We start from the raw sequence: 57,671 nt of genomic DNA, 5'->3' as shown, positions 1-57,671 counted from the left end.
CGCAATCGGGAACGTGAGTACCGTCGTATAGTCAACGACTTTCCGAAATCCCTGGCGGAGTTCTTCGGGGCGATTCTGGAGTTTTGAGTAGGTAGGTAATGCAACTGAAGAGACGACGTGAGACACCTCTGTCACCGGGAGATTGGCGATCCGATAGGCCATCTGATAATACCCAAGTGCTCCAATGGTAAACATTCGGCCTACGATAATGTCATCAGCCTGGGTGTTGACAAGATTGACGGCCGAGTCGGCTAATATCCATTTCCCGAAATCGAATAGTTCACGTAGTTTCTCCATATCGAGGTTCAGAGATGGATTGTAGGGATGAACCAGATGGCTGAGAACCATCCTAACGACGTTTCCAGCAATGTATCCGTACACGAGTGCCCAAACGTTCCCTAGTGTCACGGCAAGGATGACGGCCAGGGAAAAATCGACGAACGATCCCCCGGTGTTGTAGAGTACGAACCGTTTGTACTCGAGATCCTTCTTGAAATAGACGACGCCAATATTGGTCAATCCCGTGAGAAGGACCGAGACGCCCAGTACGACAGTGACTATCTCGGCTCTCGGTTCTTCGAAGAAGGTAGCAACGAATGGAGCAATCACGAGAACGATGAGGAAAAGCGCGACGCCACGGAGGAGCCGGACTGTCCATGCAGTATCGAGATACGGTTCGATATCCTCCTGCCGCTGAATAAGAGCTTGGTGAAATCCGAAGTTCGATATTCGCTGGAGCGATCCAGTGACCAATAGTGCGATACCAACGATGCCGAAGTCTCGTGGCGTGAGGAAGTTGGCGAGTACTACGAGTTTGACTACGGACAGTCCTCGTTCACCGTAATTGAGGACGCTCACCCAGAAAGTACTCTGGAAGATCTTCGATTTCAGTTCTGAATCAGAGTCACTGTTCTCCATAGATAGACGACAGCGTTCGGCTGTTGGTCCCGACTGGGAAGATATAATAACTTCGTATCGAGGCTGTCACGGAACTCTTCTTACACCCTGATGATCGTGCTTCCCGCGACGTTTCCGCGTTCGTAGTTAATGATAGCGATAACGGGGTGAAGATACAGTTTTCTGAAATGACGTGTACACTAAGCCCGCGTATCGCTTAAATTGGTTGTGTGAGGACATAAAGAACTAACTCATACCCGTCTTAATGCCGGTTATATGATTAGAAACGCAATCCGATCAATCCGTACCCGTGGGGTTGCTGAAACAATACGTTGTGGACGACAGCAACTAACCCCGAATATTCAACGTAAATATAGAGGATATCAGGTTCGTGGTGGGCTACCGCTTTTGCTCAGTCACGAGCTGAGGGCACGGGTAGGCCCTCTGTTACCAACAGAAACCTCATTAGACCTCTCTTTGCGTGCTCTCCGTCGTCATCAGCAAACCGAAACAACCCTGGCCGACTATTTAACCACAGTCTACCGGTACTCGGGATTTGGATCATTTACGTCGATCCGACCGATGCAAATCCCCGCTGAACTCCGAGAGTTGTCGGAAATCGTAGCACGGCGAGATCCGGAGACAGTCGTTGAGATCGGGACGGCACGTGGAGGTAGTTTTTACATCTGGTGTCGGCATCTCAATGCTCAAGTTGTCAGCATCGACCTGCCCGAAAATGACCCACGCAGTATCGGTCCTGGTCCGCATTTTTTCCATGAAATGGATCCAGACACGGACACGGCATTTATTCGCGGAGACTCACACTCTGAATCCACAAAACAAGAACTCATAGAGATTCTTAGTGGACAAGATATTGATTTCTTATTTATCGACGGCGATCATAGTTACGAGGGAGTCAAAACCGATTTCGAGCTGTATCGAGACCTGATGGCTGAGGACGGGATAATTGCACTCCACGATATTTCATCAGAGTGGCTAGATGTACAGGGATTTTGGGACGAAATCAAAGACGACTATCAGACTCAAGAAATCGTGATTCCATCAACGGAGAAGTCATCACGGAATAAATTAGGTATCGGTATTGTTAGGTTTTGATTTGCGAAAAGCGCCTGGTTAAGATATATAATATGTATATATGGAATTATATGTTTCTTCGACGAAGTCTCCCTCTCGCCAGTTACTATCTATTGGTGCTGACCCGCTGAGAGAGGCAGTCGCAACGCTGTTCAAGAGCACCCAATCTTTGTTGACATCCGTTCTCTTATCTCACCCAAGAATATCTCCCTGAAATCGGTTCGTGGAGTGAGATTGTACTATCGGCTCGAAGCCCGCCCCAGCAGCTTGTACTCAAGATCCGTCTTGCACTCGAACCCTACCGTATCACTCTCCTAACACCATACTACCTGTACCATGTAGCGGTATAAGAGTCCAGTATGGTATAGAAAAGCCGCTGCGACGCGTTGTTTGGTCGGCGTGTCCTCCCGCGAATACATTTCTTGCCCGCGTGTTTGCTCCACCACGCGGTCAAGCATCCACTGAACACCCACCAGAACGTTCGCCCCCTGTTTTCCTTTACGCTAAGGCTGACATCCGTCCTCTCAGGTGAGTATAAACCCTTTTTTATGCCCATTTCATATTCGATACAGATGACCGTCTCACGGGTCGCCTATGTTTGCAACGATGGGGGCATCCCCCTATACGGATCAGCCGGAAGTTCAATTCATATCAGAGAGTACATCACTTCGCTCTCAAATTGCGGCGTGGAGCCACTAGTCCTCTATCGTCCTGGAACCGGGCAATCAGGACAGAATTCGATACCTGCCAAGGAAGTGCAACTGCCGACAACACCGTTGGCTCACGGTTATCTAAACAAGGTCTTCGACCTGGAATCCATCGCGAAGAATTTTGAATTATCTTTTGCTCTTCGACGGATTCCCGACGACATCGATGTGATACACGAACGATACAGTCTGTATAGCTACAAGGGAGCGCGTTTCGCGAGAAACCGGAATATTCCATTCGTACTCGAAGTAAACTCACCGCTCATATACGAGGCGAACGAGTACGGGGGAGGGCTCCAGAGACCGAGGGTGGCCGAGCGAGCCGAGAGAGAGGCGTGCCAAGATGCGACCAAGATTCTCGCAGTCTCACGAGAACTCAAAGACTATTTCAGTAAATACGTGGACGAAGAGAAGATTACAGTAGTCCCGAACGGAGTGAATCCGGACCAGTTCAACCCGGATACACCTGCGAGGACCCCTGACGATCGGTTCACTATCGGTTTTGTCGGAAGTTTCAAAGACTGGCACGGCGTTTCCAACCTTGTTCAGGCTGGGAAGCAGTTGTCAGATTTGCGTGACAGTATCCGATTTCTGCTTGTGGGGTCAGGACCACTATACGAAGATCTCCAGAAAGAAATATCTCAGTCCGGTCTAGACGACTTCTTCGAGCTTCCGGGTTCAGTTCCACACTCGGAGATACCAGGGTATCTTTCCTCTATGGACGTCGCCGTCGCTCCGTACCCCGATCTATCGTTTTTCTACTATTCACCGGTGAAACTCTTCGAGTACATGAGTATGGCGCTCCCGACGATATGTTCGGCGATCGGTCAGATAGAACGCATCATCGACGATGGCGAGAATGGATATCTGATTCCATCGGGCGCGGTTGACGCACTGGTCGAGGAGGTCCGCGATGTGCTCAACCTGTCACGAAATCAGCCGAACGAGCTCGATAAAACCGGACGACGAGCACGTGAAAGAATCCTCGACGAATACACCTGGACCCAAAATGCACAACGAATCTTAAACGTTTATAAATCGGGGATAAATGAACAGTCTTGAGAGCGAGGTACTTTCGCTGGTGTCGGAGAATGTCGAGTGGCTTGCCGAGTATCAAATAGAGACTGGACCTGATTCAGGTGGGATCGAAGACCACATCCTCGGACGGGTCGTGGGAGACAACTACGCGACCGAAGAGTTCGCACTCGCGCTCGCAGTACTTCGCTCCCGGGGTCTACTCCCCGACTACGACGAGCATTTCGAGCGAGCCATGAACTTTCACGCGCGAACCAGCGCTGGATATCCTCGAGGAACTCACGCAGAACACTATCAGCATCGCCGACTCGGTTTCATTGAAGCCCTGTTGAAAGCCAAACAGTTCGGTTCGAGGACTCAATTGTCTAAGTGGCGCGATGTCGTGCACCGCTGGGACACCCGAGACAATCCCTCTAACTGTAACTGGCACGCGATGAATGTTTTACTAGACCGCCTTGTTTATAATGTGACGGGAAGCGGGCGGTTCCGACGACACGCATTTCGAGAGTTTATTCAAATGCTAGGCTATTGGCAATTCGACGGACTGTTCACCGATAGTTTCGATGCGTACGATTTCGAGCACGTCGATCCACCGTACGTTCCACTCGCCTATCACATGTACACAGCAGCATTACTCCATCGGTACTACTACTACACGGATAACAGCCTCGTCAGGCGAATCTTCCTCCGGAGCGTCCGAGTCCTTCTCCCTTATCTCCCGAAAAATGGGCATCCGACCTACCGTGGACGATCCGCCGGCCACATCTTTACATACGGTGTGTCATTTTACGTTCTTCTAGCGGCAGCGATAGAGACGGAGGACACATCCTACCTGACCGTTGCCCGCCCGATCATAGAGCAAATCACAGACTTTCAGCGACCTGACGGGCGATTACCGGTAGTCGCCAATCGCAAAGCGTACGACGAACGTATCGAGTGTCAGGCTCAGTATGCGTACCACAGTGTCTACAACGCTCATTGTAGTGCGTGGCTCGCGCGCTCCCTTTCGCTCCTCAAGAGTACAGACTGGACAGCTAAAGGGGAATCGAAACAGGCCCGTGCTTTCTTCCGAGAACGAGGCGGATTGTTCTCGGTGGACCAGGAACGGTATTCAGCTGTCGTTTCGAACGGGAGAGGAGGGAACTACGACGCTGCCCTCAGTCTTGCGATGCTAGACGTATCAGGTGAGTTGTGTTCCCTACCCCCGGGGCCTTCTGGCAGTATCGAATCTTCGGGCCACGTACTCTGGATACATCAAAACGATACACGCCTTTGGGACAGCGTTCGAACGACGGGGACCATCGATCAGTATTCCGGGAATCGACTCGTTGGGAGCAAGCAAATCTCGACCAGGGCCGGAAACTTCGACTGGAATCGTCGCTTTACGTTCGATTGTACTGAAATCACGCTTCATGATGAAGTTGCGGCGAGCACCGCTGAAACCGAGGACATCACCGTACAGATGACGTATTCACTCCCAGAGACGTGTAGTATCTGTAGTGTCGAGGGAGTGTCCTTGTCAACCGAACGCGTCGATACGGTTCTCGGATCTGGAACCACCTACCGCGTCGAATCAACACTCGGAGCGACCGGAAGATGTGAATTAGAGATAAGAATCGTTTTCAGAACCGATGATAACACTACAAACGATGAAGACCGGTCAAGAAGATAAGCCAACAGCTTACGTCTCAGCCGCACCAGTTTCTCAGCCAGGTGCAGGGGAGATAACAGGTGGTGCGGTCGGAGTCACTCTAGATCCAGTCCGGACCGAACTATCGGTGAGGTGGGGAGGGAATCGTCCAGCGAAATCAGTACCATTCCGTCACGTAATGAGCTATGTGGCCGGAAGATTCAGAGATCACCTCGGGGGAATGTTCCCCTCCAGATCTACCACGGACGAGGACTGGCGTTGTCAGTTATGTCATCTGCCCCCAGTATTTTCTGATGCAAAATTTGCAGTAATCGGTGTCGATGATGGAACCGACCACGTTTACTTGAACGGAAATCGGATCGGGTTTGACGCTGGAAAGCGCTGGAAACGAGTAGATATAGATGTCTGTGAGCCCGGTGAGAACGTCGTTACCTGCCGTTCGACATTCGAATCGGATCTCTGGCTCGCGTTAGGTTCGTCAATCGAGAACGTAAATTTTGGGCCCGGCCAGTACGTCGTTTCGTCCGGAAATCCATTCGAAACAAATGATCACTCACGGACAAGACGTGAACATCACGTAGGACACACAGACGAAACTCTACCACTAGGGAATAGAGAAGCAGCGGTGCAGTTCATTCTCGACTCGCAAAACGAGAAAAAAGGCAGTCAGTTCCAGGACACGTTTCACGGATGTTACGACTATCACTCGAACCGATATATGTTGAGTTCCTGGATCTGGTGTTCCGGGCTTGCAATCAGGGCCCTCGTGTCGGAGTGGGACCGGACGAGCCGTTCCGCGTACAGAAAAAGCGCCATACGTTGCGGCAAAAAACTCTTGCAACTGCAGCACGACAACGGCGCCTTCACCGTCCGATGGGATTTTCCCAGAAACTCGCCGACTGGAATCCAGAAGTGGGAAGCACCGAACGATTCGGCGTTCATCGCTGCCAACGGGTTGCTTCCCCTCTACCGAGTGACTGGCGAATCACGATATCTGGATGGCGCCAAAGACGTAGCAGCCTGGATACTCGACGAAGGGATGCGGTCAAACGGTCAGCTAGGCATCGGCCGTTCAAATGAGTGGGACTTCTCTTGGCTGTACGTCGATGCGGGATTTACTACTGATCTGTTCTATCGCCTCTACGAGATTGATGGCGAGGAGCGATGGCGGGACGCGTGTGAGCGGTTCGTTAAATGGTTCGTGGATAATCTCTACGATGGGAACGGTTCGTTTAAAAAGACGTGGTACGCCGACGGCGAGGACGACCGTTCGTCGTATACCCGAGGACAGGGATGGGCACTTGACGGTCTGATCAGCGCCTATCAGCTATTACATAACGATCAATTACGGGACATAATTGAGGAGGTAGCCATGTGGGTAGTTGATCGTCAGTGCGATAACGGATCGTGGCTCTACGCAACAGATAATAGTCACAACGGCGAGGACAACAAAGCTACACCGCTATTGGCCTACGAACTGCTTCGTGCAGAAAAGGTTTTAGATGATGCAACATTTCTCCCCACAGTCAGGACTGCTATACAGTGGTGTGAAGATGCGCAGCATTACAGTGACAGGGGAGGATATGGCGGGATTAGAGCCTGGAATATAGAGGGTACTATCGTCGGCAATCGAAATACAACGACGGCCTTTCTCTACGGAAACGCCTACTACATATTAGCAAAAAACGGCTATCTTACTGCCGTAGGATAGATGAAATGTGCACTAAAAACGGTATTGATTTCGATGACAAGAATTACAGAGACTCGTTTTGTTGCCACAACTGATGAACATACTCTACTACTTGGGAAGTTTCCCGAAATTATCTGAGAGTTTCGTACTGAACGAAATCTACGAGCTCGAAAACAGAGGTCATAATGTCGTAGTTTTCGCGTTAAACAACCCGGATGAGGATATTGAACACGAGGAATACGAGGAACTTGATGTTCCAGTACGCTATGCCGATGCTCCGAGTTATATTGACGTAATTGATTTGGTGTCATCCAAGGTTATTCATCCGCGTGTTCTACAAAACGCCGTATTCAAGGCTTCTCCGAAGCGACACGCTGTAGCTTTTCACCGAAGTAAACAGTGTATTGAGTTCGTAGGAGAGCAGAATCTCGATATTGATCTGGTACACGGTCATTCTGCTTCTTTGGAGAGGTTCCCAGGACGGTACGTTGCATCATATTACGATGTTCCCTTTACTGTAACCGCTCACGCAGCAGATCTGTACGACAACCCCAACAGGAAGCAGTTAGAACACATCATCAGTAAGGTGGATCATGTCGTAACGATTTCGGAGTACAACAAGAACTATATTGAAAGTGAAATCACGGACATCTCGCCGATTAATGTTGTACACGCTGGAATACGCCCGAAAAAATTCGAACCAAGCTCTTTGATAGCCGATATGCGCATTCTCACCGTCTCTCGATTCGTAGAAAAGAAAGGACTACCCTACGCTATTGAGGCGGTATCGAAGGTGATCGATCAATTCCCTGATCTTGAGTATCATATTGTTGGTTCAGGCGAAATGGAAGACGAGCTTAGTATGCAGATTAATAATCACAACCTGAATGATACCGTGAAACTGTTAGGCAATGTTAGTGACGAGAGGTTAGTTACTGAATTTGACAAGGCTTCTTGTTTTCTTCTTCCGTGTATCGTAGCCGAATCGGGTGATCGAGACGGTATCCCTGTTGCACTGATGGAATCGATGGCGATGCAGACACCACCGATTTCGACGAATGTCTCGGGTATTCCTGAACTAATTGACCATCAACAAAATGGTTTGGTAGTGGAACCGAAGAACACCGATGGATTAGCAGAAGCGATCTCGTCAATCCTGTCCGATTCGGAAAAACAACACCGGTTTGGTGAAGCAGGGCGGGAAAAAGTGGCGCAAAAATTTAATGTTGAACACGAAGCCGACAAATTAAAATCCGTGTTCAAAAAAGCAATTAATCATTATTAATAGCACTGTCTAGTTCAGCACCTCCTCAGATGGTGTTGAGCCATCTAACGCTTGGTTCGGTCGGTGGCGGTTGTAGTAGTGTCTGAAGCGTCTCAGCCGGCGTTTCACGCTGGCCTGACTGCCCCGCCAAACGAGTGGAAGCGGTCGATTCATATGGTGACTGTCAGGAGCCACTTTACGATGAGGTTCCGGTTATAGAGGAGGCCGGCTGTACCTACAGCTTCGCACGATAACAGAATCTTGTCGGGGCCAGTCCACGGACTCATTGACTGCTTCGCCGTTAAGGATCAGTTACTCCCGTTGTACCTCCGCCAAAGGAATGAACCCATTTGTTTGACTGCTGCAATAATACCCCTTCGTTCGATAATTGATCGCAGACGAGCTAATCTGGAACGCAGATAGATCGGGACGGAACGAGGTGGGATAGTCTCTACATATGGATCGTAGCCATAACTAACACGCGGGCCAGAATGTTGGTTAAGTTTCTGTAAAGCCTTATCCAGGGAAGGGTATCGTGGATCCTCCATCAGTTTTCCATGGAAAACCTTTACATCCCCATTCAGTGCATTGTGGGATCGATACATACAATTATATTCAGGCCGAAGAGTTGTAAATCTAATATCGGATCGATATAGGCTTGATCGAAATGATAGTTGATCACGATCATGTTCAGGCTTACATCGTTCTTTCCACTCTTCGAATAACTGAGTTACCCCGGGAGTTTGGTTGTATGCAACCACCCCAGTATTGTATTCGGGGAATGCCTTTGGAACTCCGTCAATCGGGTGAGATTTGTCCATATAGTGAACGTGTGGTTCTTTTGGATCTTTCGCTAATGCCATCTCAAATCGGTCAAGGATATCAAACAACTCAGAAATTGAGTCCTCTAGCCAGATATCTGAGTCAAGAAAAATCGTCTTTTCATATGGCGACCTTAGCAAACTCTTTGGTTTATCAGATCGGGTGAATTCAGTATCGTCGATTATAATATTATCGAAGGGATTGGGGCTTATATCGATATCAGTCACCAACGTAATTGGGTAATCCATTAATTCCTGTGTCCTCTTTGCCGATTTTTCCGCTTCTAAAACAAACTCGTCACCCTTTGCGAAATACAATATCCCTCGGTCCATCACAAACAAAACTCAACCATATAGTACTACACTTTTCGGAATAAGATTGTTGGTCGGGTGGAGCTGTCGCAGTGTATTATATGTTGCCTGATTTTTGCTCGTCAATCGTTCTATCGACAATATCTCTGATTTCATTGTGGAAACGATCCTTAGTGAAAGCGGTTTTCATTTCCTCAAGCTCCCCTTTAATTTCTTGTTGAACTTCAAGATCCGAAATAACGTGTTCAGTCTTTTTAACTGCCTCAGAAGGAGAACTATAAATCAGATTGCCTTCTTTATTGACAACTTCAACTTGGCCACCCCCATTCGGAACGAAAGGGATCATACCACCAGCAATCATTTCCGCCACTACCATACCAAACGGTTCCTTTGACATTCCATGTATCCCGTATTTGTGATTATCAATCATATCATTTATATCTTCAAAGCTTAATTCACCCTCGATATGGATAAAATCATAGTCGTCAGCCCTATCTGCGACCTTTCGATAATAATCCCGAGAATTAATAGGCCCAATAATATGTAGATGAACATCGTGGTTTCTATTCCATAACTCAGCTATAATATCAATATTTTCCAATATATTCTTTCTGGGATCAATCTCACCGATACAAAGAAAGCCAGATTCACGGTCTTCCCATGCTTGATCAGTGAATCGAGCTGTATCTATCGGCGGATATACCACTGTTGGTTCCACCCCATAGTATTCAGACAGAGATGTAGCTGTCCAACCAGAGTTAGCGAGAAAGACATCATTCCGTACTTTGCTCTCATCAAGACCGCCTATCCAATGACTTAGTGATAGATATATTTCACGTAATACTGTCTGCGGATTGGGATTGATATAGTCTGGAAAAGAAGATTTGTGAACATAATGTAGAGTAAACGAATCCAAATACATTTCATTTTTAGTACTGAATACTAAATCAACATCTTCCAAAAACAGATCCAAATATAAATACCGTAGTGCATCTTTTAAAATAGAGAACCGTTTAGGAAACGCCTTAGATAGAATTGAAAAAATTCTAGGCTGGTGGATTGTTATTTCCTCTGGTTCAACTTTTGTATTGAAGGCTTGATTAAGCCTATCAATATCCGCGCCTTCGAATGTTATTAAATACAGATCGTGCTGACTCTGTAGCGCCTCAAGAATATTCATACAAACAGCCTCTGCACCTCCAATAGATTTCAAATCATGATGAACAACTGCGATACTCCCCATATATTGTCCCAATATTTTATCGGGATTAAAGGTTGGTATGTTCAGATGGTAGTATTCAGACAATCTTAGACCAGATGGCGTAGCCACGTCACACAGCCAAAAGTAGCCAAAGAAGGATCGCTCTTCTGTACCGGATTGTTGGTAAGCTGGAGCAGTAGCTGGAAGTCACAGCGGGCAAGGGTAGCGAGGCCGCGCCGCCCGACGAAGCATCAGTACCTCACAAAGCCCGTTAGTTGAGAAGTCTGCTTGTTGAAGTGTGACCAAACACCAATAGCAAGCAGACGATGAAATCCACGAGGACCAGCGCCTTACTTTTCTCGTCAACTCGCTTGACGAGGAAGTTGTTCTCGGACTCGGTAACAATGCTGAAATCGATGCTGAGGACATCTTAGAGGTCCTCGTCGGCGCATGCGCCGACGGGACCTCGATATCTGAACTCTGCGAGACCAGTGAAGATTCTCCCCACGAAAACACGGTTCTGTACCATCTCCGTGAGAAATTCGATTTAGCGTCGGTTGAACAAGTCGGGAACGCACTCCTGGAAAAGGACGTTCTAGAGGTTCTCCCTGAGCAGGTGGAGGTTGTCGCAGACCTTCACCTGCGACCCTACGACGGTGACGAGGACGAGACAAATGGCCTCTATCACTCAGAAGCGAAGCATGGAACCACCGCATTCCATGCCTATGCAACACTCTACGCGCGTGTGAAGAATAAGCGATACACGCTGGCGGTGCGCCGTCTTGTCGACGGCGACACCGCCAGCAGCGTCCTTGCCGAGTTTTTTTGGTCTCCTTGGCGGCCTTGACCGCAGCGTCAAGGCCGTCTATCTTGACCGAGAATTCTCCGATAGCAAGTGTCTCGCGCTTCTTCAGGCACCACAATTACGCGTACGTGATGCCGGTCGTCCGGTGGGGAAAGACGATCAAGCAGGAACTTTCGGAAGGATGGAGTCGTGTCATCCAACACGAGATGACGGGGAAACTCGACGGTCACAGCTGGACCGTCGAGTTTCCCGTCTATATCGACTGTATCTATCAAAACGGACGGTACGACGAACACGGAGTGGCGCGTCACGGCTACGCCGCTGACGCGCCGTTCATTGAAACACCACGAGATGCTCGATACCACTACGCGAAACGCTTCGGTATCGAGGCGAGCTGCCGACTCTCCGAACAAAGCATCGTGACGACCACGACGCAGAATCCGGTTGTAAGGTTGCTGTACGTCGTTGTAAGCCTACTCTTGCAGAATGTGTTGCGGTATCTCCATTGGGAGTATGTGGCGACGCCCCGCCGTGGCGGGCGTCGCCTCTGGTCTTGGTCGTCCGAGGAGTTCATCAACATGCTGTGTCGGGCAGCGTGGACGGCCCTCGCAGTGCGTCGGGCCGTCCCCGCAAACCGGCCACCGGACGACCGGTTCCACCGGTAATTACTGACCGAGGACACCGCATAACGAGTGGCAACGCTGCCGCGTCGGCGGCTGATCGCCGCCGACAGCGGCAGCTCCACCTTCGATTAGCTTTCTTCGACCAGTATCAACGACTCTTCTCAACAGAACAGGTGATTCAGCTCAGGTTAACTGGCGATGCTTTGTGAGGTACTGAGCATGATTCCACTCAAGACGTTCGTCTCGGAGTGTCGGGCCGCGAATCTGTTGGCACAGATTCGTTGGCGTGACGGCGTCTATTGCCCGCGCTGCCGTACCGAATCAGCGATTCGGTACGGCAGCTATCGGGTGCTTCAACGGTATCTGTGTAAGGATTGCGGCCGGACGTTCAACGACAAGACCGGCACGGTCTTCGAACATTCAACGATACCGCTCAGGAAGTGGTATCTCGCCGTCTACACGTATATCCGGCTGAACACGAGTATTCGGCAACTCGATGCAGAATCGCCGTTTCGTACAAGACGGTCTACCGGCGCGTTCAGCGCTTCCTGCGGGCGCTGGACGCGCCTCGGCCACAACTCGAAGGGCCAGTCGAAATCGACGAGCTGTACGTCAACGCAGGGAAGAAGGGCCGCGAGCGCGACGGCTGGTCGCGCTCGCGTGGCCTGTCCACGCGCGGTTGTGGAACCTATTACGAAGACAAGCCGCCCGTGTTCATCCTCGCTGACCGCGGCACGGGAGAAACGTACGTTCATCCGGCGAAAGCCGCCGGTGAGTCAACGATTCGACTCCTGCTTGACGACCGCAAAGAGGAGTCGCTGACAGTCTATACTGACGGCTTTCGAGCACACGAGCCACTCGACGAGGACGACGCATTCGACCGCCAGTACGTCGTCCACGGAGAGGGTGAATACGCTGATGGAGACGTGCACGTCAACACGTGCGAGAGCCACGCGTCGCCGGCGCGACGGTGGTTCTCGCCTCATCGAGGTGTCTCCAAAGACAAACTCACACCCTATCTCAGAGCGTTACAGCTTCGAAAACGCGTCCGCCGAAAACCCGGCGACGAAGCGCTCAAAACCATCCTTGAAACAGCGCTATGACGCCACCAACAATCGCTTACCCAAGAGCGAAGAAGGATTAAGACCTCGTTGGAAACAGTGATATCACTCCTTTCCACAGCAGATTAGTCACTCTCCTCGCTATTGATGTTATTATAACCACTATTATCTTTTAGAAGATATCCAAGGGCTATGGAAGCAAGGATTGAACTTGATCCGATTCCTCCAATAACGAATGTCTCGAAAATCATGACTATTGCTACTGAAAGGGCTAACAAGAAGGTGATGGCCTGCTCCCGGTCAAGTGGAACACGCAAATGGTGAAACAGAATTGAGGCAACCAGCCAAACATAAGCAATACCTCCGATAATACCAGTTTCCAGAGTCACTCGGAGATAGGAATTATGTGGAGACACCGATCGTCCTAATTCCGTCTCAATTATAGGTCCCAACGGCACTTGACCATATCCAATAAGGGGGTTCTCTAGTAGCACTCTAATACCTGCCTGCCAGATATCGCGTCTGCCTGAGAGACTGAGCTGCGAAAGTGGTCCTACGCCAGTCACAATGAGAATTAGGCTCTCTATCCCGAGAAGAGTACCCCCGAGAACTGCCAGACGAAATAATGGTGTTCTCAATATTTTGTAGGATACATATCCGAGAGCAGCGACGGTTCCGACAACGATAACCGAACGACTCTGTATGAGCAACAGACCGGCCCCGTTTACAAAGAGCGCGAAAAGCGAGTAGTTGCCCCGGTCGATATCGTATATATACAGTGAAACCAGCATCCCACCGAGGACGAAGACGCTCAGGAAGTTCGGATTCGTGTATATCGACTCAAGCGGGTATAACTGTCCTGAGAGGATCGGTGGCTCCACTTGCCACGGATATCCAATCGTAGTTCCGAGGAGTGAGTACGGACCTACAAACACCGCTGGGAGCCCAATAAGTACCAATACTGTTGACAAGTTTCGTACTGTAACGAAAAAGATTGACCGGTCTATCGTCTGTGGTATCAATAACATACTAACCGTTATTATTATAAGATCAATGAGCGGTCGGTAGAGCACTGTGGGTCGAAATGGTATTGTGAGAACGTATGCCCCGAATAGCATGATCCCGGGCCCGAGTAAGTATCGGGGGATGCGTACCACGCTGTCCTCGTCAGTGAGAAGATATGATGCTACAAAGAGACCACAGGAGCCGAGGACAAGAACCGTCGGCAAAAACGTCCCCTGAAAGAATACCGTGTAGGTGCTCAGACTTCCAACCAGAATAAGCACGAATCCGACGGACTTCCATCGGTTCATGGTAAGTTAGAGACGATTCTGTTTCCTAAATTTTGAGTTTGATGCATATTCAGATCAGGGATACATTCTAATCTATCAATCCGGTCAGCTATCATGAGAGATCTAACTTTCCGGAATGCTGAAGGCGTAGCTTCGTCTTACGGAGAGTCCGGTAAATGTCTGTGAAGAGGGCATAGCTCCGGTCACCAAAGAACGTAGCAACATAATGTGGTATACGGGCGGGGTTATTGGTGTATACGATACTTTTCTTAAAATGGTTGCGTCCCTTAAGCAAGTCGCCGTTCTTGCAACTCATTCGTCCGAGATCAAAGTGGTAGTTCGAGAGGAATTGTCGCTCGGTGCGTTCATCGTATTTTGATTTGTGTTTCTTGAACAGAGCCATCCAGTCCCGCTCTATGAGTTCGACATCACGGGAGATCGTATCGTCGTGTGACTCTTTTACGATCAGGGGTTCTGGAATGAACTCGCAGTCGAACTTTTCAAGTAATCGTATATAAAGATCCCACTCTTCTCGGGATGGGAGTGTCTCGTCAAACCCTCCAACTGCGTTTAGACACGATCGCTTCACAAGAACGGTAGATGGTGCTCCAACAGCGTTCCACGTCAGGATTTCCTGCTCATCTGGCTTGCCTGTCGGGATTCGGAAATTAATCGTTTTCCTGGTCGAATCAACGTGTTTTATACCAGTAAATATGAATGCGGTATCTGTTTTGTGGATAGCTTGGACCTGCTGCTCAATCTTCTTTGGTTTCCACCAATCATCATCATCTAGAAAAGCGATTAGGCTTCCTGAACTGGCATTGATACCCTCATTTCGAGCGTTTGAGAGACCGTCACCGGATTGTTCAATTAGTGTGGTTGATATGTTGACGGACTGTATGATATCCGTTAGTTCGTTTTTGTCGCACTTACAGACGACGACAATTTCTTCCGGAGTCCTAGTTTGGGAGACAACGCTTTGGAGCGCTCTATTGAGGCGATCAATCCGACCGATTGTTGGGATTACAACGCTAACCGATGGCATTTATAAATACCCCATCTTCTCTAGGTTATCCCTCACATTCGGGTTCAGATCCTTCTGCTCTTCTTGATCCATAAGGGAGAGATTTTGAGATCGGTTGTCCAACTTCTCTTGGAGACGGATATATATTTCTTCGTTGCCTTCCTTTGGAATCTTTTCTTCTTGGTTTGCTCCGGTGATTTCGTAGAGTAGCTCATCGTCTCCATCTGCTATTAGCTTGTAGTCCTGAGTCTGTACTGCTTGCAACGATACGTCATATTCTGAGAAGTCAAATTCTGAGACCTGTTCTTGATATTGATTTAGTAGAGAGGTGGGGGTTCGGTAGTCAGCGAATACACAAGTGTCTCTCTCTGATTCTTGGTCGTACTGTTGGAGTGCATTTGATCGTGGATGATCGCACCCAATTGCTTCAAGAACTGTGCCGAATATATGCTTCAGGCTGACCACTGATTCATTTACAGAAGGATGGGAACCACTGGCGGTCGGCCATTTGATTATTAAAGGGACATGCAACAATGCGTTGTCGAGACAGAAGTGATGGCCAACAAGCCCACGTTCACCAAACAACTCGCCATGGTCAGCGAACACGATAAGGAGTGTGTTCTCCCACCCTCCAGTTTCCTTTAGATATTCAAATAATCTCCCCAACTGATCATCTATGTAACGTATTTCGCCATCATATAGGTCGGTGAATGTATTCATCTCAGACTCAGAAACAGATGTGTTGTCCGCATAGAAATCACCCTGTTTCGTGAACACACGCCGTTGTTTGAGAATGGACGGAACCGCAGAGCCACTTAAGTATGTATTTTGATAGGATCGCGGAGGATTGTATAGGTAATGTGGCTCATTGAAGTGCAAGAAAGAAAACCAGCTATCAGTTGAGTCCCTCCAGTTTATGAACTGGTTTATAGTAGTTTGTGCTCCATTATCTTTCAGTGAAAGCACTATTTTCAACCGATTCAATTGTTTTGTGATTCGGTTAGAGGGCATTTCCATCTCAAAGATGTCAAATCTTGAGTCAAATCCATCTGTGATACCTGCCTGAGTAAGCCAACCATTATTTATAAACGCTGCTGTCTGATATCCCTCTCTGCTTAATATCTGGGGAAGGGTCTGGCTTGGATCAATTTTTGTACCTTTGTCGAAGATTCCGTGTTCTGCTGGTTCACGTCCGGTGAACACGGAAGCATGTGACGGCAATGTCCAAGTCGTTGTTGCGTATGCGTTCTTAAAGAGGGTTGTCTGATCCTGCGTCAACAGTTGCTGAAGATTGGGTGATGTAGTTCGAGAGTGCCCGTATATAGAGAGATGATCTGGCCGAAGACTATCCAGGGAAACGAGCAAAATATTTGGCTGGTTCATTACCGACTGTCTGGAGGGAACGGACTTGGGTTTTAAGATTTGCTACCGTCGAAATAAGTCTTCTCGATAACATCCCAAAACCGCTCGACAAGAATTTCCTGAGAGTATCGTTCCACGACTCGTTGGCGGCTCGACTCACTGAAGCGAGAGCGTAACTCCGGATCATCGAGTAACGTTTCGATCGCCTCCACAAATGCCTCAATGTTCTCGGGTTCGGCGACAAAACCTTCTTTCCCATCCCGAACATTCCGAGGAATCTCACCGGCTGTACTAGCAACGATAGGCTTACCCGCAGCCATTGCTTCCAGAACGGTGATACACAGCCCCTCGTAATGAGACGGCTGAAAGTAGATATCGACGGCCGAAAGGAACTCAGGGACGGAATCGACGCGCCCGATGAACGAGACATTAGTGAGTTCTCGTTCGACAACTTCGTCTACCAGTTCCTCTCGTTGAGGTCCATCACCAGCGATGGCGAAATGAACCTTTCGATCGCTCAGCCGTGATGCTACCTCAAGAATCGCGTCGTGGTTCTTCGCCGCCGAGAGCGTTCCAACGGTCCCGACCACGATCATACCTTCTCCAACGTGGTCGAGGGGTTCGCCACCAACGACTGAGTAGTCAAGCGATCGGAGCGGAACAGGCGGTCGATCATACTCGGACATCGAGAGTCCAGCGATCGGAACGGTCCAGATTTTCTCCGGATCGACCTCTTGTCGTTCGACTAGCATCGTCGCAACCGCTTCCGAATCGGCAAGAATTGCATCGCACCGACCGATAGTGAGCTTGTCCACCCAGCGACGTATCGGTGTCTTGAATTCTGTATTGTGTGCCCAAGTTAGTAGCGTATTCACCGGAATTACCAGATCGAAGAGACGAGCTACGGTCTCTGCATGATAAATTGAACCCAGGAGGATATCCGTCTCTCGAAGAATAGGGATCAGAGGTAAAAGCTTGTGAATCAAGAGTTTATTCTCAATTTGGAGATCGACAATGTCCACGTGATCGGGGATATCGGGAACAACGGTCCGTTTGCCCCCGTCGAGCGCAACGACCGTCACGTCGAGTTCATCCTCAGGGATCCCGTCGAGCAATCTTACCATACCAATCTCAGCACCGCCGATCTCTAAACCACTGATGAGATACGTGAGCTTCGGTGTCTTGCTCATCTTGAAATGACTCCCTCTAAGTTGCGACGGTGATCAGTTCTCGGTCCTGCATCAGGGGTTAGATCTTGTACCCGAGTTGCCGAAGACGATCCTCGACAGCGTCTGCGTTTACATTGCCCTCATCGGTAACGGGCGCCTCTGGCCGGACCGTCTTTCGCTCCGAATAATCACAAACAAACCACGGCACGTCGATGAGTTCATCAACATACAGGCCGTCAAAGTGGCCGTACGTCTTTACTGGAATAGGAAACACGCACTCACCGAGGAGTTCACCGTGGTCCGAGGTAATAACTGTTTTCCCCGTCAGCTCCGAGATGAGCTCCTCGGCGTAGTTTAGGACGATGTCGAGGTTCTCTCGATACGCTCTCCAAAGAAGTTCGTCGGTGATTTCATCACTCTTGCGGAGCGTTTCGATCAGTCCAGGGCTAAGTTCGAAGTGCTCTTGCCCGGTCGGCCCGATATATGGTTGGTGTGGCTGCATATAGTGGACTATAAGCCGCTTGTCCGGATAATCCTCTGCGATGCGTAACGCTTGCTCGGTTACGGTTTCGGGACGGACCGAGACATCCGCGAGGTCAAGATGATCAATTTGTAGGTTCACGAACTGGTGTACTTCTGCATTGATCTCGTTTTGAAGCTGTGCGAACCACTCGTTGGCAGAGATATAGACGACATCGTACAATCGTTTGTTTGAGAAATTACCTCGAACGAATTCCGGCGACATCCCGCCCCTGGACGTTCTTTTTTCCAGAGTTCCATCCATGGTGATTTGATCTTTAAATGCGTCGTATCGACAGGCATCTAGAATGATTAGATTATCCCAGTCCTCATGAGCGAAGATATCCGTGCCATGTGGATAGTAGGAATGCTGTCGTCCCCTTGTATGATAGAATTTATTGACTTCCCGAAGCGCGGCTGTAGGGTCTTTTACCCCTTTTTTAATGTCCTCAATATTCATTGATTCTCTTATTTGGATGTCCCAGATAGTTGATTAGCTTACCGTATTCCTATGATGTGGCGTTCGGATAGTCCATACCGAGAATAATAAAGTCCTCATATCCGATAGTACTTGATCGTTAAGATCGGGGATACAGAATACAGTGGCATTAGCGGGCAAACAAATGATAGATGACATTACGGACCACGGGAGGAAGAAGTCGCGGAGGTATTCGGAGACAGAGGTGCTGTAAAGTATCTTGGTGTGTCGCAATACCGAGTTCCCGAAGTTCTCGCGCCATTCTAAGTTCTGCTTTCGCGTAGTCTAGCCCGCCTCGACGGTCAACGAGCTCGTCAATTTGTGCCCGAACAAGCGTTTGATCGAGATTGCGGAACTGAAGTCCAGCGGCAAGACACCGCGCCCACAAATCCCAATCCTCCATCATCGGGAAGTCACGATAACCGCCCGCGTTGAGAACCGCTTCACGGTCAAACATCGTAGTCGGATGATTCATTGGACATCGCCACGGCATCCACTCTGCGATTTCGTCATGCGATGTTGGAACCTTACGTGTTCGTTCTGGCTGTTCGGGGTCATCGTAAAATTCAGCAAGGTGTGATCCAACGATGTCTGCCTCGGTTTCTTTGAGGACAGTCAACTGTTCAGCAAACCGCTTGGGTTCGGAAATATCGTCTGCATCCATCCGTGCGACAAAGGGTTCTGTGCACTTCTTGAGACCCGCTTGAAGTACACCTCCTAACCCCTGCGCATCGGGGATGTGTTCGTGCCGGCTGTCTGGATCCGTACTGACTAAATCACGGATTGCCGTTCCGATATCGTCCGTGAGCGACTGGTTTGTAACTAACAGGACTTCTGCGGGTGGTGTCGTTTGCTCACTGATACTCTGGTGCGCCCGGTGCAGACTTGACGGATCGCTTGTGGCGGCGACAGGAAGTAATACGGATATACTACTCATCAACTCATCCTCTGATTGCTACTCTTATGATTTCTCTGAAAGAGTCATCGGCGTTGAGTCACTGTTCAATCAGTTCGCGGTAGGCTCGTGGGTGACGGGATGCCATTCTTCCGAGCATACTGTTTAACCCGCTCGTGAAGCCTGCCACTCCGCCCCATATCTATTTCAGTCCGTACAATATTTTGACGTTTTTACGACACTAAATACATACGTTTGGTATTCGATCAGGCAGTGGTCACAGCGGTTGTTGCACGGAGCGTACGCGCTTCCTCCGCGCCCTGTTCGGCGCTCGGTTCCGACTGATCGTCAACACTCTCACCTCACGGAAAGGGTGGGGTTTCCGCACTGTTTAAAGATGAACGATATCACGCCGTCGCTGCATCCAATGGAGCGCGAACAGTTTCGAGCCGAATCAACCCTCGTCGTGACCGTGAAGTCGTCCAGTGAGTTCCACGACGACATCACCGACGGGGTCGAAGCGCTTGAACAGGGCGACGCGGTGGATTCCACGCCGAGGCTCTCGTTTACCAGCTACGACAACCTCATGGAGACGCTGACGCCGCGCGTCCTCGGTTTCATCGAAGCCATCCGCCGGGAAGAGCCAGCCAGTATCAACGAGACTGCACGGGGCGTTGACCGGGATGTGAAGATCGTCCACGAGGAACTCAGCCGGCTCGCCCAGCTCTGCATCATCTTCTTCGAGGAAGACGGCCAGAGTAAGCGACCGGCCGTCTGGTTCGACGAACTGGTCATCACTCTCCTGCTTGATCCAGAGGCTGGCGACACGGACACAGCCGCGCCGTGAACCCGCGGTTCAACTCATGCGGTAACGCGGAATTTCCTTGCCCAGGGACCGAGCGAAGCGAGTGTGTAGCGAGGGGAAAATGCGTTCGTATAGGCTACGAGCATCATTCGTAATCGTAACTAAACGGTGCAACTGTGGCAGATGACGTGTATCGTGCGGAAAGAGAGATTCTGGAAAGTCAGGACGGTTCGTCTTCGTCAGGCTCCGGATCATCCGCTACGGTGCGTTCTCGTTCCGGAGGCTCCGGTGGCGCCAAGACCGAGATTGCGAGTTCGTAGCCACGCGTCTCGGCAAGCGGGTCGAACACCTCCTCACTAAGCCGTTCAAACACTCGGCTCGCGGCAGACTCCACACGCGACTGATTCCAAGCGTCTTCAATATGTGGAATAAGCGTATCCAGCAGCGTAATAAACGGACCGACAGTGTACGTTTCTCGAAGATCGATAACGATGATGTCTGGGTCAGGTTCCTTCGTGAGCCAGCGATAGCAATACGATTCCTGAACGAACTCACTTACACGAGTGCCGATCGCTCGCCCGGCGCTGATGACCTGTGACCCGTCGCTAATCGCGCTGATTTTCTCTCCGACAGCGTCAGGGTTTAGCGACCCGGATTCCTCGGACATCCGATTATATACTGGTTTGAGTGATCTACCATACCGTTTATGATGTCGTTCAGAGCCCAACACTCACAACCGTCGCTTCGATAGTGATTGTTCCCAGATTGATCACAACTGCCGAGCCCTGCTGGAGAGACTCGCCTTTGAACTGGACACCGCTTGTCGACTCGCGGACCCGGAGTTCAGTCGTGATGGTGATATCACGCAAGTACGGATGATCAGCGACGTTTACCGTGCCGTTATCGCCCGTCGTGATGATGACAGATGGCTCGGTGTTGACGCGGCTGACGCGAGCGATTGTTTCGCCACCACTGGTCTCGGTCATGCCGGGTTCGATCGCATCCGCCATGTCCGCACGCATATCGGTCATCCGTAGGGTTACCGTCCGATTGGTGAGCGTTCCACGCGGTTCGAGTGCGCCAACACGTTCGATGGTGCCGGAGAGCGCGTAGCTTTCAGTCGAAATAGTGATGTTGTTCCCACGCTGGAGGGCGGCGCTACCGAACTGCTGACGACCGGCGTTTTCGAGAGTGGCCAACGAGAGCCCCACGAGTACGCGTTTGCGGTCAGGGTTCTGTGTCGCGTACGTAGTAACCGTTCGTACTTCGGCTGCCTCGTACCCGGCGACGGTAGTGACGTCGCCGGCAGCGATACGGCCAGCCGTTTCTGCATCGACGGTTGTCTCGAGGAGCACATCGGTAGTCGTTGGCTGGAGGCCGCTATCCACCTTTTCAATGCGACCATTGAAGGTGTAGTCTTCGGCTGGGAGCGTGACCGTCTGCCCGCGCCGCATCTGTGTGCCGCCGAACCGACGGTCAGACTGCTGTCTGTGTGTGTCGAGTTCTGCTTCGACAAAGACGGTCTGTTCGGTTGAATCACTGGTCGCGTACGCGGCGACATCTTCGATAGTCGCGACAGTGCGTCCGCTGAGTCGGATCTCATCACCGGGAGTGACGTCTCGCGCTTCGGCGGTGGCCATGGTGTCTCTGAGAACCACCGTCGTGTCTTCCTGAGTGAAACTGTTGTCACCACCCACTGCACGGATTTGACCGTCTACTTCGTATCGACTCGTCGCGATGGTCAGCGGTCGCCCGAGGCGCGGGGGCGCATTCGCATATGTGAGACTGTCCCCGTCAGGCGGTCCCTGAAGCGTAGCGCGTAAGATGACACGTATCTGGTTACCCTGCGGTGTCAGATGGACGTCTGTGATCGTGAGCTGTGAATTACCGCTTGGACTGTACGTATCTCCCTCGGTGATTTCTGAGACGATGTATGAGGGTTGTGTCCCGAGATCGAGGGTGACGTTGGTAGTATTTGGAGCAGGTGGCTCTGGCTCCGGTTGGAGGACAAGTGCGGCGCCTGCCACAACGACCGCAATGACGAGCAGGGCGGCCAGTGCATCGACGACGTTGACGAGGCCGAAGAGGTTTCCATCCTCGTCGAGGAGGGCCGACGAACGACTATCTGCCATACTGTAGGCATTTTTTCGGAGTGGTTTGGCTGTTTCGTTGTACTACTATGACTGTGCCCCTCTCAATTTGCACTTCTCTAAGTAAGTACAGTCCCTCAGTCAAGATTCCGCTCTGACTGATCCCCCATCTCCCGGACCGAGTGTGGTTAGTCGTCACAATCATTCAGGTCTCGCTCCAACTGAACTACGGGCTCCCCACGACGAGTGACATCTCAATCGGTTCTACGACCCGACGACTCTAAGCTCGTGCCACAGTCCGGACACTCACCGTCAGTAATCGTTACCTGCGCGTCACATGCAGGACAGTAGTCGCGGTAACACGCTGGGTCGCCCATAATCGTCTATACATTCCAATGGATTGAGAACGTTGCCCCGGCTGCGGCCAGTCAACGCAGCGAAGTTGCAAGTATAGCAACTGGTACCCAACTGCTTGATTGCACCGACCCCTCCGTTTCGTATGACTTGCAAGGTTGGAATAGACCAGCTGAGACCGACAAACCGACCGAACACCGTCCTTTGTCAATCTGCGGGTGTCCACCCCACGTCAACACCACCAGAACAAGATGAATGACCGCTGTCGCGCCTGACTAGGTTGGTGGATGATCCAGCCGGCGTATGCCGTATCTGACCGGCCAATACGGCTGATTTCGTGGGACAGCGCACTACTTGAAGCCAGTCCGGAACTACCGTGAAATAGGAATTGATTTTTTCAGTTTGATAGGTATGACAAGTCCAATGTTCCAACCTTAGTTGCAGTCTTGCGATTCGATCTAACCTTGGAAAAAGTTGTGATTGTGAGATGTTTTGTCAAAGCGATCCCAGTTTCCCACGGAGCGCCACGCTTGCTCACATTCTGCGTTGGTTCCACCCGCCTGTCCGTTCACCGTACTTGTCGGTGGGCATCTAGGGAAGTTTGGCGACGCTTGATCGTCTTCTACCGGGGGAACCACCCAAGTTGTCCCGGCGAAACCTGTTATTGGAAGATACTGTTCTGTCTTGAAAAGTGATCAAACACCGGACCCACAGAGTGGCTATTAGTATAGCCTCTCGATTTTCAGACACTATCTGTATAGTGATAATGTCCTTGTGCCCGATTCGTCTGGTGTCCACATGCGCAACACCGGCGACCAGGGGTCGGCAACCGAGGCAGACCAGCCAGTCGATGGTGCTGGATACGGGCCGGCAAGCCCATCGGAGACGGATGGGTCACCACGGGAGAAAAGCCTCGGTGTCGATCTGTGTCTGAGTCATCCGGAGCTGGTTCTGACGGAGGCAGTCGAGAGCAGTCCGGACATAACAGTCCGTCCGGAACAGATGGTCGACGACGGGACGTCGAGTTTTCTGGTGATAGAGGCCGTCGGTGAGGGTCTTGACCAGTTCGAAACAGAACTGGAGGGAGACAGCACGGTATGCGAGCCCGTCGTGTTAGACTGGACGGAGACGAACCGCGTCTATCGGGTTAAGGTGGCCGACAGCGCCGTCCGACTCACACCCTCGCTCGTCCGCGCCGGTGGACGGGTGCTCGACATCGAAGGAACGGGTGGACAGTGGCAGGTACAGGCGCAGTTTCGGTCGCGAGCAGCACTGTCGCAGTTCCGATCTGAGTGCTCTGAACGGAATATCACGTTTAGACTTGATCGACTGTACTGGACCTCTGGGGAGGCAAACGCCGGCGTATGCGGACTGACCGCAGACCAGCAAGTCGCGCTCGAGACGGCACACAGAGAGGGGTACTTCGACGTGCCCCGTGGCATCTCACAGGCTGAGCTGGCGGACAAACTCGACATTTCGCCATCGGCGATGTCACAGCGGATTCGGCGGGGGATGGATCAGGTCGTTGGGTCGGAGCTCGGATTATCCGATGAGTAAGTAGTTGGGACGCAGCGGAAACCATCATTGAAGTATCAGGTGTGGCTCGAAGTGACAAGGAGACTATATGCCAAAAAGGATATTGTCCCGCTGTGACACTCGTACTGTATGAGACACCGGATCGTGAGCGGGATCTGCGCTTTACTCCTCCTCTTGACAGTCGCGTCTGTCTCCGTTGGTGTCGCTACCGCAGCGGACGCCGGGCAGTATGCTGAATACACAGCGGCGGGCAACGAAACAGCGCCGGCGATACAGTCGGTCGAGCCCACACAGGCTGCTGCGGACAGGCCGAACGGAACCGCGTTCGTCTGGAAACGGATAGACGGCGAGCGGGTCAGCGGGTATCGGATCGCAGTGACCGTCAGTTCGCCGCATGAAAACCTCTCAGTCTGTGCGCGTGCGAACGGGTCGGCCTGTACGTCGGTCGGCCCGAACGGGACCGCAGCCCTCACAACCCCCGGAACGGCGGGGCTCGATGATCTCTCTATCTCGCTCTCCAACACGAGCTCTAACACCACGCTAGATCGGCAGTCGGTGTCTCTACAGCCGATTCAGCGTGCCGGTGATACTGACGACGACGGGCTCAACAACAGCAACGAGGTCTCTCAGGGGACAAATCTCACTGATGCTGACACTGACGGCGACGGGCTGACGGACGGTGCGGAAGTCCACCAGCACGGGACGGACCCAGCGGCCGCAGACACTGACGAAGACGGTGTCGCCGACAGGACTGAGCTTCAACAGGGTACTGACCCGCGACAGAGCGACACGGACGGCGACGGGCTGTCGGACGAGCGCGAACTGTCACTTGGGACGAATCCGACCGTCGCCGATACTGACGGCGATGGGCTGTCCGACCAGCGAGAGGCGTCCGGCAAGACCGACCCGACCGACGCAGACACGGACGACGACGGTGTTCTCGACGGTCGGGAGCTGGAGATTGGCACGAACCCAGTACAGGCTGACACTGACGCCGATGAGGTCGCCGACGGGCGAGAGCTGGCCATAGGCACGGACCCGACAGTCGCGGACACTGACGGAGATGGGGTAACAGACGGGACAGAAATCGAAACGGGCACCGCACCTACCGAGAGCGATACGGACGACGACGGCCTCGACGACGGAAAGGAACTGGCGGCTGGCACGTCCCCGACCACCGCTGATACGGACGGCGATGGTCTCAGCGACGGGCGCGAGGTTTCGGACCTCGGAACGGACCCGCTCGCGGCCGATTCGGACGGTGACTTCCTGACTGATCGGCAGGAAGTCGCCTGGGGAACGAACCCGAACAGCATGCTGACGCCAGTCTGGGTGACGAGTTCGCTTCTTGGGTTCCTCATTGGGATCGGGGTGGCAATCGTGGCGATCAGGCGTGGCTGGGTCACGGAGCTTTCCGTGGCGGCCAGACTGTACATCTATCGCCGCCTCGAACTGGACCGAGAGATTATCGAGGTCAACCGTGAAATCGAGGCGACGGACAGGGTGGCCGGAGCTGACCGTACAGATATCGACGCGGACACCGCGGCTGAGGCCTTCGAGCAAGCCGACTGGGAACTCACCCCTGACGCGCGGCTCGTGAAACTGATGCTGCAAGTCGAGAACGGCCGTATGCATCAGACCGACATCGTCGAGGCGACGGACTGGTCGAAGGCGAAGGTCAGCCGCCTCCTTTCGCGGATGGTCGACGACGACGAGGTCGTCAAGATCCGTCTCGGCCGGGAGAACCTCATCTGTCTGGAGCGGGCGAAACCCGCAGCCGCGAACTCGCCACACGCGGGCGATATCAAGCCACCGACGCCCGGCGGATAAACTGGCTCACGGCTCGGATAGCCGGGTCGATAGTGGCATCACTGTTCGCTACCGGCGTTTTGCGGGTGTGTCTTCACCAAGTGAAACTATTCGCCACTGTCACGACAGTCGTAACTGAAGCCACACCGATAGCCGACAGGCACATAGAAACGGTAACTTTCGCCCTCTGATCCTTCTATGGCCGACAAACGGCAGAATTAGCCCGAGAAACAACGCCTACCGCAACTGCACATATGTGTATTTGTAGACATTATTTACCGTCGTAGTGATGAAACAATTTAGTATGCTGTGTGAAACAGCCGTGGAACAGAGTTCTTGACCCGAAACCCCCAGCAAATAGGTGTAGGCACTTCAGAACGCTGTTTTATTGCACGTTGGCCCCGGGTAAGTCGGCCATTATCGACCCGTTAAATCGGTGAAACAGTCGCAATCGGCGGAACAGTCGACCCGGTATATGTCGGTTGCTGGAAAAGGAACGAGCGAACATGTCCATAGCTGAAACGACTTCCGACCCCACGACAACTGAGGCCGAGGAGTCCGCGACAGAGGAGTCGTCGTCTTCGGAGTCCACATCGGGCGACGAACTCACCCGCGACGACCTCTTCCACGTCCTCCAGTGTCGTCGCCGCCGCCTGGTCCTCAAGTACCTCCACGAACACCCCGGCGACGAGCCGGCCGATATGAGCGACATCGCAGAACACATCGCGGCACTGGAACACGACACGACGGTCGATTCGCTCCGCTCGAAACAGCGTCAGCGCGTCTACATCGCGCTGTACCAGTCCCACCTCCCGAAGATGGACGACGCAGGCGTCATCAACTACAATCAGGACCGCGGACTCGTCGAAGCGACCGCACTCGCGGACTCCTTCGACGGGTATCTCGACGAGGAACCATCGCTCCTGTCGACGCCGGACGCGGAGTCGACGCCGTCGGCTGAGTCCGTCATCGATCACGACCGGACAGGTGCTCACACCTCGGCCGATGAGCGGTGGTCAGGTCGGTATCTCGGGACCGCGTGTGCCACACTGATTACCGTCGGCGGACTCGCACTTAGCGGGGTCACAGTGCCGGGCATCGCCGTCGCGCTCGTCGTGAGCGTGGTGTTTGTAGCACTGGCGATGAGCCATCGGCTCTCACTGTCGGCACCACAGTCACTTGCTGACCGTCTGCGGGCCGCTCTCGATACGGAGAAATAAGCTACGTACTGGAGAGATGCGTGACACAGTGGCACATCCGGAGGGCGATAACGCTTGCTGCCGACAGTCGGATCTAGTGCAGTCCATCTTCTCGTACTCGCGTCCACAGCCACGTCTACAAATAGTCACTAAGCTGCCAGCGTGACGGTGAGTGGCAGTCACGCCGACTAGCGACGGGAGAGTAGTCACCTGCTACTAAGCGAACGGTCCGCCAAGTGTCCGCTACGCGTTGGCCAGAACCCTAGACAAGAGTCTGTGTAGCTATCGCGTCACAGTTGCTGCGGTCGGTTCGACGAACGGATCGGCGCGAGCGACCGACAGAAGTACGCGTCTACCGGGTAGATAGCAGGCGTAAAGAAGCATATAATCAAACGGTGGGGCGACAGATGAAGTGTGTATGACCGACTACGCCAGTATGCGAAAGGCGATCGAAGAGACGAAAGAGTCGTTCGATTCAGTCGAACGGTTCCAACGTCGGTCAGCCCTCTGTCCCTGGTTAGACGTGCCGCTCCGAGATGAGCCGTAAGCGGCTCGAAGGCCACATCTTCACCGATGAATCAGCCCTCGTTCATCGCCGGGTTCGATAGCCCGGCCGCCCCGATGGGGTTGGCCCGCCGCCCGGATGAAAATACACTTCACCCATCGGTGGAAAGCTGATGCACATGTATCAGGCGGAGGCGCAGCCGTGTATATCGTAATCGTCGGCGCGGGCGAGGTCGGTTCGAACATCGCCGAGAGCCTCGCCGAAAGCCACGAAGTCGCCGTCGTAGATATCGACCCTGACCGCGTGGAGGCCCTGATGTACGAGGCCGACGTCCTCGGCGTCGAAGGGGATGGCGCGGAACTCGACACGCTCGCGGAGGCCGGTATCGAGAAAGCCGACGTTCTCATCGCCAGTACCGACGACGACGAGACGAACATCGTCACCTGTGGGACGGCAGTAACGGCGGCTGATCCGTTCACCATTTCCCGCGTCAAGAGCGCGAAGTTCCTCCGGACCTGGGAGAAGTCAGAGGGGGCCTTCGGTGTGGACCACATGGTTGCGACGAACCTGCTCACTGCGGAAAACATCGCCCGTGTCATCGGGCTCCCCGGCGCGCGCGATGTCGAAACGTTCGTTGACGGACAGGTCCAGATGGGGGAGTTCGAGGTTCGCGAATCCAGTCCTATCACGGACCTGACCGTCGCGGAGGCTGACCGCTACGAATCTCTGACCTTCGCTGCCGTACTGCGCGACGACGAAGTCATTATCCCGCGCGGGGAGACGGTGATCAAAGCCGGTGACGATCTCGTCGTCATCGGCAGCCGCGAGAGCGTGCGTCTGTTCGCGACTGAAATCGCGCCGGAGTCAAAGACAACCCAGAACGTCCTCATCGTCGGCGGGAGCGACGTCGGCTATCACACTGCGCGACTGCTTCAGGATCGAGGGATCAAGCCCCGGCTTATCGAAAAGAACCACGATAGGGCACGCGAACTCGCGGAGGACCTGCAGGGGACCACCGTGCTTGAGAGTGATGCAACGGATAGCGAGTTCCTCGAGCGCGAACACGTCTCAGACGCCGACGCCGTGGTTGCGACGCTCGACAGCGACGAAAAGAACCTTCTGGTGACGCTGCTGGCCAAGCGACTCGGTGCGGAGCGAACCGTCGCCGTCGTCAACTCCGGCGAGTACGTCGACCTGTTCGAGGCCGTCGGCGTCGACGTGGCCGTCAATCCCCGCGAGACGACCGCCGAGGAGATCACGCGGTTCACCCGGGAGTACGACGCGACGAAGGTCGCCATCATCGAATCCGACCGCGCCGAGGTGCTGGAAATCGAGATCTCCGCCGACAGCGTCCTCGCCGGGCGGCCGATCCAGGAATCGGTGCAGGAACTGCCGACCGGCGTGGTCATCGGGGCCATCAGCCGCGGCGGCGAACTGGTCATCCCCCGTGGTGACACCGTCATCGAACCCGGCGATCACGTCGTGGTGTTCGTCGACGCCCACTGCTTGGAAGCGGTCAACGACAAACTGTAGCCGCGCCGAAGAGGGCGCTCCCAAGGGACTAAGCCTGTCTCCCGCCTCAGCCAGTGTATGGCTCCCGTTGCGGACCGTCTCGTGCTCTCGTTTGCCCCCAGCACCGCCGATGGGAACCCGTGGTCCGGCGTCGACACCGAGTGGATAGCCGACGAACTCCGCGGGGACACCTACCAACAGTACCTCCGACGCGCCCACGGCGGCCCAGTGGCTGTTGGCGATGAGTGGGACGAGTTCGTGAGCTGTGGTTGTGCAACGCCACAGGACGTGGTGTTGCGCGTCGAGCGCGTCGAGGGCGGAACGGCACTCAGCGACGCAACGACGCTGGACGTTCATCCCCGTAACGACACCGAGGCAGTGTCACAGTAGGCGGTTTTCGCTGTCGAGCGTCCCTGTCCCCGCATAGCACGCCCGCTGCTACCGTCGCGCCGGTCGGTATCGGGAGATATTGGGAGAAGGGAAAGGCTGATGCATACAACCAGCACATTCCGGACTATGCCACGCGATTCCTATCAGGAGGGACTGAACTCGCTCCGCGAGGACGTCCTCTATATGTCAGAGATCGTTCTCGAGCGGCTCCGGCTCGGTCTGGATGCACTCGAACAGAAAGACGAGGAGATGGCCCGGGAGGTCATCGAAGGCGACCACGAGATCAATCAGCTGTATCTCGACCTCGAACAGGACTGTATCGACCTGCTGGCGCTGCAACAGCCGGTCGCGTCCGACCTCCGCTTCATCGCCGCGTCGTTCAAGATCATCACTGACCTCGAACGCATCGGCGACCTCGCCACGAACCTCGGCGAGTACTCGCTCACTGCTGAACGCGACGTGTACCCCGAGGTCGACATTCAGGACGTCGCCGATGTGACGATCGAGATGGTCGAAAACGCCATGGAGGCCTACGGCGACGAGAACGCCGACCAGTGCTACGCTATCGCCGACATCGACGACGAGGTCGACGAGCGCTGTGAGGCCGCCTCCGAGACGGTCGTGCGCGACCTCATCGAGCGTGAGATCGACGCCGACTCCAGCGAGGAAGAAATCGAGCAGCTGATGGCCGACGTGTCCCGCCTCCTGCTGACGATTCGGGACATCGAGCGGGTCGGGGACCACGCTGTCAATATTGCCGCGCGGACGCTGTACATGGTCGAGAACGACGACGACCTCATCTACTGAGAGTACCTTTTTACGTCACCCCCTCTCCTCGCGCGCTCAGAGAGCGCGCTGCGGGGAGTGGGTTCGCAAAAATCTACGCTAAAAACGACCTCCGAGTCGCGCTCTGCGAGCGCGCTCGGAGTGAAACCGCGCTCGCTCCGCTCGCGCGGTATGCGTTCGAGTACCGACACCAGCCACAAAACCGCGACAGCCACACGCCTCCCCAGCCGACTGCGTTGCTCGGCTCGCTCCGCTCGCCTGTGCGACTCGTCCCTCGCGCTTGCGACGCGGCCGTCGCCGCGACGGCGCGCGCCTGACAGCAACGCTTCTCGACGAAAAGCCTACTTCGGCGTCTCGGGTGTGTCGTCGCCCACGAGTCCTGCATCGGTGATACGGAACTGGGCCGTGTCGCCGGCCGGTTTGGCGCGGTGTTTCTCCAGGGTGGCGCGGCGGTTGCCGCCGCGGAACCGATCCAGGCGGACGATTGCGCCCGACCAGTGATTGAGGGTATGGCCGCCCAGCGCCGTCGAGCGGTCGCTGTCCGGGTCAGTGAACACCTGGTTCGTGTACAGGACGGCGATGTCGTGTTTGCGGGCCAGCGAGAGCAGATGGGTTATTTGGCGGGCCACGTCCCGCAGCGTCTCGCCGCCGTCCTCGTCGTCCCGGCGGAGCCGATAGAACCCGGTTGCGCTGTCCAGCACGATGAGTTCGACCTCGGCGGCGAACTCGGCGGCGTCCTGGACAGCCTCGGCCTGCTCGTCGTAGTCCAGCGCCTCGGTGATGATGAGTCGGCCAGCGAGGTCGTCCACCGTCTGGGCCGTCCCGCGTGCGCGACCTTTGGCGACCTGCTCCATGCGGTCGGCCGAGAGGCCCTCAGTGTCGATGTACAGCGCCGCGTCGCCTGCGGCGGCGACTTCCATCACCGCCGAGAGGGCGAAGTTAGTCTTCCCGGCCGCTGGCGGGCCGTACACCTGCGTGACCGCGCCGCGCTCCAGCCCACCACCCAGGAGGTCGTCGATTGCATCACACCCGGTCGGGACGTACTCGCTCACGAGCAAGGGTTGGGCAGGTTCGGATAAAAACGCTGGTACCTGATTGGGCTGCTGTCAGTCGTCCGAAAGCCGCTCGGCCAGCGTCCACTCGACGAGCGACACGTCGTCGATGTCAGCCGTCGCAAACCGCAGGTCTGATCCCCATCTGCGGGTGATAACGAGCGATTCGGAGTCGAGGTCGTAGGATTCCAGTTCGTTCCAAGCGTAGAACCACCTCGCCACCGGAAGCCTGATTTCCAGACCGCGCTCAGTCGCGACGGCGGTTCGGGTCCCGCCCGTCGGGAGGAGAACGAACCCGGACGGGAACAGCACCTGACCGGTGTACTGGAGCAGGGCGAGATCGAACACCGCACCGACTGCGACGCCGACGGCCGCGACGCCGACAACGGCCCCGCCGACGTACAACCGCCGCCGCCGCGCGGACTCGGGCCAGCTCGCCCGCCAGCGAGTCACCTCCTCCGTGCCGGCGGTGACCGCGGCGGTGTACCGCGTCTGTGCCATGACTGCGATAGCGCCTCCGAGTAGAAAGGCCAGCAGGCCGAGGAAGAACGCCAGCACGCCGACGACGCCAGTCGTCTCAAGTGACGCGAAGCCGATGACGGCGTACGCGAACGCAATCGCCGACGGAAGCCAGCGTGCGCGAGTCGCGCCGAGTGTAACGGCCACTGGTGGTCGACTGGAGAGTACCCAGCCCGTCACGGTAGTCACGAGGCCAACGGTTCCGATCAGCGCCAGATATAGCGTCCCGGCTTCGGTGACGCCGACACGCTCGATGAGCGGTATGACTGGCGGTACCAGCATCGAGCCCAGATAGGCGCCGCTGACTCCGCCGAACAGCGGGTCGGACTCCGTCTCCCCCCGGTCGGTACTGGCCGCCGAACGCATCACTAACAGTCCAGCCACCTGTCATAAAAAATCTATCAAACGTAGTAGATGCACAGACGGCCTCTATCTAACTGCATCCTTATCCTTCTCATAACTATCTGAAACACAGATACGGACCACCGGACTCCCACATCTGTAAGTGATCGGCGTCCGAAATCCGGCCGTGATTGTCGTCGCCACCGAGGACTTCGAAGTGTACCACGGCGTGGTCAACGAGCTGCGCGACCGCGGCGTCGAGTTCACGACTATCGAACCGGGCGACGAGTGGTCAGAAGGGGCGGACGTCGCGGTCATCGCGGCGGGGGAGTCGGTCGAAATCCCCCACGGTGTGGATGTCGTACAGGCGGACCCGGACGCGCCGCGGCGGGCCGTCGAAGCCGTTATTTCGACACTCCGCGGTGGCGACGGTCGCACCGTCATCGGTATCGACCCCGGCGAGCGACCGGGCGTCGCGATTCTCCACGGCGACATGGTCGTCGCAGCGTTTCAGGTGCCCGCGGCTGAGGCCGGCGAAATCGTCCGCGAGGAGGTCGAAGACGCTGTCAATCCAGTCGTTCGCATCGGCGACGGCGCGCGGCTCGTCGGCGCGCGCATCATCGATGACATCCAGTCCGTGCCGGTGGAGCTGGTTGACGAAACGGGGACGACGCCGTACCTCGGCTCCGGGGCGCGCGGGATGGGCGACGTGCTGGCCGCGGTCAACATCGCCCGCCTCGACGGCGAGGAAATCGAGAGCCGAACCATCGAGCCCACGGCCGGGGAACTCCAGAAGATCAAGGACCGCTCGCGGGAGGAAAGCGACACGAACCGGGCCATCAGCGAGGACCTCGCCCGGCAGGTCGCGACCGGCGCGCTCACCGTCGAGGAGGCGCTGGCCGAACACGACAGCGATAGCCCGGCCGGCGGGAGCGAGGCGAAAAGCGGTGAGGAAGCGGCCCATTCAGAAGACGAAACAGCCAACGAGAGCGGTTAACGCGAAACCATCCGCTCGGCCCGTTGCATCACTTCACGAACGGGAAGGCCGGTCGCGTCCGCGACGGCCGCGGCGTCGTCGTACTCCGTGCTCACGTCGAACACCGTGCCGTCGGTGTCGCTTGCGATCTTGACCGTGACCTCGAACTCCTCGCCGTCGACGGAGACCACAACCGTCTCGTACTCCCGGTCGGCGACCCAGCGGTGGCCGGCCCCGGACTCGCGTACGCCGAGCGTCCCGGTCGCTTCAGCGAGGCGACGCGCGACCCGCTCAGCGTCTTCCGGTCTGCAGATGACTTTGACGATGTGGCCGGGCCGGGACTTCTTCATCGTCGTCGGCACTATCGACACGTCGCGTGCGCCGACCTCTGCAAGCGAGCGCTGGAGGTCGCCGAGCACCTCGGGCGGGACGTCGTCGACGTTCGTTTCGAGGACCGTGATTTCGTCGCGACGGAGCCGCCCCGCGCCGTCGCCGACCATCGCCCGCAGGACGTTGGGGCGGTCGTCGAGGTCCCACCCGCCAGCGCCGTAGCCCGACGCGTCGATGTCGAGCGACGGCAGCGACTCGGTGCCGTCCGCGACGTGGGCGAGAATCGCCGCGCCGGTCGGCGTCAGGAGTTCCCTGTCGATAGGGCCGCCTTGCAGCGACCAGTCGGCCCGCTCGGCGATCTCGACTACCGCGGGAGTCGGGACCGGGTAGGTGCCATGGCTCATCTCCACGCTCCCGCCGCCCGTCGCCAGCGGCGTCGTCACGACCCGCTCGGCGTCGAGGTCATCGAGCAGGAGGCAAGCCCCGACGATGTCGGCGATGGCGTCGTCGGCCCCGACCTCGTGGAAGTGCGTGTCGTCGAGGTCCGTCCCGTGGACCGACGCCTCGGCCTCGCCGAGTATCTCGAATATCGCCAGCGCGTCCGTTCTGACGGCCTTCGGGAGGTCCATCTCCTCGACGAGTTCGACGACCTCGGCGTACGTTCGGCTCGGGCCGTGGCCCTCAGCGGGGGTGTGGTCGTGGCCGTCGTCGTGCGTGTGTTCGTGAGAATGGCTGTGCGGGTGGTCGTGGCCATCGCCGTGCGTGTGTTCGTGTGAATGCCCGGCGTCGCCTCCGGAGTTGTCGTGAGACTCGTCGCTATCGGTCTCGGCGTCGGTCAGCAGTACCTCGACGCGCGTGGCGGCGATGCCGCATCGGTCCACTTCGGAGACGGCGTACTCGATAGCGAGTGCGTCCTCGACCGGTGACAGGGCTTCGCGGTCGGCCCCGGCAGCCAGTAGCGCCCCCAGAAGCATATCGCCGGCTGCGCCCATCCGGCCGTCGAAAGCGAGTGTTCGCATACACGGGGCGTCGCGCCCCGCGAGTAAAAGCCCTCATACTACGATTCCACCCAGCGTGTCAGGTCGCTGGACCGCTCAGGTCCGTCGGACGATATGGACGTCGTAGGCCTCGCCGTCCGTGACCTCGCCGATAGGGACGACGATGTCCTCCGTGTCGTCGCTGCCGAGGAACACGACGCTGGCGTCGACGTCGCGGGCAGTCTGTCTGATCGTCGTCGACAGTTCGCTGGTGGAGTGGGCGCTCACGTCGTCGTACCGGAGTTCGGAGTCGTCGGTCGCCTCCTCGATTTTGCGCCGGAGGTCGTCCGCGGCAGTTTCGGCGGCGAAGTCCTCGGTCGGGTCGACGCGACGGCGTCGCTCGGCGTAGTCGGCCCCGGTCGGGATGAACGCGACGGCGACGACGTCCTCGCCGAGGGCCGCGGCGTAGGAAACAGCACGGTCGAGCGCGGCGTCTGCGAGCGGTGACCCGTCGAAGGGAACGAGAAATACCATACCGGCGCTATCGCGTCCAGCCTTATGAAACGCGGCGATGGCGGCAGCCTGTGTCACGGCAACCCAGACCGGTGGCTATTACCCCCTACTGTGCGGTGTGCTATTAGGTATCATATAAACCCGTCGCCCTGCGTCTTGGCCGCCGGTAGCATAAAGCATATCTCCGGGGCTACCCGAGTTCATTGTAAGCAGGCTCTACTATGAACGAAGTTCAATTGGAAGTGGCGAAGGCGTACCCGAACGACTCGGGACGCGGTATCGCCAGACTCGACCCCGATACGTTGTTGCATCTCAAGCTCTCCCCCGGAGACATCATCGAGATAGAGGGGAGCGACACGACCGCGGCCAAGGTGTGGCGGGCCGACCGGCAGGACTGGAACACTGACACTGTTCGCATCGACGGCTTCACGCGCCAGAATGCTGACGTGGGTATTGGTGAGCGCGTCACAATCCGGAAGGCCGAGGCCGAGAAGGCCGACAAGCTCGTTCTCGCGCCGCCCGAGGAAGCGTCGGTCCAGTTCGGCTCCGACGCCGCTGGCATGGTTAAGCGGCAGATATTGAAACGGCCGGTCGTCGAGCGCGACATCGTCCCGGTGATGTCCTCGACGAACCACCCGTTCATGCGCTCGCCCGGACAGGCCATCCCGCTCATCGCCGTCGAGACCGAGCCCGAGGGCGTCTGTCTCATCACCGAAGACACCGAGGTGGAACTCCGCGAGGAACCGATCTCCGGCTTCGAGAAGACCGGCGGTGGCATCACCTACGAGGACATCGGCGGCCTGCAAAACGAGATCCAGCGGGTGCGAGAGATGGTCGAATTGCCGATGAAACACCCCCAGATCTTCAAGAAGCTCGGCATCGAGCCGCCACAGGGGGTCCTGTTGCATGGGCCGCCCGGAACCGGGAAGACGCTGCTTGCGAAGGCCGTCGCCAATGAAACCTCTGCCAGTTTCTTCTCTATCGCCGGCCCCGAGATAATCTCGAAGTACTACGGGGAAAGCGAACAGCAGTTACGCGAGATATTCGAGGACGCGAGCGAGGAATCGCCCTCGATCATCTTCATCGACGAGCTGGACTCCATCGCGCCCAAGCGTGAGGACGTGACCGGCGAGGTCGAGCGCCGGGTCGTCGCCCAGCTGCTGACGATGATGGACGGCCTCGAATCGCGGGGGCAGGTCATCGTCATCGCCGCGACGAACCGCGTCGACAGCGTGGACCCGGCGCTGCGTCGCCCGGGCCGCTTCGACCGCGAGATCGAGATCGGCGTCCCGGACGAAGTCGGTCGCGAGGAGATCCTCCAGATTCACACCCGCGGCATGCCACTGTCCGATGACGTGAATCTGGCGAAGCTGGCGACGGACACGCACGGCTTCGTCGGAGCCGACATCGAGAGTCTCACGAAGGAGGCCGCGATGAAGGCGCTCCGGCGCTACCTTCCCGAGATCGATCTGGACGAGGAGGACATCCCGCCGAGCCTCATCGACCGGATGATCATCAAGCGGGACGACTTCAAGGGCGCACTCAACGAGGTGAGTCCGTCGGCGATGCGGGAGGTGCTGGTCGAGCTCCCGAAGATGTCCTGGGACAACGTCGGCGGCCTCAGCGGCCCCAAAGAGCAGGTCCAGGAGGCCGTCGAGTGGCCGATGAACTCCCCGGAGAAGTTCGAGCGCATGGGCGTGACGCCGCCCTCGGGGGTGTTGCTGTACGGCCCGCCCGGCACCGGAAAGACGCTCATGGCGAAAGCCGTCGCCAACGAGACCGACGCGAACTTTATCTCAGTCCGTGGCCCGCAACTGCTCTCGAAGTGGGTCGGCGAGAGCGAGAAGGCCATCCGGCAGACGTTCCGGAAGGCCCGCCAGGTCGCCCCGACCATCATCTTCTTCGACGAACTCGACTCGCTGGCACCGGGTCGGGGCGGCGAGATGGGATCGAACGTCTCCGAGCGCGTCGTCAATCAGCTCCTGACCGAACTCGACGGGCTCGAAGAGATGGAGGACGTGATGGTCATCGGCGCGACCAACCGGCCGGACATGATCGACCCGGCGCTCATCCGCTCGGGCCGGTTCGACCGCCTGGTGATGATCGGCGAGCCCGACGTCGAGGGCCGCGAGCAAATCCTGAAAATTCACACGGACGACACGCCGCTGTCGCCCGACGTGAGCCTGCGCGAACTGGCCGAAGTCAGCGACGGGTTCGTCGGGTCGGACCTCGAATCCATCGCCCGCGAAGCCGCCATCGAGGCGCTCCGCGAGGACGACGACGCGGAGGAAGTCGAGATGCGTCACTTCCGGCAGGCGATGGACAGCGTGCGGCCAACCATCACCGACGACATCCGGGAGTACTACGAGCAGATGGAAGAGGAGTTCAGAGGCGGTTCCAGTCCGCAGCGCCAGGCCGGGACCGGCGGCCGGATCGGCTTCCAGTAACTCCGGCGCTCACGGTTCCTGCTCCTCGCTGTGATTCGAGCGCGGTTTTTCGGTTTTGCTGTCCCCGATCAGCGATGCCCCTGCCGCCGGCCGCACAACACCTGTGGATAATTATTAGATAAACTATACAACCGGTGTTTGTTTCTCCTTTCGAAGCCCCCTTTCGGGTCCCAAGTGTATAGGGGATGATGTCGAACACTAACCGCGTTTACAGGCTAGCAAAGCGGCCCGAAGGGACTCCCGACCACGATACGTTCGAGCTTTCCGAGGAAGAGATCCCGGAACCGGGGCCTGGCGAGGTGCTCATCAAGACGCTGTACCTCTCTGTGGACCCGTATATGCGCGACCGGATGCGCGACAGCGAATCGTACGAGGAGCCGTGGGACGTGGGCGACGCGCTCCGCGGTGCAGTCGTCGGTGAGGTCGTCGAATCCAACGGTGCGCGGTTTGACGAGGGCGACGTCGTCACCGGCGAGCTAGAGTGGGCGGAGTACGCCACGGCACCCGGACCGGTACTGACAGAGGTCAATCCGGAACTCGCACCGATCTCGACGGCACTCGGCGTTCTGGGGATGCCGGGCCTGACAGCGTACTTCGGCACCCGAGACGTGGCACAGCCCTCGGCCGGCGACACGTTCGTCGTCACCGGGGCTGCCGGGGCCGTCGGCTCCGTGGCGGGTCAGCTCGCCAAGCTGCAGGGCGCACGCGTCGTCGGCTTCGCCGGCTCCGACGAGAAGGTCTCGTTCCTCGAAGACGAGCTGGGCTTCGACGAGGGGATCAACTACAAGACGACCGACGATTATCGGGCCGCGCTGGACGAGGTCGCGCCGGACGGCGTCGACGCCTACTTCGACAACGTCGGCGGACCGATTACCGACGCGGTGTTCACGCGACTCAACACCGACGCGCGCGTCGCCGTCTGCGGACAGATCTCGCTGTACAACAGCGAGGAAGTCCCGATGGGGCCGCGCAAGCTGACCCAGGTCATCCAGTCCCGGGCGACCGTCGAAGGGCTTCTCGTCTCCGACTTCGAGCCGCGGTTCGAGGAAGCGACGAAGCAGCTCGGTCAGTGGGTCGCCTCGGGCGACATCTCCTACCGAGAAACCGTCACCGAAGGCATCGAGAACGCGCCCGACGCGTTCCTCGGGCTGTTCGAGGGCGAGAACATCGGCAAGCAGCTCGTGCAGGTCGCCGAGCGATAGAAAAAGCGAGTATCCGGTTATAGTTCGCCGAGCTTACGGAGGAGTTGGCCGCGGTACTCCTCGTCGGCCTGGACGCCTTTCAGTTCGAGGACGTTGCGCTCTAGCTTGTCGAGCGCGACGTTGAACGCGGTTTCAGCGCCGTAGCCTTCGCCGGAGCCGGCCGCCTGGCCCTTGTTGGTCCGCAGGCGGATCTGACACTGGATGAGCGGCGTGCCACGGAGTTTCTCCTTGTGCTCGTGGAACCGGACGTGGGCGTGCTGGACCTGCATCGCCCCGTACTTGTCCGCGACCGCCTCGATGTCGGCCCGGATGTCCGCGCGGGAGATGGTGTCCAGCAGTTTGATGTTCGTAATCTGAACGTCCATGTGTTCCTCCTCGGTGTAGGTCAGCGCGCGGAGCACGTCGGTTTTCGTGAGGATGCCGGCGACGTGGGTGTCATCGTCTTCCGGCGTGACGACGAGCCCGGCGAAGTCGTTTTCGAGCATCCGCGCGACGGCGTCCTCGACGGAGTCGCCGAGCTTCGCCGTCTCTACCGGACTGCTCATCACGTCGTAGACGGGCATGTCGAGCACGCGCTCGATCTCGCCGGAGCGGTCGCCCCGCGTCGTCTTGTTCATGTCCCGGACGACGACGTCGACGATGTCGTGGCGCGTGACCATTCCGGTCAGGCCGTCGTCGTCACCGAGCACCGGCAGCCGGGAGATGCCGTGTTTCCGGAGGAGATTCACGACTTGCCCGACGTTGGTGTCTTCGGACACCGTGATGACATCTCGCGTGTAGATGTCCTCGACGCTCAGCGCGTCGAGGTTGTCGAGAACCGCGTCGAGGATATCGTCTTCGGTGACGATACCCCAGAGCTCGTCCGCCTCGAACACCGGCGCGAGCTTGACTCCACCCTCGACCAAGACGCGCGCGACCTCGCGCACGTCGTCGGTGCGCTCGACTTTCGGTGCCGAGCGCGTCATCGCCCCCGCTTTCGCGTTGTCCTCGACGTGGGACTGGACCAGCTGTTTCTGCGTGATAACGCCAGCGTAGTCACCGTCTTCCGTGACGATAATGCCCTTAGGGTTCTCGCGTTCGAAGATAGACCGGACTTTCCCCAGGCGCTTGTTGGCGTCAACCTCGACAAACTCTCTGGTGGCGATATCAGCAATATCCATCGTTCTTCACAGTTCGTAGATTCGACGTGTGGGGTTATCAAGGTTGGTTTAGTCCCCGGAAACCGAGAGACGAACTAAGCTTTAGGCCCTTGGGTCTAAGGTCAGTGTATGCTGCCCGACATCGGCGTCTTCGGTCCCTACACCTATCTGGCCACAGAGGTGGTCTGGGGGAGTATTGCCCTCGTGCTGCTCTGGCGTGCGAACGCCCTCCGGATGGCGGCCAAGACCATCGTCGTGCTCTATCCGATTGCCTACGTCTGGGACTGGTACACCCTCACCGTCGGTGTCTTCGCGATCAAACTCCGGACCGGTGTCGACCTGCTCGGGATTCCCATCGAAGAGCACATCTTCATGATCGTGGTTCCCGCACTCATTCTCGGCATCCACGAGAACCTCCACGGTCTTTCGTCCGGGTCAAACGCCGAATAGTCAGTAATCGAATACTGGTTTCAGTTGTTAACTACTCCTGCGTTAGCGTTACAACTGGAAGTAGACCTCCTCACAGGAAATGGTGATTTCGTGCGTATCAGGGTCTGAAGACACAATCTGTCCTATGCAGACATCTCTCACAGTACCTATATGTGTCAGCCGGGAGTGCTGTCTGATAGCTATGAGTGATACTATCCCGACACCTCACATCGAGCTGTACGTTCGGTCGATGCTGCCCGACGGCGCACACGAACGACAGGAGGCGGTCATCGACCGTCTCCAGACGCTCGACGAGAACGACCACATCGACGGGTTCAACGTCATCGTTTGGGGCAAGCAGATCGCACCCCAGTCGGCCGCCGCACGGACGGAGGAAGGCACGTACATCCTGAACCGCGTCGCCGAGTTCAAGCAGTGGGCGCTGACCAACAACGTCTCGCTGGACTCCTTCTATCAGGACACGACCGTTGACTCAGAAGTGGCGGAATCGGCGTACGACACCATGGCGCTACCAGTCATGGGGCTGGCTGAGTACGACGGCAACGAACTCGTCCACGTCGCACCCTGTACGAAAGGCGATGTCGTCCACACGATTATGGACCGGCTCGAACGCCTCGAAGCGGGCCAGCCACCCGCCCTCGATCAGGAGCGCGGCGGCGTGAGCGTCGTCTAACGAGGGATCGGTTACGAGGACCGGACCGTTTCGATATACGACGTGAACTCGTCTGTCGCCGACAGCACTTCGAGCACTTCGTCCGGGTCTCCGGCCAGTTCGTACCCAGGCCGTCCTTTCCCCGTCGGTGACTCCGTCTGTTCGGTTCGTAACAGCCCCTTGTCGGCGAGTTGGCCCAGCGCCGAGATGACCTTCTGGCGCTCGACGCCGCCGAACGGCTGTCGGTCGATATCTGCGAGATGCGCCTTCGCCGTCTGGGTCACATGATAGGAGTGGGCCGGCGTTTCGCCAACCGTTTCGAGTTCTGCAACCGCCAGTAGCACGAATTGTTCGAACGCATCCGCCGACTGGACCTGATCTCTCATATAGATGACTCTAAACCGGTTGGGGCAAGAAACTATGGGACGACTCTGTCAGTCCGGTGGTCTCATCCCGACTCTGTTGAAACACACATCCGTCGGAATCACTTACTCGACGATAGTAGAGACAGACGACGAACGCGACTCGCTACGCTCGTCGGTTACGTCGTCAGAAATGGGTTCGGGCGGATTGTGAACCAGAGAAAGACTCACTTCGTTCGTCTTTCAGGGTTCAAATCCGCACTCACGCGTAGATTCGTCGCTCGCGGTTTGCTTGCGACAGAAGTAGTGGGTTCGGGCGGATTTGAACCGCCGGCCTCCTCCATGTCAAGGAGGTGTCATAACCGACCTAGACCACGAACCCTCACTGCGAGGTACACCACATTGTTTCCGGTGGGTGTAATTGAAGGTTTCGGATTCCGTATCGCCACGTTGTCTGTTGATTGCCCACACAGATACGGCAGCGAGTCGGGGTCCCGATAGGCTTAAGTCAATGTACGGATTTGTACATCACAACACGAAAAAGTCCATTGGTGAATACAATGAAAGAGTATATTGAACGCGTCACTGACGGTGACGACCTGACACAGGACGAGGCCCGAGCCGTTGCGACGACTGTCTTCGAGGATGCGACAGAGGCACAGATCGGTGCGCTCCTGACGGCACTGCGGGCGAAGGGGGAGACGGAGGCCGAGATCGCCGGCTTCGCCGAGGGGATGCGTGACGCCGCACGGACCATTCGACCGGACCGCGAGGGGCTTGTCGACACCTGCGGGACCGGCGGCGACGACTACAACACGATCAACGTCTCGACAACGAGCGCCATCGTCGCTGCCGGGGCTGGCGTCCCCATCGCCAAACACGGCAACTACTCTGTTTCTTCATCTTCGGGGAGTGCCGATGTGCTCGAAGAAGTCGGCGTCGACATCGAGGCCGAACCGCCGGCCGTCGAGGAGACTATCGAACGAGACGGCATCGGTTTCATGCTCGCTCCCGTGTTCCACCCGGCCATGAAGGCCGTCATCGGCCCGCGCCAGGAACTCGGGATGCGGACAGTCTTCAATATTCTCGGCCCGCTGACGAACCCCGCTGACGCGGACGCGCAGGTGCTTGGTGTCTACGACCCGGACCTCGTGCCCGTGATGGCAGAGGCGCTGGCCCGACTGGACGTCGAACGAGCGCTGGTTGTCCACGGTGACGGCCTCGACGAGATCGCCATCCACGGCGAGACGGCTGTCGCGGAGGTCACCGGCGACCGGATCGAGGAGTACACCATCACTCCGGAGGATATAGGGCTTGAAATGCACGACATCGAGACCATCTCCGGGGGATCACCCGAGGAGAACGCCGCCGACCTCCGTGGCATCGTCACTGGCGACGTGACCGGTGCAAAGCGGGATATCATTCTCGCGAACGCCGGCGCGGCCATCTACGTCGCCGGCGTCGCCGACACGCACGAAGCGGGGGTCGAACAGGCCCGACAGGCCATTGAATCGGGCGCGGCGGCCGACAAACTCGACGACCTGATTGGGGCATGACGCGCGTGAAGATCTGTGGCGTGACGGACAACAAGGACCGCGACGCCGTTATCGCGGCTGGCGCTGATGCGGTCGGCGTCATCCACGGCGTCCCGGTCGACACGCCCCGAGAGGTCGACGAGAAGACAGCCACGACGCTCGTCGATGGCGTCCCGCCGTTCGTGACGAGCGTGCTGGTGACGATGCCGACGACGGTTCAGGAGGCCGTCAGGCGCATCGACAGGGTCGAACCCGACGCAGTGCAGGTCCACGACGGCCTCTCACCGGCCGAGCTCGGGGCTCTCGCCAGCCGAATCACTCAGGACATCGTCTCCGTGGTCGAGGCAGACGCGCCGGCCATCGAAGACTACGCCGACCACGCCGACGCCCTGCTCGTCGATTCGGTCGACGCCGACGGCGGCGGTGGCACGGGCGAGACACACGACTGGGAGCGCACGCGCGACCTCGTCGACTCGCTGGACGTCCCCGTCGTGCTGGCCGGCGGATTGACTCCCGAGAACGTGGCCGAGGCTGTCGAAGCGGTCGACCCGTTCGCCGTCGACGTGGCGAGCGGCGTCGAGTCCTCGGGCGGCACGAAAGACCACGACGCCGTCGAGCGGTTCGTCCGGAACGCCACGCGAGCGTCGGAGGGTACGGTATGACCCTCGACATCTCCCGCGAGGAGTTCGTCGAACACGCCAAGGCCGACCGCCCGGTCGTCGTCAGGGCGGCCGCGGAACTGGACGTCGACGTGGAACCGCTGACCGCGTACGCGGCCCTGACCGGCCGCACGAGCGACGTGGCCGCAAACGACTACACGTTCCTGCTCGAAAGCGCCGAGAAGGTCGCCTCCAGCGACCCCGACGGCGCGTTCGCGCCGGAGACCGACGACCGCCACGCCCGCTTCTCTTTCGTCGGCTACGACCCGCGCGCCGTCGTCACTGTGACCGGCGACGACAGCGAGGTCGAGGCGTTCGACGACCGCTACGCCGACCTCGTGACGACCGACGGCGGCGACGTGGTCGACGACCTCCGGGCGGCGATGCCCGACGTGGCGTTGCGGAACTTCCCGGATATGGACCGGCAGCACCTCGAAGGCGGCCTCGTCGGCTTCCTCTCGTACGACGCAGTCTACGACCTCTGGCTTGACGAAGTCGGGCTGGACCGGCCCGACTCGCGGTTCCCGGACGCCCAGTTCGTCCTCACGACGTCGACGGTCCGCTTCGACCACGTCGAGGACACTGTCTCGCTCGTGTTCACACCCGTTGTCAGGCAGGGCGAGGACGCCGGTGACCGCTACGACGAACTGGTCGCCGAGGCCGAGCGCGTCGAGGGCGTCCTCTCGAACTTGTCGCCGCTTTCGACTGGCGGCTTCCGCCGTGAGGACGAAGTCGCCGGCCCCAGAGACGAGTACGAGGACGCCGTCGAGCGCGCCAAGGAGTACGTCCTCTCGGGCGACATCTACCAGGGCGTCATCTCGCGGACCCGCGAGCTGTACGGCGAGGTCGACCCGCTCGGGTTCTACGAGTCGCTCCGGGCAGTGAACCCGTCGCCATACATGTACCTGCTCGGCTACGACGACCTGACTATCGTCGGCGCGAGCCCGGAGACGCTCGTTTCCGTCGCCGGCGACCACGTCGTCTCGAACCCCATCGCGGGGACGTGCCCGCGCGGGAACTCCCCCGTCGAGGACCGCCGCCTCGCCGGCGAGATGCTCGCCGACGGCAAGGAGCGGGCCGAGCACACGATGCTCGTCGACCTCGCGCGCAACGACGTGCGCCGCGTCTCCGAGGCCGGCAGCGTCCGAGTCCCCGAGTTCATGAACGTCCTCAAGTACAGCCACGTCCAGCATATCGAGTCCACCGTGACGGGTCGCCTAGCCGAAGACAAAGACGCCTTCGACGCCGCCCGCGCGACATTCCCGGCGGGGACCCTCTCCGGTGCACCGAAGATCCGCGCCATGGAGATTATCGACGAACTCGAACGCTCGCCCCGTGGCCCCTACGGCGGCGGCGTCGGTTACTTCGACTGGGACGGCGACACCGACTTCGCTATCGTCATCCGCTCGGCGACGGTTGAGGACGAGGGTGACCGGGACCGCATCACCGTGCAGGCCGGGGCCGGCATCGTCGCGGACTCGGACCCGGAAAGCGAGTACGTCGAGACTGAGCAGAAGATGGACGGCGTGTTGACCGCGCTTGAGGAAATCGAAGGGGAACCGGTCGACGTAGCAGAGCGCGCTGCAGGCCACGAGGAGGTGACCCGATGAGCACAGCACAGCCCGCTGGTGCGGACGCCGTCAGGGACGACCTCCGGGTGCTATTCGTCGATAACTTCGACTCGTTCACGTACAACCTCGTCGAGTACGTCTCCGAGCACGCCGAGACTGAAGTCGTCCGGAACACGGCATCACTCGACGATGTCGAGGTGTTCGACCCCGACGCGATTATCCTTTCGCCGGGCCCGGGCCATCCGAAGAACGAACGCGATGTCGGGGTCACGCTGGATGTCCTCCGTGAGGTCAGTCCTGACGTGCCGACACTCGGTGTCTGTCTCGGCCTCGAATCGGCGGTGTACGCCTACGGCGGCACCATCGGTCGCGCGCCGGAGCCGATTCACGGCAAGGCGTTCCCCATCGACCACGACGAGCAGGGCGTCTTCGAGGGACTGGAACAGGGGTTCCAGGGCGGGCGCTATCACTCGCTCATTGCAGAGGACGTTCCCGAGGAGTTCGTCGTCAGCGCGACGACGGAGACCGAGGACGGCACGGAACTGGTGATGGGTGTCCGCCACCGCGAGCACCCCATCGAAGCTGTTCAGTTCCATCCGGAGTCAGTCCTGACTGCGGTCGGTCACGACGTGATCCGGAACTTCCTTGCTGGGCTCTAGATGACCTGAAAGCCCAGCATTCCGAGTATCCAGAGGACGGCGACGGCGATGATCGCGATGATGATGAGCCGCCACGCCACCTTCATCACGAGCCGACCGACCAGTAGCACCACGGCGATAGCCAGCAAGCCGACGAGTATTGCTGGCAGTGACGGAAGCGATCCAAGCTGGAGGAGTGGTAACATATTATAGAGAGGAATGCCCACGGGGAAATACTTCGTGGCTCTCTTGTGGCTCTCCGGTTCTCTGTGTTCGTTCTGGCGGACTAACTACCGCAGTCACGCCGCCAAAGATTCAAACCATCAGGTATGCTACATCCTGACATGAGCGTAGCCGGACTGTGTGAAATCTGTGAGCGCCCCGACGTGGACCACACCTGCGATAGATGCGGGCGACTCGTCTGTGACCGCCACTGGGACGAGGACACCGGGATGTGTGTCGAGTGCGGTGCGGAGGTCGGCCAGCCGAGCGACCGGATGTCGCCGGAGGATATGCCCGACGGCGTGGACACGTACCGGTTTTGATTAGCGGAACTGATTCAGTCGCTGTTTGAGCTGTTTCGCGGACTGTCCGGCGGCCTTGAAGAACGCGTCACCGGAGTCGTCGCGCCGCGTGTCGGCGTCCTCGCCGGCGAAGATGATGCCCCGCGAGGAGTTGACGAGGCCGACGCCGTCGGCGAGACCGTGCTCGACGGCCGCTTCGGCGTCGCCACCCTGCGCGCCGACGCCGGGGACGAGGAACGGAATGTCCGGAACTAATTCGCGGATTTCTTCGAGTTCGTCGGGGTTGGTCGCGCCGACGACGAGTCCGACGTTCCCGTTCCCGTTCCAGAGGTCCGCGAGGTGGACCACGCGCTCGTAGAGCTTCTCGCCGGAGGCCAGTTCGAGGTCCTGGAGGTCCTCGCCGCCGGGGTTGGACGTGCGCCCCAGCACGAACACGCCCTTGTCCGCGCGCTGGAGAAACGGCTCCAACGAGTCCCGGCCGAGGAACGGGTTGACCGTGATGGCGTCGGCCGCAGGCCCTTCCTCGTCGTCGAGAATCCGGGCGTACTGCCGCGCCGTGTTGCCGATATCGCCCCGCTTTGCGTCGAGCAGCACGGGCACGTCCTTCCCGTGTGCGTAGGCGATGGTCTCTTCGAGGGCGCGCCAGCCGTCGGGGTCCTCGTAGAAGGCGGCGTTCGGCTTGTAGCAGGCGGCGTGTTCGTGGGTCGCATCGATGATGCGGCGGTTGAACTGCCAGCGCGGGAGGTCGGCGTCCAGCACGCTGTCGGGGAGGCGGTCGGGGTCCGGGTCGAGGCCGACCGACACCACGCTGTCGGCGGTCGCGATTCGGTCCGCGAGACGGTCGAAGAAGTGCATAGATACCGCGGCGGCTGGCAGCGATACAAGCGTTTCCTTCTCGCGTCGTGCCCGCTTCGATGGAATCAGATTTGATATTCTCCCCCGTGTCTATTTCACAACGCAGGTAGAAGCCCGCTCATGGACCGTTTCATGGATATCGGCCATGTGGCCGAGACCCTCCCAGACCTGAGCGAAGCCCTGGACGACCCGCGGCTGCGGCAGTTCGGACTCGTCGGTGGTGTCCTGCTCGTGGCCGTCGGCGCGCTGTTGTCGCTCGCGCCCGCGTCCGGACAGTGGCTGTTCTGGTCGTACGCTGTCGCGGCAACGCTGGTGTTTATCGGCGTTCCGCTGTTGTGTCTCGGCCTCGCCGCTCCCGACCCGGAGCCCGGGTCGCTGTTCCATCTCGGCATCGAACTAACGACGACACAGCGCCGGGCCGTCGCGCTGGGATCGCTCTGTATCACCGCGACACCGATTGTCATCGCCGTCGGAACGCCGCTCGGCCTCCCGACGCTGGTGCTTGCTATCGCTGCCGCGACAGCGATACTCGGTTCCGTACTCGTCCTCACTGGCTTCGTCGCGTGGACGTCCGCGGCTATTGCCGAGCCGAGTCGTCACTGATACTGTTGGCTGTAACTATTTTAAGATATTCGCCACCCCGGGTGGCGAAATTCTTTACAGACGTACAGCCGACAGTATGAGTACAGGTATTTCAGTCGGAGTCGCAGCCAACCGTTTCTTTCTCCGGAAAACCCTCCTACCCCGAGAGGGACTGCTCCAGCACGTCGACCGCGGCTTTCACTGCCGCGCCGCTGTGAACGACGATGGTTGTCCCGTCGACGGTGAGATCATCACGATCCGGCACGGTCGCGGGCTCTCGCTCCAAGACCAACCAAGCCGTCTCCGGCGTTACCTCGACGATTGCCACTTCGGCGTCGTCGGCCGTCACGCGGTAGGCGAAGGCCCCGTCCGGCGTCGGGTCCACGTCCCTATCGGCATCGACGACGGACACGTCGGCAAGCGGCCCGCGCTGGAGGCCGGTCAGTTCCGAGGCGAGCAACTGTCCGATCCGTCGGCCGTCAGCAATCCTGTCTTTGACCATTAGAGCTCCTCCCGAACGTCGGCAGCGATGGCTTCGACGTCGACACCCTCACTCCGCGCGTACACCACGGCCGCGGCCTCGAGCGTGACACCGATGTCGGACTGGAGCGCGTTGATGCCGGCGACAGCGGTCTGTTTCTCGATGCCGGCCTCGACGACCGCATCGAGCACCCGCTCGAACGTCGACCGCGACTGCAGGATTTCCTCACCCGGCGTGAACCCGTCCGGAATCGTGGTGTGTGTCGCGTCGAAAGCGACGACGAGGTCGTCCTCGTCCCGTTCGACCAGCCCCTCGCTCGCGGCCACGTCCACCAGCGTCTTAGCCTGGTCGGGCGAGAACCAGTTCCGGTCCAGCGAGAGCGCGACGACGAACTCGCTTTCCGCCATCCGGTCGGTTCCACGCTGGCGGAACGGTGCGGCGACGGCCGTCTTCAGACTCATCGTCAGAGCAACCGGTCGGCGCGGGGGTAACGATTACGATGGCGAGTCGGCATCGAACGGTTCAAGTAGCCGCTGGGTCTTCCTTCCCGTATGAAAGACCAGGGACGCTCCCCTCGCAAGCGGACAGGCGGCCGCCGACGACCGAACCACAAGAAGAAGAAACACGAGCTCGGCAAGGACACCGTCGAGACGCAGGTCGGCGAGCAGCGACTGAAGACCGTCGACTCCCGCGGTAACACCCAGAAGGTCCGTGCGGTCAAGACCGACGTTGCGAGCATCGCCGACGGCGCGGAAACCATCGAAGCGACCATCGAGAACGTCGTCGAGAACCCGTCGAACCCGAACTACGCCCGGCGAAACATCATCACGAAAGGCGCAATCCTCGACACTTCCGAGGGACAGGCCCGCGTGACCTCCCGCCCGGGGCAGCACGGTCAGGTCAACGCCGTGCTGGTCGAGTAATCCGGCACGCAATCAGCTTTTTCGGCTGTTCACGGACTCGGAGCGACAGCGTCAGCTATGGCCGGGGAGCGGCCTTCTGGAGCGCGCTTTCGGCGATGTTGCCGCCGTAGTCGGCGGTTCGGGACAGCGAGTCGACCACGCGGCCAAGTAGCTGTGCGCTCTGTGGGTCTAGCTCCCTGACTTTCCCGTCTACCTCGCGGGCGGTTTCGTCGACTTCGGGGATGCGAGCACGGGCCTCGTTTGCCAACTCGACAGCCTCGTCGTTGTCGTCAGCCAACAGCGCATCCATCGCGGTTTCGGGGACGGCGATGGCCTCGGTTTCCAACTGATCGAGAAGGTCGGCAGTTTCGCCGGTGATTTCGCCGATTTCCTGGGAGAGGCTGGCGATTTTGGTCGCGTGGTCAGCAATGCGCTCTAGCTGACGGGCGCTGGACTGATAGTCGAACACTGTCTCACGCGGGAAGCCGATTTCGTTGGCTGCCGTCGGATTGCGAAGGACGGTTCGGAACACGCGCGAGACCATGTACCAGAGGCGGTCCACGTCGTCGTCGCGTTGTATAACGTCTTCGGCGAGGTCGTTGTCGTCCTCGATGAGCGCCTTGACGGCGTCTGAGAGCATCGTCAACGAAACCAGCCGCATACGCGTGATGGCGTTGAGAACGGAGAGCTCCGACGAATCCAGCAGGTCCTGCAGGACGACTCGGTCAGCCGTCTCCTCTATCATCTCGAGGCCGACCAGTCCCTGTGTCGCATCGCGGATGATGCGTCGCTGCTCGGCCGTTATGCGAGCGGCCTCCAGTCGGATGATGTCGAAGCCGCTGACGTACATCGTCATCACTGCCCGCGTGAGTTCGTGCCTGTTTTCGAGGCCGGTCACGTCTAGCGTTCCCTCGACGTGGTCGTCGCCGTGCTGTGGCGAGACCAGTAGCAGGTCGTCTTCGGCGTAAAACTCGACGATACTGCCGCTCTCGACACCATTCTCAGTCGCCCACTCCTTCGGTAGTGAGACAGTGTACGTGGACCCGCCCGTCAGCTGTACTTTGCGCGTCTCCATAGTACTACGAATACGCGCTGCAGATTTATAAAATATGCTGTGACTATATATTACTGATCGAAACTCTGACCTGTGCTGTCATGAAATAACGACACACGCTGCGGGCGCTACCCCGTGTAGTATGGTGTCAATATCAGGATCAACGAGTTGTTCTCTAACTGGGCCGCTATCGGGCTTAGACGCCCGTTACCCCGTTTTAGGCGCGCGAGATAGCAACGCCATCAAAATATATAGTAGTATATAGTGTTTATATCCAGATATAGGGCTAATAGTAGGGTACTTATCCGCTCTCTAACTTCCATCAGGTGATGACAGATTCACCGAGCAGTGGTCTCTCACGTCGCCGATTTTTAACAAGTTCTGGTGCGATTGGGGCGCTGGCACTGGCCGGTTGTACGCAGAACACGAGCCGTGGCAACGACGGCGGCTCCACTGACAGCGGTTCTGACGGCCTCTCGGGGCAGGTCATTATCAAGGGCAGCAGTACCGTGTTCCCCATCTCCGACGCGATGGCCGAGGAGTTCATGGAAGAACACGGGAACGTCAACGTCACCGTCGACTCCACGGGGAGCGGCGGCGGCTTCGAGAACTGGTTCTGTCCCGGCGACTCCGATATCAACGGGGCTTCCCGCCCTATCAGCGACGCCGAGATAGAGCAGTGTTCGGGCAACGACGTCGAGCCTGTCGAGTTCGAGATCGCGGGTGACGCGTTGACTGTCGCGGTCAACAACGACGCTGACTGGGTCGACTGCATGACCTTCGACGAACTTCGCCAGATCTGGAGCGACGAAGCGGGCGTCACGAACTGGTCGGACGTGCGCGACGAGTGGCCCGATATGGAGATCGAACGCTACGGCCCGGCGTCGACGTCCGGGACGTTCGACTACTTCAACGAGAACGTTGTCGGCGAGGACACCGAACACACAACCGAGTACCAGCCGACCGAAGAGGACGAGACTATCGTCAAAGGGATCCGTGACAACGAGGGTGGGATGGGGTATTTCGGCTTCGCCTACTACAACTCCAACTCCGAGGCGGTGAAAGCCGTCGAAGTCAAGGCCGAAGAGGGCGACGAATGTACCCCTCCGAGTCTGGCAAACGCCAAGGACGGTTCCTATCCGCTGGCCCGACCGCTGTTCATCTACGCGGCCGAGTCAGCGCTTCAGCGAGAGGAAGTGTACGAGTTCATTCAGTTCTACCTCGAGCAGGCCGAAACCGACCTAGTGCAGGATATCGGGTACGTGCCGTCGAGCGCCGAGCAGCGCGACGAGAACCTCGAAAAGCTGGACGAGATCGCCGGCTAACACGGTCGAGAGCCGGCTTACTCACATGAGTACATTATGAGAGACAACACAATGAGTACCGAGACGCCCGGGCCGAATATTACGTCCAGACCGAGTGGGCGTGCAGCACGCGAGCGTATGTACCGATACGTCTTGCTCCTGTGTGCTGCCGCGTCGATTCTCGTCACCGTCAGCATCGTCGTGTTGCTCGCACGCGACGCGATTACGTTCTTTACGCTGGTGAACCCGGTCGACTTCTTCACCGGAACGGAGTTCCTCATCAGTCGGAACGTCTACGGGTTACTCCCGCTGTTGAGCGGCACGCTGTTGGTCACGGTGATCTCCGCCGTCATCGCACTCCCGACGGGTGTCGCGGCCGCGGTCTATCTCAGCGAGTACGCTAGCGACCAGATGCGCTCGGTGCTGAAACCGGGGCTGGAAATTCTGGCTGGTATCCCGACAGTCGTCTACGGTATCTTCGCGCTCGTGTACGTGACACCGTTCCTCCAGACCATCGGGCTCCCGGTGAACACGTTCAACATCCTCAGCGCTTCCATCATGGTCGGTATCATGATCATCCCGATGGTCTCCAGCCTGAGCGAGGACGCGATGAGTTCCGTCCCGGACTCGCTGCGACAGGCCGGCTACGGGATGGGCGCGACGAAGTTCGAGGTGACCACCGGCGTCGTCGTCCCCGCGGCAGCCTCGGGCATCTTCTCCTCGTTCATTCTCGCCCTGTCGCGGGCCATCGGCGAGACGATGATCGTCGTCGTCGCGGCCGGCAGCCGGCCCCGGATGCTGAACCTCTCGGACCCGCTCGCGAACCTCTTCCAGGGGTACCAGCCGATGACGGCGGCGATGGTCCAGATCAACAGCGCCGACAGCGTCAGTCAACTGGGCTTTACCAGTCTCTTCGCTATCGGCCTGACGCTGTTCGTCATCACGTTCCTGTTGAACCTGCTGAGCAACCGAATCGCGGCGCGATACCGGGAGGAGTACGAATGAACACTGGGGGACTGAACTGATGGCAACACGAGAACCTGAAACGGGCTGGCACGGGGAGAACAGCGATGTCAACCATCTTCGGGGGCGTGCCTTCGAGGCGACCTGTCTCGCGGCGACCGCGTTCGGACTCGTCTCCGTCCTGCTCCTCCTGCTGTTCGTCGCCAACGACGCGTTCCGACCCTTCTCGGCCGACGCAGGGTGGCTGGCGACCTACGCCGCGACGGTGCTGGTGCCGCTGGCCGCACTAGCCGTCTACTACTATCGACTCGACGAGCCGGCCGGCGAGGTCGCCTACGTCACCAGCGGACTCCCGGTCGTGGGACTCCTGCTCACGGGCGGGTTTGCGGTCCTGTTCATCGAACTGCTCTCCGTACTCGAGTGGTTCGCGCTCCTCATCTCGCTGGTCGTGGCCGGCGGCCTGATCGTTGCACACGGCCGACTGCGGCCGAAGGCCGCGCTCGAACGCCTCGCCGTGGTGCTCCTCGCTCCGATTATCACGGTATTCGGGCTGCCACCCACCAGGTTCAACTGGTTCGTCACCGACGCCGCCGCGGCGCTCGGCCTCGACTTCGGGCTGTACTATCGCGTAATAAGCCTCCGAGAAGCCATCATGATGCTCCCGTTCGTGCCCACGGACTGGGTCATGTTACTCCTGACGCTCGTGCTCCCAGTCGCCGGTGCCGCAGGCTGGTTCGTCGAACAGCGACGCGAGTCGCGGCGAGACGGCCTGGCCGTCGTCGGGCTGACGGCGGCAGTTGCGGTGCTGGGCGTCGTCGCCGGACCACTGCTGGGAATTGGGACCGACGTGTGGCTGCTCATAGTCACATTCGCCGTACTCCCGCTGGGTGTCTACGTGGAAGGCGTGCTCCGTCGTGGCGAAGGCGTCCGCGGCCTCGCCTTCCCGGTCGCCGCCGTGCTTGGCGTGGTCGTCGGCAGCGTCGTCACCGGCGCGCTCGGGTTTGCCGGACCGGACCCCTGGCTCGACTGGGGGTTCCTGACGAGCGCGACCTCACGGACCGCCGCCGATGCCGGTATCTACCCTTCGATGGTCGGCTCGGTGATGATGATTATCGTGATCGTGCTCACCACGTTCCCGGTCGGCGTCGGGGCGGCGATCTACCTTGAGGAGTACGCACCCTCCCAGGGGCTGATGGGCAAGTTCGTCACACTCATCGAAATCAACATCGGGAACCTCGCCGGTGTGCCGTCGGTCGTGTACGGCCTGCTCGGACTGGCGCTTTTCATCCGAGTTCTCCAGTGGCCCCAGGGCTCCGTCATCGTCGCCGGCCTCGCGGTCGGCCTGTTGATCCTCCCGATTGTGATCATCTCCGCACAGGAGGCGATTCGATCCGTCCCCGACTCGTTCCGACAGGCCTCCTACGGAATGGGGGCGACCCGCTGGCAGACGATCCGGCAGGTCGTCCTCCCCGAAGCACTTCCGGGCATTCTGACCGGGACGATACTGGCGCTGGGTCGGGCCATCGGCGAAACGGCCCCGCTGCTGATGATCGGGGCGGCGGCGTCGGTCCGGCTCGCGCCGAATAGCTTCTTCGACGTGGCGAGCATGATGCCACGCCAGATTTTCTCATGGTCGTCGGAACTGGACCCGTCGTTCCGCCACGGCGTGCTGGCGGCCGGCGTGATTACACTGCTTGCAGTGTTGCTGGTGATGAACGCGACAGCGATTGTCATCCGGAACCGGTATCAGCGAACAGGATAATTCATGACAGAGAACGAGATGACGAGCAACGAGAGTACCGAGCCCACACCGACCACTGAAACAGCCGCGTCGTCGCCGGACCCGTCCGGCGACCCCCTCGTCGACCAGTCGATCGACGTGGAGGGAACGGACGCGAACGCGGGCGAGACGGGGAAGCCAGTCATCGAGTCCCGCGACCTGAACGTGTTCTACGGCGAGACGCAGGCGCTACAGGGTATCGACTTGGCCATCCCGGAAAAACAGGTGACGGCCATGATCGGACCCTCCGGCTGTGGCAAGTCCACGTTCCTGCGGTGTATCAACCGCATGAACGATCTCATCGACGCGGCGCGGGTCGAGGGAGACCTCTACTTCGAGGGGAAAAACGTCTACGATGCCGACGTGGACCCGGTGGCGCTGCGGCGACGCATCGGAATGGTGTTCCAGCACCCCAACCCCTTCCCGAAGAGCATCTACGACAACGTCGCTTACGGCCTCCGGATTCAGGACCAGACGGAGAACATAGACGAGAAAGTCGAGACGGCTCTCAAGCGCGCCGCGCTGTGGGACGAAGTCAAAGACCAGCTGGACAAGAGCGCGCTCGACCTCTCGGGCGGCCAGCAACAGCGGCTCTGCATCGCCCGCGCTATTGCCGTCGACCCGGATGTCATTCTGATGGACGAGCCGGCGTCGGCGCTTGACCCGATTGCCACCTCGAAGATCGAGGACCTCATCGAGGAACTGGCCGAGGAGTTCACCGTTGTCATCGTCACTCACAACATGCAGCAGGCGGCCCGTATCTCGGACAAGACCGCCGTCTTCCTCACCGGTGGCGAGCTGGTCGAGTTCGACGACACGGACAAAATCTTCGAGAATCCCGATAGCCAGCGCGTCGAGGACTACATTACTGGCAAGTTCGGGTAGCCTGTACTATCGCTGTAACGTCGCTTCGGTGTCGATGCCGTACACCGCCTTCGGCGTCTCGACGTGTGCCGTTCTGACTGCGTCCTCGTGTCCGTTCTCCAGCAGCCAGCGGACACGCCGTGGCACCGTTTTCGGCCCCAGCACCGCGCCGGGACGGTCCGGGTCGTCGATATAATCGGTCTCCATCAGGAACGGCTCGTCCGTCTCAACCGCAATCTCCAGTTCGTCCTTATCCGCAAGCACCGATTTGACTGGGCCACGGAGCCGCCCGCCGGAGTAGTGTTTGACGACCTGCATACGGTCGAGGCCACGGTCTTCGGCCCAGCCAGCCACTGCTTCAAAGTCTTCGCCGCCTTCGGTATGGAGCTGTATCGCACAACCTACGTCGGCGGCCCGTTCGAACCCGTGACACATCACCGCATTGGAGGCCTCCCAGACGGCGTCGTCAACGTCGTAGTGCGGTCGCCCGGACTTCATCGCGAGCGCGTCACCGTTATCGACGTACTCCGCCGCCACGTCGAGGCCGGTCTGCATGATGTCCATTGCTTCCGGCGGCGTGTAGCCGTCATCAACGAGTTTCGAAATCAGCGCCGGGTGGACCCCGAGGACAGGCCAGGCGCGGCCATCCAGTACCTCGGTCGCGGCGGCAGCGGCCTCGACGGTGAGGTCGAACACCTCGCGGAACGTCTCCGCCGCTGTCGCCTTCTCGACGAGGTGCCAGGACGGCTTGTTGAGCACTAGCAAGTGTGTGCCACCCTGTGAGGCGAATTCCTCGGCTGCCGCGACGTTCCGGCCGTTGACCGGATCGAGATGGAGGTGGTTGTCCAGTACCGGCGTGTCGTCGATGTCCATACGTGGCCAATGGCACTGGCGGAAAAAACAGTTGGCGTCACGGAGTTCGGCCCTCAGAGCGTCACTGCGTCTTCGGCCGCGTTGCGTAACGCGTCGGAGCGGCCATACTCTCCCGGCGCGATGGCGACCGTTTTGACCCCTTCCCGTGCGGCCACTTCCAGCGCCGGCTTGAAATCCGTGTCCCGCGAGGCGACGACCAAGACGTCGATCTGTCCCGAGGCGACGGCGTCTGTCGCGTCAACGGCGAGTCGCACATCGACGTCACCGCTGGTGGTTCGGACCTCGAAGCCCCGGGCCTCGGCGGCCTGAATCAGCCCCGGCGAGGCGTTCTGGTCGACGTAGAGGCGAGTCAACGCCAGCGGCCCGTAGTCGACTGCAATGTCCCGGACCTCGTCGAGGTCGACATCGAACTCAGACCTGAGCACGTTCGGCCCGTCGACGAACAGTCCAACGCGCTGTTGTGAATCTTTCTCCCCGAATATCCGACGAAACAGCTCCATGCGCCCCTTTCCCTGCCCGGCCCGCTTATGCGTGCCGTTTTATATCGTAAACTAGTAACCGCTATACCAAACGCAACTACACAACACTTAGGAGGATCCCCTCCTCATTTCATGGATAGTATTTCCGGACAGAGGCGACAGGCGGCAGCTGCACGATATTCGGTACCATGAGTAAGGAATCTCTTCACAATCGAGACGTCCTAAACGGGCTTTGTGAGATAATTTCCGACCCAGCAATCGTACTAGATGCTGATGGTGTCTTTGTCGACGTCATCCATAATGCCCACAACGGGGCACTATTCTTCAGACAGCCGGAAACGTTGTTAGGATCAGATCTCTGGGACGTCTTCTCCACAGTACAGGCTGACCAGTTCTACACAGTCATCGAGGACGCTCTGCAGGCAGGCGAACAGCAACACATCGAGTACCACCTATCGCTCGACGACGGGGATCGGTACTTCGAGGCTCGCGTCACGCCGGTTGGCAGTGACGATACGGAGCATGTGCTATGGCTGGCCGAAGATATCACACAGCGAAAGCGACGCGAGGAGAAGCAGGCCCTCATCGAGCGAGTGTTCGAGATAAGTCCGGTCGGTCTCGTCGTCGTCGAACCGTCAGGCAAGATTTTGTTCGCCAATGACCGTGCTGAGGACTTGCTCGGCCTCGAACGCGGTACAATCACTGGGAGGCGGTACGACCAACCGGAGTGGAATATCTTCTACGAAGACGGCACTCCGG

Annotated in this window: 54 protein-coding genes, 1 tRNA gene and 2 pseudogenes (2 of these 57 only partly in view); 32 read left to right on the top strand and 25 right to left on the bottom strand. The window is 57.9% G+C overall.

Features of this window, described 5'->3' with window-relative positions; genetic code table 11:
- Window positions 1–918, bottom strand: partial view of a lipopolysaccharide biosynthesis protein gene (locus HAH_RS10315; RefSeq protein ID WP_014040865.1) — the 5' portion only. Its footprint begins 552 nt before the window's first position; only the first 918 of its 1,470 coding nucleotides appear in the window; its start codon is at window positions 916–918; its stop codon lies beyond the left edge, outside the window.
- Window positions 919–1,479: 561 nt separating this feature from the next.
- Between HAH_RS10315 and HAH_RS19700 the strand changes: the two genes are divergently transcribed.
- The 5 genes from HAH_RS19700 to HAH_RS10290 all read left to right on the top strand — a co-directional run bounded on the left by HAH_RS19700 (window position 1,480) and on the right by HAH_RS10290 (window position 8,360).
- Window positions 1,480–2,013, top strand: a complete 534-nt coding sequence (locus tag HAH_RS19700) for a class I SAM-dependent methyltransferase (protein WP_014040864.1) — start codon at window positions 1,480–1,482, stop codon at window positions 2,011–2,013.
- A gap of 551 nt (window positions 2,014–2,564) precedes the next feature.
- Window positions 2,565–3,761, top strand: coding sequence for a glycosyltransferase family 4 protein (locus HAH_RS10305; protein WP_023843355.1), 1,197 nt, complete (start codon window positions 2,565–2,567; stop codon window positions 3,759–3,761).
- Complete coding sequence (locus tag HAH_RS10300) at window positions 3,748–5,406, top strand: glycosyl transferase (protein WP_014040862.1); 1,659 nt, start codon at window positions 3,748–3,750, stop codon at window positions 5,404–5,406. Before HAH_RS10305 ends, HAH_RS10300 begins: the two co-directional genes overlap by 14 nt.
- Complete coding sequence (locus HAH_RS19145) at window positions 5,384–7,096, top strand: glycoside hydrolase family 88 protein (RefSeq protein ID WP_158307638.1); 1,713 nt, start codon at window positions 5,384–5,386, stop codon at window positions 7,094–7,096. The genes HAH_RS10300 and HAH_RS19145 overlap by 23 nt, the downstream gene beginning before the upstream one ends.
- Before the next feature lie 73 nt (window positions 7,097–7,169).
- Window positions 7,170–8,360, top strand: coding sequence for a glycosyltransferase (locus tag HAH_RS10290; protein WP_014040860.1), 1,191 nt, complete (start codon window positions 7,170–7,172; stop codon window positions 8,358–8,360).
- Between the two features lie 287 nt (window positions 8,361–8,647).
- Here the strand turns inward: HAH_RS10290 and HAH_RS19510 are convergent, their stop codons facing one another.
- The gene (locus HAH_RS19510; protein ID WP_144443759.1) at window positions 8,648–9,493 is read right to left on the bottom strand and encodes a glycosyltransferase family protein; all 846 of its coding nucleotides are present in this window, start codon (window positions 9,491–9,493) and stop codon (window positions 8,648–8,650) included.
- A 76-nt stretch (window positions 9,494–9,569) separates the two neighbouring features.
- Complete coding sequence (locus HAH_RS19140) at window positions 9,570–10,715, bottom strand: glycosyltransferase family 4 protein (protein WP_014040859.1); 1,146 nt, start codon at window positions 10,713–10,715, stop codon at window positions 9,570–9,572.
- Between the two features lie 289 nt (window positions 10,716–11,004).
- Between HAH_RS19140 and HAH_RS10280 the strand changes: the two are divergent.
- Window positions 11,005–12,143 (top strand): annotated as a pseudogene (locus HAH_RS10280) (ISH3 family transposase).
- A gap of 177 nt (window positions 12,144–12,320) precedes the next feature.
- Window positions 12,321–13,204, top strand: a pseudogene (locus HAH_RS10275) (IS1595 family transposase).
- Between the two features lie 83 nt (window positions 13,205–13,287).
- Here HAH_RS10275 and HAH_RS10270 read toward each other — a convergent pair.
- The 6 genes from HAH_RS10270 to HAH_RS10245 all read right to left on the bottom strand — a co-directional run bounded on the left by HAH_RS10270 (window position 13,288) and on the right by HAH_RS10245 (window position 19,943).
- Complete coding sequence (locus tag HAH_RS10270) at window positions 13,288–14,475, bottom strand: O-antigen ligase family protein (protein WP_023843350.1); 1,188 nt, start codon at window positions 14,473–14,475, stop codon at window positions 13,288–13,290.
- Window positions 14,476–14,566: 91 nt separating this feature from the next.
- Window positions 14,567–15,499, bottom strand: a complete 933-nt coding sequence (locus HAH_RS10265; protein ID WP_023843349.1) for a glycosyltransferase family 2 protein — start codon at window positions 15,497–15,499, stop codon at window positions 14,567–14,569.
- Window positions 15,500–16,861 (bottom strand): sulfatase, encoded by a 1,362-nt coding sequence (locus tag HAH_RS19135; RefSeq protein ID WP_014040856.1) that lies wholly within the window; start codon window positions 16,859–16,861, stop codon window positions 15,500–15,502.
- 32 nt (window positions 16,862–16,893) lie between these two features.
- Complete coding sequence (locus HAH_RS10255) at window positions 16,894–18,030, bottom strand: glycosyltransferase family 4 protein (RefSeq protein ID WP_014040855.1); 1,137 nt, start codon at window positions 18,028–18,030, stop codon at window positions 16,894–16,896.
- Between the two features lie 58 nt (window positions 18,031–18,088).
- On the bottom strand, window positions 18,089–18,988 hold the full coding sequence (locus HAH_RS10250; protein WP_023843347.1) for an alkaline phosphatase family protein: 900 nt from the start codon (window positions 18,986–18,988) through the stop codon (window positions 18,089–18,091).
- 148 nt (window positions 18,989–19,136) lie between these two features.
- A complete protein-coding gene (locus HAH_RS10245) occupies window positions 19,137–19,943 on the bottom strand; it encodes a glycosyltransferase (protein ID WP_023843346.1) in 807 nt (268 codons plus the stop codon).
- 355 nt (window positions 19,944–20,298) lie between these two features.
- On the opposite strand from HAH_RS10245, the gene HAH_RS10240 reads away from it, so the two are divergent.
- Window positions 20,299–20,748 (top strand): HVO_A0114 family putative DNA-binding protein, encoded by a 450-nt coding sequence (locus HAH_RS10240; RefSeq protein ID WP_014040852.1) that lies wholly within the window; start codon window positions 20,299–20,301, stop codon window positions 20,746–20,748.
- Between the two features lie 178 nt (window positions 20,749–20,926).
- Here the strand turns inward: HAH_RS10240 and HAH_RS10235 are convergent, their stop codons facing one another.
- Window positions 20,927–21,373, bottom strand: coding sequence for a hypothetical protein (locus HAH_RS10235; RefSeq protein WP_014040851.1), 447 nt, complete (start codon window positions 21,371–21,373; stop codon window positions 20,927–20,929).
- Between the two features lie 49 nt (window positions 21,374–21,422).
- On the bottom strand, window positions 21,423–22,838 hold the full coding sequence (locus HAH_RS10230; protein WP_014040850.1) for a DUF4330 family protein: 1,416 nt from the start codon (window positions 22,836–22,838) through the stop codon (window positions 21,423–21,425).
- Between the two features lie 1,110 nt (window positions 22,839–23,948).
- Here HAH_RS10230 and HAH_RS10225 point away from each other — a divergent pair.
- From HAH_RS10225 to phoU, 7 genes are all read left to right on the top strand, one after another.
- Window positions 23,949–24,707 (top strand): helix-turn-helix domain-containing protein, encoded by a 759-nt coding sequence (locus HAH_RS10225; protein WP_008311524.1) that lies wholly within the window; start codon window positions 23,949–23,951, stop codon window positions 24,705–24,707.
- Window positions 24,708–24,815: 108 nt separating this feature from the next.
- A complete protein-coding gene (locus HAH_RS10220) occupies window positions 24,816–26,516 on the top strand; it encodes a helix-turn-helix transcriptional regulator (protein ID WP_014040849.1) in 1,701 nt (566 codons plus the stop codon).
- A gap of 485 nt (window positions 26,517–27,001) precedes the next feature.
- Window positions 27,002–27,715, top strand: coding sequence for a DUF7344 domain-containing protein (locus HAH_RS10215; protein ID WP_014040848.1), 714 nt, complete (start codon window positions 27,002–27,004; stop codon window positions 27,713–27,715).
- Window positions 27,716–28,112: 397 nt separating this feature from the next.
- Window positions 28,113–28,241, top strand: coding sequence for a hypothetical protein (locus tag HAH_RS20310; protein ID WP_004957274.1), 129 nt, complete (start codon window positions 28,113–28,115; stop codon window positions 28,239–28,241).
- 159 nt (window positions 28,242–28,400) lie between these two features.
- On the top strand, window positions 28,401–29,732 hold the full coding sequence (trkA, locus tag HAH_RS10210) for a Trk system potassium transporter TrkA (protein ID WP_008311534.1): 1,332 nt from the start codon (window positions 28,401–28,403) through the stop codon (window positions 29,730–29,732).
- A 57-nt stretch (window positions 29,733–29,789) separates the two neighbouring features.
- Entirely contained in the window at window positions 29,790–30,101 is a 312-nt protein-coding gene (locus HAH_RS10205) for a hypothetical protein (protein WP_008311535.1), read from the top strand.
- A 126-nt stretch (window positions 30,102–30,227) separates the two neighbouring features.
- Window positions 30,228–30,908 (top strand): phosphate signaling complex protein PhoU, encoded by a 681-nt coding sequence (phoU, locus tag HAH_RS10200; protein WP_014040846.1) that lies wholly within the window; start codon window positions 30,228–30,230, stop codon window positions 30,906–30,908.
- Window positions 30,909–31,228: 320 nt separating this feature from the next.
- Here the strand turns inward: phoU and radB are convergent, their stop codons facing one another.
- Together radB and HAH_RS10190 are read right to left on the bottom strand one after the other, a co-directional pair.
- Window positions 31,229–31,939 (bottom strand): DNA repair and recombination protein RadB, encoded by a 711-nt coding sequence (gene radB / locus HAH_RS10195; RefSeq protein ID WP_008311538.1) that lies wholly within the window; start codon window positions 31,937–31,939, stop codon window positions 31,229–31,231.
- Between the two features lie 54 nt (window positions 31,940–31,993).
- The gene (locus HAH_RS10190; protein ID WP_014040845.1) at window positions 31,994–32,824 is read right to left on the bottom strand and encodes a hypothetical protein; all 831 of its coding nucleotides are present in this window, start codon (window positions 32,822–32,824) and stop codon (window positions 31,994–31,996) included.
- A 163-nt stretch (window positions 32,825–32,987) separates the two neighbouring features.
- Here HAH_RS10190 and HAH_RS10185 point away from each other — a divergent pair, with 163 nt between their 5' ends.
- Entirely contained in the window at window positions 32,988–33,797 is an 810-nt protein-coding gene (locus tag HAH_RS10185) for a hypothetical protein (protein ID WP_014040844.1), read from the top strand.
- Here the strand turns inward: HAH_RS10185 and larC are convergent.
- Both larC and HAH_RS10175 read right to left on the bottom strand, forming a co-directional pair.
- On the bottom strand, window positions 33,794–35,125 hold the full coding sequence (gene larC, locus HAH_RS10180; protein WP_014040843.1) for a nickel pincer cofactor biosynthesis protein LarC: 1,332 nt from the start codon (window positions 35,123–35,125) through the stop codon (window positions 33,794–33,796). The two genes, HAH_RS10185 and larC, sit on opposite strands and share 4 nt — an antisense overlap.
- Before the next feature lie 75 nt (window positions 35,126–35,200).
- Entirely contained in the window at window positions 35,201–35,617 is a 417-nt protein-coding gene (locus HAH_RS10175) for a universal stress protein (RefSeq protein ID WP_044951939.1), read from the bottom strand.
- Window positions 35,618–35,817: 200 nt separating this feature from the next.
- Between HAH_RS10175 and HAH_RS10170 the strand changes: the two genes are divergently transcribed.
- Complete coding sequence (locus HAH_RS10170; RefSeq protein WP_008311543.1) at window positions 35,818–38,043, top strand: CDC48 family AAA ATPase; 2,226 nt, start codon at window positions 35,818–35,820, stop codon at window positions 38,041–38,043.
- A 188-nt stretch (window positions 38,044–38,231) separates the two neighbouring features.
- Window positions 38,232–39,245, top strand: a complete 1,014-nt coding sequence (locus HAH_RS10165; RefSeq protein WP_044951936.1) for an NADP-dependent oxidoreductase — start codon at window positions 38,232–38,234, stop codon at window positions 39,243–39,245.
- 17 nt (window positions 39,246–39,262) lie between these two features.
- Here the strand turns inward: HAH_RS10165 and HAH_RS10160 are convergent, their stop codons facing one another.
- Window positions 39,263–40,405 carry a CBS domain-containing protein gene (locus HAH_RS10160; RefSeq protein WP_008311546.1) on the bottom strand — a complete coding sequence of 381 codons (1,143 nt, stop codon included), beginning with the start codon at window positions 40,403–40,405 and terminating at the stop codon, window positions 39,263–39,265.
- 108 nt (window positions 40,406–40,513) lie between these two features.
- On the opposite strand from HAH_RS10160, the gene HAH_RS10155 reads away from it, so the two are divergent.
- Both HAH_RS10155 and HAH_RS10150 read left to right on the top strand, forming a co-directional pair.
- Complete coding sequence (locus tag HAH_RS10155; RefSeq protein ID WP_014040839.1) at window positions 40,514–40,834, top strand: lycopene cyclase domain-containing protein; 321 nt, start codon at window positions 40,514–40,516, stop codon at window positions 40,832–40,834.
- 181 nt (window positions 40,835–41,015) lie between these two features.
- The gene (locus tag HAH_RS10150; protein ID WP_008311549.1) at window positions 41,016–41,507 is read left to right on the top strand and encodes an HTH domain-containing protein; all 492 of its coding nucleotides are present in this window, start codon (window positions 41,016–41,018) and stop codon (window positions 41,505–41,507) included.
- A gap of 11 nt (window positions 41,508–41,518) precedes the next feature.
- Here the strand turns inward: HAH_RS10150 and HAH_RS10145 are convergent, their stop codons facing one another.
- Window positions 41,519–41,872 (bottom strand): Cdc6/Cdc18 family protein, encoded by a 354-nt coding sequence (locus HAH_RS10145; RefSeq protein ID WP_008311551.1) that lies wholly within the window; start codon window positions 41,870–41,872, stop codon window positions 41,519–41,521.
- Window positions 41,873–42,155: 283 nt separating this feature from the next.
- Window positions 42,156–42,230, bottom strand: a tRNA-Val gene (locus HAH_RS10140).
- Window positions 42,231–42,408: 178 nt separating this feature from the next.
- Here HAH_RS10140 and trpD point away from each other — a divergent pair.
- Genes trpD through trpG form a run of 4 tightly spaced genes read left to right on the top strand, consistent with a single transcriptional unit; the run spans window position 42,409 to window position 46,272 of the window.
- Window positions 42,409–43,404, top strand: coding sequence for an anthranilate phosphoribosyltransferase (gene trpD / locus HAH_RS10135; RefSeq protein WP_044952246.1), 996 nt, complete (start codon window positions 42,409–42,411; stop codon window positions 43,402–43,404).
- Entirely contained in the window at window positions 43,401–44,045 is a 645-nt protein-coding gene (locus HAH_RS10130; RefSeq protein WP_014040836.1) for a phosphoribosylanthranilate isomerase, read from the top strand. Before trpD ends, HAH_RS10130 begins: the two co-directional genes overlap by 4 nt.
- Window positions 44,042–45,652, top strand: a complete 1,611-nt coding sequence (gene trpE, locus HAH_RS10125; RefSeq protein ID WP_014040835.1) for an anthranilate synthase component I — start codon at window positions 44,042–44,044, stop codon at window positions 45,650–45,652. Before HAH_RS10130 ends, trpE begins: the two co-directional genes overlap by 4 nt.
- Complete coding sequence (gene trpG / locus HAH_RS10120) at window positions 45,649–46,272, top strand: anthranilate synthase component II (protein ID WP_014040834.1); 624 nt, start codon at window positions 45,649–45,651, stop codon at window positions 46,270–46,272. Before trpE ends, trpG begins: the two co-directional genes overlap by 4 nt.
- Here trpG and HAH_RS10115 read toward each other — a convergent pair.
- Window positions 46,269–46,457 carry a hypothetical protein gene (locus tag HAH_RS10115; RefSeq protein WP_014040833.1) on the bottom strand — a complete coding sequence of 63 codons (189 nt, stop codon included), beginning with the start codon at window positions 46,455–46,457 and terminating at the stop codon, window positions 46,269–46,271. The two genes, trpG and HAH_RS10115, sit on opposite strands and share 4 nt — an antisense overlap.
- A gap of 138 nt (window positions 46,458–46,595) precedes the next feature.
- On the opposite strand from HAH_RS10115, the gene HAH_RS10110 reads away from it, so the two are divergent.
- A complete protein-coding gene (locus tag HAH_RS10110) occupies window positions 46,596–46,796 on the top strand; it encodes a hypothetical protein (RefSeq protein ID WP_014040832.1) in 201 nt (66 codons plus the stop codon).
- Here HAH_RS10110 and pyrF read toward each other — a convergent pair whose 3' ends face one another.
- On the bottom strand, window positions 46,797–47,630 hold the full coding sequence (gene pyrF, locus HAH_RS10105; RefSeq protein ID WP_014040831.1) for an orotidine-5'-phosphate decarboxylase: 834 nt from the start codon (window positions 47,628–47,630) through the stop codon (window positions 46,797–46,799). It lies immediately after the preceding gene.
- A gap of 120 nt (window positions 47,631–47,750) precedes the next feature.
- Between pyrF and HAH_RS10100 the strand changes: the two genes are divergently transcribed.
- On the top strand, window positions 47,751–48,233 hold the full coding sequence (locus HAH_RS10100) for a hypothetical protein (RefSeq protein WP_014040830.1): 483 nt from the start codon (window positions 47,751–47,753) through the stop codon (window positions 48,231–48,233).
- Window positions 48,234–48,369: 136 nt separating this feature from the next.
- On the opposite strand, the gene HAH_RS10095 is transcribed toward HAH_RS10100, so the two are convergent.
- Entirely contained in the window at window positions 48,370–48,714 is a 345-nt protein-coding gene (locus tag HAH_RS10095) for a hypothetical protein (protein ID WP_014040829.1), read from the bottom strand.
- On the bottom strand, window positions 48,714–49,154 hold the full coding sequence (locus HAH_RS10090) for a DUF2240 family protein (RefSeq protein ID WP_014040828.1): 441 nt from the start codon (window positions 49,152–49,154) through the stop codon (window positions 48,714–48,716). Before HAH_RS10090 ends, HAH_RS10095 begins: the two co-directional genes overlap by 1 nt.
- A gap of 90 nt (window positions 49,155–49,244) precedes the next feature.
- Here HAH_RS10090 and HAH_RS10085 point away from each other — a divergent pair, with 90 nt between their 5' ends.
- Window positions 49,245–49,616: a 30S ribosomal protein S8e gene (locus tag HAH_RS10085; protein WP_008311571.1), complete on the top strand. Its 372-nt coding sequence runs from the start codon at window positions 49,245–49,247 to the stop codon at window positions 49,614–49,616.
- Window positions 49,617–49,671: 55 nt separating this feature from the next.
- Here HAH_RS10085 and HAH_RS10080 read toward each other — a convergent pair whose 3' ends face one another.
- Entirely contained in the window at window positions 49,672–50,670 is a 999-nt protein-coding gene (locus tag HAH_RS10080; protein ID WP_014040827.1) for a phosphate uptake regulator PhoU, read from the bottom strand.
- A 308-nt stretch (window positions 50,671–50,978) separates the two neighbouring features.
- Here HAH_RS10080 and HAH_RS10075 point away from each other — a divergent pair, with 308 nt between their 5' ends.
- The 4 genes from HAH_RS10075 to pstB are packed head-to-tail and all read left to right on the top strand — an operon-like array spanning window position 50,979 to window position 55,581.
- Window positions 50,979–51,974: a PstS family phosphate ABC transporter substrate-binding protein gene (locus HAH_RS10075; RefSeq protein WP_014040826.1), complete on the top strand. Its 996-nt coding sequence runs from the start codon at window positions 50,979–50,981 to the stop codon at window positions 51,972–51,974.
- A gap of 51 nt (window positions 51,975–52,025) precedes the next feature.
- Entirely contained in the window at window positions 52,026–52,958 is a 933-nt protein-coding gene (gene pstC, locus HAH_RS10070) for a phosphate ABC transporter permease subunit PstC (RefSeq protein ID WP_044951933.1), read from the top strand.
- Between the two features lie 19 nt (window positions 52,959–52,977).
- Window positions 52,978–54,678 (top strand): phosphate ABC transporter permease PstA, encoded by a 1,701-nt coding sequence (gene pstA / locus HAH_RS10065; protein WP_014040824.1) that lies wholly within the window; start codon window positions 52,978–52,980, stop codon window positions 54,676–54,678.
- Window positions 54,679–54,681: 3 nt separating this feature from the next.
- Window positions 54,682–55,581: a phosphate ABC transporter ATP-binding protein PstB gene (gene pstB, locus HAH_RS10060; protein WP_014040823.1), complete on the top strand. Its 900-nt coding sequence runs from the start codon at window positions 54,682–54,684 to the stop codon at window positions 55,579–55,581.
- Window positions 55,582–55,587: 6 nt separating this feature from the next.
- On the opposite strand, the gene HAH_RS10055 is transcribed toward pstB, so the two are convergent.
- Together HAH_RS10055 and HAH_RS10050 are read right to left on the bottom strand one after the other, a co-directional pair.
- Window positions 55,588–56,433 (bottom strand): TatD family hydrolase, encoded by an 846-nt coding sequence (locus HAH_RS10055; RefSeq protein ID WP_014040822.1) that lies wholly within the window; start codon window positions 56,431–56,433, stop codon window positions 55,588–55,590.
- A gap of 53 nt (window positions 56,434–56,486) precedes the next feature.
- Window positions 56,487–56,933: an NYN domain-containing protein gene (locus HAH_RS10050; protein WP_014040821.1), complete on the bottom strand. Its 447-nt coding sequence runs from the start codon at window positions 56,931–56,933 to the stop codon at window positions 56,487–56,489.
- 167 nt (window positions 56,934–57,100) lie between these two features.
- Between HAH_RS10050 and HAH_RS10045 the strand changes: the two genes are divergently transcribed.
- Window positions 57,101–57,671, top strand: the 5' end (the start) of a protein-coding gene (locus HAH_RS10045; protein ID WP_044951930.1) for a sensor histidine kinase. Its footprint extends 1,232 nt past the window's final position; 571 of the gene's 1,803 nt are visible here — the first part of the coding sequence; its start codon is at window positions 57,101–57,103; the stop codon falls past the right edge of the window.

Origin of the sequence: Haloarcula hispanica ATCC 33960 (assembly GCF_000223905.1) — an archaeon.
GTDB lineage: Archaea > Halobacteriota > Halobacteria > Halobacteriales > Haloarculaceae > Haloarcula > Haloarcula hispanica.
This window is presented reverse-complemented; position numbering and strand designations above follow the sequence as displayed.

Coding starts and splice junctions, on each gene's coding strand:
- HAH_RS19700 (WP_014040864.1), top strand. CDS start 1,480: ATGCAAATCCCCGCTGAACTCCGAGAGTTGTCGGAAATCGTAGCACGG.
- HAH_RS10305 (WP_023843355.1), top strand. CDS start 2,565: ATGACCGTCTCACGGGTCGCCTATGTTTGCAACGATGGGGGCATCCCC.
- HAH_RS10300 (WP_014040862.1), top strand. CDS start 3,748: ATGAACAGTCTTGAGAGCGAGGTACTTTCGCTGGTGTCGGAGAATGTC.
- HAH_RS19145 (WP_158307638.1), top strand. CDS start 5,384: ATGAAGACCGGTCAAGAAGATAAGCCAACAGCTTACGTCTCAGCCGCA.
- HAH_RS10290 (WP_014040860.1), top strand. CDS start 7,170: ATGAACATACTCTACTACTTGGGAAGTTTCCCGAAATTATCTGAGAGT.
- HAH_RS19510 (WP_144443759.1), bottom strand. CDS start 9,493: ATGGACCGAGGGATATTGTATTTCGCAAAGGGTGACGAGTTTGTTTTA.
- HAH_RS19140 (WP_014040859.1), bottom strand. CDS start 10,715: ATGGGGAGTATCGCAGTTGTTCATCATGATTTGAAATCTATTGGAGGT.
- HAH_RS10270 (WP_023843350.1), bottom strand. CDS start 14,475: ATGAACCGATGGAAGTCCGTCGGATTCGTGCTTATTCTGGTTGGAAGT.
- HAH_RS10265 (WP_023843349.1), bottom strand. CDS start 15,499: ATGCCATCGGTTAGCGTTGTAATCCCAACAATCGGTCGGATTGATCGC.
- HAH_RS19135 (WP_014040856.1), bottom strand. CDS start 16,861: ATGAACCAGCCAAATATTTTGCTCGTTTCCCTGGATAGTCTTCGGCCA.
- HAH_RS10255 (WP_014040855.1), bottom strand. CDS start 18,030: ATGAGCAAGACACCGAAGCTCACGTATCTCATCAGTGGTTTAGAGATC.
- HAH_RS10250 (WP_023843347.1), bottom strand. CDS start 18,988: ATGAATATTGAGGACATTAAAAAAGGGGTAAAAGACCCTACAGCCGCG.
- HAH_RS10245 (WP_023843346.1), bottom strand. CDS start 19,943: ATGAGTAGTATATCCGTATTACTTCCTGTCGCCGCCACAAGCGATCCG.
- HAH_RS10240 (WP_014040852.1), top strand. CDS start 20,299: ATGAACGATATCACGCCGTCGCTGCATCCAATGGAGCGCGAACAGTTT.
- HAH_RS10235 (WP_014040851.1), bottom strand. CDS start 21,373: ATGTCCGAGGAATCCGGGTCGCTAAACCCTGACGCTGTCGGAGAGAAA.
- HAH_RS10230 (WP_014040850.1), bottom strand. CDS start 22,838: ATGGCAGATAGTCGTTCGTCGGCCCTCCTCGACGAGGATGGAAACCTC.
- HAH_RS10225 (WP_008311524.1), top strand. CDS start 23,949: ATGCGCAACACCGGCGACCAGGGGTCGGCAACCGAGGCAGACCAGCCA.
- HAH_RS10220 (WP_014040849.1), top strand. CDS start 24,816: ATGAGACACCGGATCGTGAGCGGGATCTGCGCTTTACTCCTCCTCTTG.
- HAH_RS10215 (WP_014040848.1), top strand. CDS start 27,002: ATGTCCATAGCTGAAACGACTTCCGACCCCACGACAACTGAGGCCGAG.
- HAH_RS20310 (WP_004957274.1), top strand. CDS start 28,113: ATGACCGACTACGCCAGTATGCGAAAGGCGATCGAAGAGACGAAAGAG.
- HAH_RS10205 (WP_008311535.1), top strand. CDS start 29,790: ATGGCTCCCGTTGCGGACCGTCTCGTGCTCTCGTTTGCCCCCAGCACC.
- phoU (WP_014040846.1), top strand. CDS start 30,228: ATGCCACGCGATTCCTATCAGGAGGGACTGAACTCGCTCCGCGAGGAC.
- HAH_RS10190 (WP_014040845.1), bottom strand. CDS start 32,824: ATGCGTTCGGCGGCCAGTACCGACCGGGGGGAGACGGAGTCCGACCCG.
- larC (WP_014040843.1), bottom strand. CDS start 35,125: ATGCGAACACTCGCTTTCGACGGCCGGATGGGCGCAGCCGGCGATATG.
- HAH_RS10175 (WP_044951939.1), bottom strand. CDS start 35,617: ATGGTATTTCTCGTTCCCTTCGACGGGTCACCGCTCGCAGACGCCGCG.
- HAH_RS10170 (WP_008311543.1), top strand. CDS start 35,818: ATGAACGAAGTTCAATTGGAAGTGGCGAAGGCGTACCCGAACGACTCG.
- HAH_RS10165 (WP_044951936.1), top strand. CDS start 38,232: ATGTCGAACACTAACCGCGTTTACAGGCTAGCAAAGCGGCCCGAAGGG.
- HAH_RS10160 (WP_008311546.1), bottom strand. CDS start 40,405: ATGGATATTGCTGATATCGCCACCAGAGAGTTTGTCGAGGTTGACGCC.
- HAH_RS10155 (WP_014040839.1), top strand. CDS start 40,514: ATGCTGCCCGACATCGGCGTCTTCGGTCCCTACACCTATCTGGCCACA.
- HAH_RS10150 (WP_008311549.1), top strand. CDS start 41,016: ATGAGTGATACTATCCCGACACCTCACATCGAGCTGTACGTTCGGTCG.
- HAH_RS10145 (WP_008311551.1), bottom strand. CDS start 41,872: ATGAGAGATCAGGTCCAGTCGGCGGATGCGTTCGAACAATTCGTGCTA.
- trpD (WP_044952246.1), top strand. CDS start 42,409: ATGAAAGAGTATATTGAACGCGTCACTGACGGTGACGACCTGACACAG.
- HAH_RS10130 (WP_014040836.1), top strand. CDS start 43,401: ATGACGCGCGTGAAGATCTGTGGCGTGACGGACAACAAGGACCGCGAC.
- trpE (WP_014040835.1), top strand. CDS start 44,042: ATGACCCTCGACATCTCCCGCGAGGAGTTCGTCGAACACGCCAAGGCC.
- trpG (WP_014040834.1), top strand. CDS start 45,649: ATGAGCACAGCACAGCCCGCTGGTGCGGACGCCGTCAGGGACGACCTC.
- HAH_RS10115 (WP_014040833.1), bottom strand. CDS start 46,457: ATGTTACCACTCCTCCAGCTTGGATCGCTTCCGTCACTGCCAGCAATA.
- HAH_RS10110 (WP_014040832.1), top strand. CDS start 46,596: ATGAGCGTAGCCGGACTGTGTGAAATCTGTGAGCGCCCCGACGTGGAC.
- pyrF (WP_014040831.1), bottom strand. CDS start 47,630: ATGCACTTCTTCGACCGTCTCGCGGACCGAATCGCGACCGCCGACAGC.
- HAH_RS10100 (WP_014040830.1), top strand. CDS start 47,751: ATGGACCGTTTCATGGATATCGGCCATGTGGCCGAGACCCTCCCAGAC.
- HAH_RS10095 (WP_014040829.1), bottom strand. CDS start 48,714: ATGGTCAAAGACAGGATTGCTGACGGCCGACGGATCGGACAGTTGCTC.
- HAH_RS10090 (WP_014040828.1), bottom strand. CDS start 49,154: ATGAGTCTGAAGACGGCCGTCGCCGCACCGTTCCGCCAGCGTGGAACC.
- HAH_RS10085 (WP_008311571.1), top strand. CDS start 49,245: ATGAAAGACCAGGGACGCTCCCCTCGCAAGCGGACAGGCGGCCGCCGA.
- HAH_RS10080 (WP_014040827.1), bottom strand. CDS start 50,670: ATGGAGACGCGCAAAGTACAGCTGACGGGCGGGTCCACGTACACTGTC.
- HAH_RS10075 (WP_014040826.1), top strand. CDS start 50,979: ATGACAGATTCACCGAGCAGTGGTCTCTCACGTCGCCGATTTTTAACA.
- pstC (WP_044951933.1), top strand. CDS start 52,026: ATGAGTACCGAGACGCCCGGGCCGAATATTACGTCCAGACCGAGTGGG.
- pstA (WP_014040824.1), top strand. CDS start 52,978: ATGGCAACACGAGAACCTGAAACGGGCTGGCACGGGGAGAACAGCGAT.
- pstB (WP_014040823.1), top strand. CDS start 54,682: ATGACAGAGAACGAGATGACGAGCAACGAGAGTACCGAGCCCACACCG.
- HAH_RS10055 (WP_014040822.1), bottom strand. CDS start 56,433: ATGGACATCGACGACACGCCGGTACTGGACAACCACCTCCATCTCGAT.
- HAH_RS10050 (WP_014040821.1), bottom strand. CDS start 56,933: ATGGAGCTGTTTCGTCGGATATTCGGGGAGAAAGATTCACAACAGCGC.